This is a genomic window from Cupriavidus metallidurans CH34, from assembly GCF_000196015.1.
Classification (GTDB): domain Bacteria; phylum Pseudomonadota; class Gammaproteobacteria; order Burkholderiales; family Burkholderiaceae; genus Cupriavidus; species Cupriavidus metallidurans.
The window spans coordinates 2,058,422-2,115,524 of sequence record NC_007974.2 but is presented as its reverse complement, the minus strand read 5'-3'; the positions used below and the strand labels follow the sequence as shown (position 1 = coordinate 2,115,524).

The following is a 57,103-nucleotide window of genomic DNA, read 5'->3' as shown; positions in this document are numbered from 1 at the left end:
GTATGGCGATGGCGATGCACCCGAGAGCGCAAGTCACTTCCTGTCGAAGCTCAATCGCCTGACGGTCCCAACCGATACCGACTTTGCGGTGCTGGGGTTCGGTGATCGCCAGTTCCCCGCGTTCTGCGGCTATGCGAGCGCGGTGCACGATGCGCTGCTGGGCAAGGGTCTGCGAGCCCTTGCCGATCCGGGCACGGTGGACCGGCAGTCGGAGCCGGAATTCCGGCAATGGTGCGACTGGCTGGCCACGACGCTCGGGTTGTCGCTTGATATTCGCTACACGCCGATGCTGCCACCCAGCGTGCCGCTCAAGCTCCTCTCGCGTGAGGACTACGGCGTCGGCGCTGAGGCGATGACCTCGGTCCTGCGCTTCGTCCCAGAGCAGCGTGCCACGCCGTTCCGGCCAGGGCTGCCCACGTTCGAGACCGGGGATCTGCTCGGCATCGTGCCGCCCGGCGCTACGTCGCCCCGGTACTACTCGCTCGCGAGCGGCGCGGCGGACGGTGTGGTGGAGATCTGCGTGCGGCGGCTGCCTGAAGGCGTGTGTTCCACGTACCTCACAGACCTGCGCCCCGGCGACACCATCGACGCATTTATCCGGCCGCACACGCGCTTCCGGCCCGAACCAGGCAATGCACCCGTGATCATGATCGGGGCCGGCACCGGGATCGGCCCGTTGATTGGCTTTATCCGGCACAACGCGGCACGCCGGCCCATGCACCTGTACTTTGGGGCGCGCAATGCCGAGGACGGCTACCTGTATCGCGACGAGCTGAAGGGCCTGGTGGCCGACCAGCGGCTGCACGCGCTCACGACCGCGTTCTCACGTTCGGGCAACCGGACCTATGTGCAGGAAAGACTGGTCGCCGATGCGCAGAGCCTGCGCGGGTTGATGGCCCACGGTGCGCAGATCATGGTGTGCGGCGGCCGCAAGATGGCCGAGGGCGTGGCACAGGCGTGGGAGCGGATTCTGACGGACACCGGCTTGTCCGTCGCGCAACTCAAAGCGGAGGGACGCTATGTCGAGGACGTCTACTAATCGGTCAGACACGGCGCTCGAACTCTGTCGCGTCAGCGGCGCGACCATGGGCACCCGCTACACGGCGGCATACTACGCGCCGCCGGGCATGGATGAAGCGGTGCTGGCGGAACGACTCGCCCTGGCGGTCGGCGCCGTGGATGCGCAGATGTCGAACTGGAAGGCAGACTCGGATCTGTCCCGACTGAACCGTGCTGCGCCGGGCGGTTGGGTGCCGGTCTCCAGGAACCTCGCAACCCTGCTTGCGCGGGCGCTGAAGATCGGCAGTGATACGCACAACGCGTTCAACATCGGCGTCGGCGATCTGGTCGACCGGTGGGGGTTCGGACCGTCCGGGGCGCAATGCGTTTCGCATCCAGATCTCGGTGAGGCGGCCGGCGCAAGTCCCCGCCAGCCAGCAGGAGAACTGATCGAGGTGGATGAGCGGCTGTGCCGCGTGCGCAAGCTCGGCCCGGTCGTGCTCGATCTGTGTGGCATCGCCAAGGGGTTTGGCGTCGATGAACTCGGGCGTGTGCTGAGCGAGCACGGTATCGAATCCTGGCTGGTCGGCATCGACGGCGAGATGCGCGCGCGTGGGAATAAGCCAGATGGCGGGCCGTGGGCGATCGCCCTCGAGGCCCCGGACTATGAGCGCCGCGCGGCGATGGGCGTGATCGAACTGGCAGATGCCGCCATTGCCACGTCCGGCGATTACCGGCGCTGGGCCGATGTCGGCGGCGCGCGCATTTCGCACACGATGGACCCGCGTACCGGTGCGCCGCTGGCGGGTGGGATGGCATCGGTCACGGTGGTGGCGAAGACCTGCGCGGATGCCGATGCCTATGCGACGGCGCTGATGGTGCTCGGCGCGCAGGCTGGGCCGGACTACGCGCGGCAGCGCGGCCTCGACGTCCTCTTCATCGTGCGCGATGGCGAGGCGCTGCGCACGATCGGAACCGGATGCTTTGCGGACGAGGCGCCGTCAAGCTGACACGGCACTAGCGCGATTCGCGCCCCGAGCGCCGCGCCGCCAGCCCGCTCCACACGGTCGCCCACGCAAAGGGGCGCGGGTCGGCCAACATGCTCATGGCGCGAGCGTAGTCGAGTGTCAGGCCCGGCGTCCACGCCATGGTGGCGGCGCGCTTGCGCAGATGGGCTGCTACCCACAACTCCGGTGTCAGCAATAGCCGGAACAGCGGCCACCAGCCGCCGAGCCGCGTCCAGGCACGTGTGGCGGCGCCCTCCAGTGCGGCATCGAGCGCACGTGCCACCGTGCTCGAGCAGTTCCGGTATGTCAGGTTGTAGGTCGTGTTCTGCCGATAGTCGTGCCAGAAGTTCTGCAGGCGCTCGGCATCGTAATTGCGAATACGGACCTGAACGGTCGACGCGCACCATGCCTTGGATTCTGTCGGATAGTCAGGCTGGAACCGTCCGGGTACGTTGTTCTCCTGCGTGGCCCGCAGCAGCCGCGTGAAATCGTCTGGCGAACGGTCGATCTCGACGGCCGGGTAGAGGCTGATGTAGATGCCTTCAGGTGATTCCAGCGCGGCGTGCCCCGTGGAGATAACGCCATCGCGGTCGACGGCGGCGATGTAGCGGTCGATGATCGGCTGATGCTGTGCCTTGGACTTCGCGGAACCCACGGGCGTCCAGACGTGGACGGTCAACGCGCGTTCGTCCGACGCGGGCGGTCCGCTCCACGTCGTCAGGCGCCGCTTGTTCGATTCGGCGCTGGCGGACTCCGGATCCTTGCGCAGGCCGGGGTTGCCGGCAAGCCGGCGCGCGCGCGATGCCAGCAGCAACATGTTCCAGCCGCCGAAGATCAGCCCGAGCGCCACGCAGTAGGGCACGGTGCCGACATAGTGCGTCGGGTAGGGCTGGATGAAGAAGATGGCCAGGGCGATCTCGATCACGCCTCCCGCCATTGCCAGCCGCCACGTGCGAAAGCGCACCACATGCGCGGAGGCCACCTGCAGCAGGCCATCGGCCAGAAACAGCGCGCCGAAGATGACCGACAGGACCATGTGGCCATGGTGGCGCTCGGCCAGCACGAGGATGGCGGCCACGCTGAAGGCGATGCCCTTGGCGTAGCGCAGCGTACGCTGGCCACCAATGCCGGTCGAGGCGACGGCCAGCGTGGCCAGCCCTTCCAGAAGCAGCAGCCAGGCAAACGGCTGGATCGGGAAATCAAGCTTGCCGTCGAGCGCATCGATGAACAGCACGGCACCGACCACTATGCTGAGGGCGCCGGCCCAGGCCAGCGCTTTCCAACGTGTACGCAGGTAATCCACTCCCAACAGCAGCATCAGCAGGCGAACCATTGGCGTCTCCGGCGTGGCGGTATGAATGGTTTGCGGATTCTACCGTCTCTTTCAATGCCTGAACCAGCATGACGGCAAGGTAGCCGGCGCTGCCACCCCCCCAAGGTGGGATTTGGGTCTCGCGGAATTCTTCCGTAGTTCGTTGAGGGCACGGATATCGACAGAGCCCATATAACCCACTGGAAGAGAATCATGAAGCAATGCAAGTTTGCCCTCGTTGCCGCCATCTGCGCGACGGGCGTTCTTTTGACCGGATGCGAGACCACGAACTCGATCCCCTACAAGGCATCCGCCTCGAACGTTATCGCCATCCAGCAGAGCCTGCAGTCGAAGAAGGTCAGCGTCAGCGATGTCGGCATGGCGCCGGGCGTCGACGAGAGCCCGCTGTGCCGTCTGATGGGGCCGGTCAAGGTGGCGCCGGGCAAGACGCTGTCGCAGTACATCAAGGACGCCTTCCAGGAAGAACTCCTGATGGCGCAAGCCTATGATGTGAAGGGCGCCCCGATTCAGGGCCGCATCGAGGAACTGAGCTTCAGCTCGGTGTCCCCGGCGTACTGGCAGATCACGATGGCCGTGCAATCGCCGGCGGACAAGGGCTACAAGGTCTCGGTCAAGTACCCGTTCGACACGAGCTTCACGGCCATGGGCGCGTGCAAGAACGTGGCGGATGCCTTCGGCCCGGCCGTGCAGGAACTGCTCAAGCAAGTCGTGACGAACCCGCAGTTCCCGAAGCTGTCCGGCAAGTAAGCCATCGAAGCAAGCCGTCTGGGGTACGCTCCCTTCCGCTTCTCGCGGAGGGTGGCGTCTACCCCTGGAGGGTATTCAGGACGAAATCGGCGCGCTCGGCAATGCTGGCCCTGGGGATGATGCGAACGTCATACCCAAGCGCTGGATAGGCTTCGAGCAGCCGCGCGTACTCTGCGGTGGCGGCGTCGAGGTCATGGCGGCGCTCGGCGTCCTGAACGTAGATCTCCGGCCAGGGTGGCGTCAGGAATACGACCCGATGGTACGGCCGGACCTGATGCACGAGCGGCGCGAGTTGCGGCTTGCCACTGACGTGCTGAAGCGCGACGAACGCGTCGACCAGCCCTCGATCGAAGAAGATCCATTTCCCTGGCTCACCCGGCTCACTGAGCCCAATCCGGCCAGCCGACTGTTCCAGCGCGAGCACGTCGGCACGCGCCATGGCGATCACGCGGCGCAGAAAGGCGGGCATGTCGACCCATGGCAGTGCGTTGCCATGGCGGGCCGTTTCTTCCACGACGACGCGCCGCCCTGGTTCTTCCACCACGGGATAGCCACGCGCCCCGAGTTCGCTCAGCAGCGACGATTTCCCGCCACCCGAGCACCCTGAGATCACGACGCACTGGCTCATCGCCGTCATCGCCGTAGCAGCCAGAGCACCAGCGACACCAGCAGCGAGATCAGGATGCAGGTGGTGATGGGGAAGTAGAAACTGAAACCGTCGCGGACGATCCGGATGTCACCGGGCAGCCGCCCGAGCGGCAGCCGCGATAGCCAGGGCCATGCGATTGCCGCGACGAGAAACAGGCAGCCAAGAATCAGAAGCAGACGTTGCATGACGGAGGCGGTAGGGCGCAGGGCCGAAAGCAGTGGGGAAGGGAATGCGGGCTGGCGGGCTTGCCGGCGGGCGGCGCTTCCCTGGTTCGACCGGCTGTGTGGAAGAGGATTCCCAAATGGAACGGGCAGGCCAATGATCTTGCCCGTAAAGCGGCGGAGTGTCGACCTGGCGTTCCGCCAGGTGAGTCGCTACGGCCCGGCTACAGGCCACACGGCAGCAACGCCGCCACTGCTTCGCGCATCACCCGAGCCAGCAACTGCTGCCGCTCGCGCGGCATTCGCGCAAGCGTGGTGGCCACGCTGATGCCAGCCACGGGCTCGCCATCGCGATCGTGCACGGCCATGCCCACGGCCAGTGCGCCGCGCGTGGCGTGATTGCCGATCACCGAGTAGCCGCGTTCGCGCGTGGCGCGGATCAGGATGCGCATCCGGTCGGGCGTCATGCCGCCGTACTGGTCCAGCACGCCTGCATTGGTGGCGATCACCTCGTCGACGGTGGCATCGGGCAGTGCTGCCAGCAGCGCCAGCCCCGCTGCGCCAACGCCCAGCGGTTGCCGGGTGCCCACCTGGATGACCAGCACCTGCACGGGATGGGTGCCCACGTGGCGCGCGATGCAGCGCGACAACGCGCCATCGCGAACCACGCAGAAGGCGGCATCGCCGCACGCCTGGCTCACCCGCGTGAGCACCGGGCCCAGCTTTCCAGAAAGGTCCGTCGATTCCCCACGCTGTGGCATTGCCGCCAGACGCGGACCGCGCACATAGCGAAATCTCCCGTGCTGGACCACATATCCACAGTCGATCAGGGCCGCCAGCAAGCGGTAGACCGTGGGCCGCTCCAGGCCGGCCGCGCGGCACATGTCGATCACCCGGAGACCATCCTTACCGGCTGCCAGGATGGCGTCGAGCAGCGTCAGGCCGCGTCGTAAGGCGCGGGTGCCTTCCTCGGAGGTCGAAGATGAAACGTCCGTCTGCCGGACGTTTCGATTCGCAGTGCGAGAAGTCATGGGAAAGAATTTGCGGGCCGGAAAGCAGTCCGCAGTATGCCGCAGGTGCGCCGCAAGGTGCGATGGGCAAATCGAGCAGACGGGCGCGTTCCGGGCACGACCACCCAACTAGGAGACAGCACTCATGACTTTCTGGAACGCGGCGCGCAGGCGCCTGTTGAGCCACGCCCTGATCAGTGCCGCGCTTGCGTGCGGCGTTCCCGCCGCCCAGGCGGCGGATTCCAGCTTTCCCACGCGCCCCGTGCGGCTCGTGGTGGGTTATGCCGCCGGAGGCGCCACCGACGTGCTGGCCCGCCTGGTAGCGCAAAAGATGGGCGAGGCGCTGGGTCAGCCGATCGTGGTGGAAAACCGCGCCGGCGCCAATAGCAACGTTGGCGCCGAAGTTGTGGCCAAGGCGACGCCGGATGGCTACACGCTCTACGTCTTCACGATCGCGAACACGATCAATGCCACGCTCTACGACAAGCTCGGCTACGACCCCGTGCGCGACTTCGAGCCCGTCGGCATGATTGCCAAGATCCCGAACGTGCTGGTGGTCAACCCGAAGTTGCCGGTCAAGACCGTTGCCGACTACGTGCGGTTGGCCAAGGAGTCGCCCGATGGTGTGACGTTCGCGTCGTCGGGTAGCGGATCGTCCATCCACCTGTCCGGAGAGATGTTCCGTAGCCGCAGTGGCGCCAACATGCTGCACGTGCCTTACAAGGGGAGCGCGCCGGCCGTCACCGATCTGCTGGGTGGGCAGGTGCAGTCGATGTTCGACAACGCGCCGTCCGCGCTGCCGCACGTGAAGTCCGGCAAGTTGCGCGCCATCGCGGTCACCAGCGCCCAGCGCATGCCCCAACTGCCTGATGTGCCCACGGTGGCGGAATCCGGACTCCCGGGCTTCGATGTGCAGTCATGGTTCTCTATCGCCGCGCCGGCGGGAACGCCCAAGCCGGTGATCGACAAGCTCAACACGGCACTGAACAAGGCGCTCAACGCATCCGAGGTACGCGAGCGTATGCGCGACCTGGCGGCCACGCCCGAGCCAGGCACCCCCGAGCAACTCCGTACCTTCGCGGCGTCCGAGATCAAGCGTTGGCACGACGTGGTCAAGCAATCGGGCGCGCGTGTCAACTGAGGATTCCCAAGGACCATCCATGCTTCCGATTGAACTGTTCTGGCGGGCCGCCGACCGCTGGCCCGACAACGTCGCCATTGACGCCCCCGGCGGCAGCCTGCGCTATCGCGAACTGGCCGGCCAGGTGGCGGCGCTGGCCACGCATTTCATGACGCTCGATCCCGCGCCGCAGAGTCGCGTGGGCATCTGCGCCGGCAACTCGGCCGAGCACATCGTGGCGCTGCTGGCGGTGCTGGCCAGCGGCAAGATCTGGGTGCCGCTGAACCCGAAGAGCACTCAGCCCGAGTTGCGCCGCATCATCGACGCCACGACGCCGAGCATCGTGGTACTCGATGCCGCCTCCGAAGCGCTGCTGGGCGATGCACCGGGCACGCGGCTCTACACGGACTATGCGGACCATGCGTCAGGCGGCGCAGACGTGCTGAGCGCCGTTGTTCTCCGGTATCCCGATGCCACGCGCCCGGTGCTCGATCTGCACCGGGACGCCACGCAGGCCATCAAGTTCACAGGCGGTACCACGGGCGCGCCCAAGGGCGTCATGCAGCCGTATCGCGCCTGGATGACCAATATCGTCAACCAGATCCACGCCTGGGGCTTCACCGAGGCGGATCGCTATGTGATGGCCGCGCCGATCACGCATGGCACGTCCACCTACGTCATGCCGATCCTGGCGCAGGGCGGTTGTCACGTGATCATGGAAGGCAGCGGGGCAGAAGCGGTGCGCGCCACGTTCCGTGACCGCGCCGGCACGGTCTGCTTTATGCCGCCCACGCTGATCTACATGCTGATGGCGCTGCCCGGCACATCGCGCGCCGACTACCCGGCGCTGCGTCGCCTGATTTACGGCGGCGCGCCGATGCCGCCGCAGAAGATCCAGCAGGCGCGCGAGTTCTTCGGGTCGGTGGTGGCCACCACATATGGCCAGACCGAAGCGCCGCAACTGCTGACGGTGATCGGCCCCGACGATCTGGCTGACGAGCGCCGCATGGCATCGGTGGGGCGCGCCACGTGGTTCAGCGAGGTGGCGATCATGTCCCCCGACGGGCGTCTGCTGCCCCGTGGCGAGGTGGGCGAAGTGGTGGCGCGTGGCGATCTGGTCATGACCGGCTACTGGAACCGCCCGGACCTGACCGCCGCGACCATCGTCGACGGCTGGTTGCATACCGGGGATCGTGGCATGTTGGACGCGCAGGGTTTCCTGTATCTGAAGGACCGCCTGCGCGAAGTGGTGATCACCGGCGGCTTCAACGTCTACCCGATCGACGTGGAGAACGCGCTGGGCCAGCACCCGGCCGTGCATGAATGCGCGGTGTTCGGCGTGCCCGACGACAAATGGGGCGAAGCGGTCCATGCGGCCGTGCAATTGCGCGAAGGATGCGCGGTGCAGGCCACCGAGCTGATCGCGTTCGTGCGCGAGCGGCTGGGTCCGGTGCAGACGCCAAAGCAGATTCATTTCCACACCAGCCTGCCGCGCTCCACCGTCGGCAAGGTACTCAAGAACACCGTGCGCGACCAGGCGCTGACGGCATTGCAAACCGGAGACCAAGCATGAGCCAACAAGACAAGCCGGTGACCCGGCTGTGCACCCACACGCTGACCAGCCTGCACTATCGCGAGGCCGATCTCGTGGACGACCTTCTGGGCAAGAAGACCTTCACCGAAGTCATGCTGATGCAGATCCTCGGCCGCACCCCGCGCCCGGTGGACATGCGTATCGCCGACATGGTGCTCGTGGTGCTGATGGAGCACGGCCTGACGCCAAGCGCCATCGCCACGCGCCTGATCTACATGAGCGCGCCAGAGAACCTGCAAGGCGCCGTGTCGGCTGGCCTGCTGGCGGTTGGCAGTTCGTTCGTCGGCACGATGGAGAACTGCTCGACGTTGCTGGACCGCATTCTGGCGGCACAGGACCCCGATGCCGAAGCACTGTCCATCGCGCGCCACTACAAGGAAATGCGGGCGGCCGTGCCGGGTTTTGGCCATCACCTGCACAAGCCGGTGGACCCGCGCGCGTACAAGCTGCTGGAACTCGGCGATGCGGAGCCGGATCTGGCCGGCGCGCATATCGGTGCCCTGAGACGCCTGTCGGCGGCGGTTGACGAAGTGGCGGGGCGGCCGATCACGATCAATGCCACGGGGTCGGTGGCCGCGCTGCTTGGCGAGATTGGCGTGCCGACGGCGGTGATGCGGGGGTTCGCGGTGATCTCCCGCGCGGCTGGGCTCGTGGCCCATATCGTCGAGGAGCAGCAGAGCCCGTCGGGACGCTATATCTGGGACGTGGTCGAGGAGGCCATCCCGTACGTCGGCAACGCGCCGCACGGAGACCACGCATGAACGCGCTGCCGCTCAGTCTGGCGGATCGCACCGTGTTTGTGGCGGGCGGTGGATCGGCGGGCCCCGGCTGGAGCATCGGGCGCGCCGCCAGCGTGACCTATGCCCGGCTTGGCGCCCGCGTCTGCGTGGTGGACCGCGACGCCGCCTCGGCTGCGGAGACGACGGCGCTGATTCGGGCCGAGGGTGGCGCGGCGGAGACCTTCGTCGGCGACGTGGCGGAAGAGGCGGAGATCGCGCGCCTGTTCGCGGAGGCGCGCGAACACTTCGGCCCCATCGATGTGCTGCATCACAACGTTGGCATCGGCAAGACCGGCGGGGTTCTGGACACCGATGTGCGGGATTTCGATGCGGCCCACAACGTGAACGTGCGAAGCCTGCTGCTGGCGTCGCAGCAGGTGCTGCCGTCAATGGTCGAGCGGGGCCGGGGTGCCATCGTCACGGTTTCCTCGGTGGCGGGGCTACGCTATATCGGCTATCCGCACCTGTCGTACAGCGTCAGCAAGGCCGCGCTGATCCAGTTCACGCGGATGATCGCGCAGCAGTACGCGGGCAGCGGCATCCGTGCAAATTGCGTGGTGCCGGGTTTGATCGACACGCCACGCATCGCCCATACCGTGGCGAAGCAGTTCTCGGCGGACAGTCTCGACGACGCCCGCGCGGCGCGTGCGAGACAGGTGCCGATGCAGCGGATGGGCACCGCGTGGGACGTGGCACACGCCTGTGCGTTCCTGGCGTCGGATGCAGCGGCCTACATTACCGGCACCGAGCTGGTGGTCGATGGAGGGATAACGGGGAAGTACGCATAGGTGCGTCCCCCATGGGCGCCGCTCAGCTGCTCAGCCGCTCAGCCGAATCAGCCAAACACCACCATCGGCACGCCCCGGTGAACTGGCGATTCCATGACGGTGGCTGGAATGCCGTACACCGTGGCGAGGTTCGGCGGGGTCAGCACGTCGGCGGGGGTGCCGCTGGCCACGGTACGGCCATCGGCCAGCAGCACGAGCCTGTCGCACCAGCGGGCGGCGAGATTGACGTCGTGGAGCACGACCAGCACCGCCAGGGCGTCGGTATGGCACAGGTTGCGCGCCGTGCCGAGCAGTTGCAACTGATGCCGGGGGTCGAGGCTCGAAATCGGTTCATCGAGCAGTAGCGCGCGGTAGCTGTCGGCCGTGCGGCAGGCCAGCACCTGCACCAGCGCGCGAGCGAACTGCACGCGCTGCTGTTCGCCGCCGGATAGGCTCTGGTACGAACGCGTGGCCAGATGCGCGACGTCGGCCAGCGCCAGGGCGCGGTCCAGCAGGGTATCGAGCGTGTGCTTGCCCATCTCTGGAAATGGATAGCCGCCCATCGCCACCACCTCGGTCACACCCAGGTCGAAGCCCAGACCGGGCGATTGCGGCAGCACCGCACGGCTACGGGCGAGCTCGTCCACGGGCCAGTCCGTCAATGGCCGGTTGCAGAGCGACACCGCCGCGTCGTCGCCGGGCAGTTCACCTGCCAGCGTGCCGAGCAGCGTGCTCTTGCCGGCGCCGTTGGCACCGAGCACGCCGACCATCTCGCCGGCCGGCAGGGTCAGGTCGATACCGGACAGGATCTGCCGCCGACCGCGGCTGCATGAAAGATTGCGGGCAATCAGCATGTCAGGTTCGTCAGGTTCATCAGGGTCTTTTGCGTGTCAGCATCCAGAGCAGGAATGGCCCACCCACCAGGCTCGTGACGATGCCGATCGGCAGTTCCGCCGGAACCACCACCGTGCGTGCCATCCAGTCGCCCAGCGTCAAGGCGATAGCGCCGCCCGCCAGTGTGTTCGGCAGCAGCCAGCGATGATCGGCACCTAGTGCCAGCCGGATCAGATGCGGCACGACCAGTCCCACGAAGGAAATCGTTCCCGTGACGGCCACGATGGGCCCTACCAGCAGCGCGGTAAGCACGATCAACCGGCGGCGGAGCCGCTTCAGGTCGAAGCCGATGTGCTGGGCTTCCCGTTCGCCGAGCAGCAGCGCGTTCATCGCGCGCCAGTCACGCATGAGCAGCGCGCACAGCACGGCCACCAGCGGCACAAGCCACGCCAGGATCGACCACGTCGCGCCAGCAAGGCTGCCCATGTTCCAGAACGTCAGGTTGCGCAGTTGCACGTCGCTGGCCTGATAGGTGAAGAACCCAACGACGGCCGCGCAGATCGCATTGATGGCCACGCCGGCGAGCAGCAGGTTGGCCGCGCCCGGGCGCCGTGTGCCAAGCACGTAGGCGAAGGCGGTGGCAATCAGGCTGCCTGCGAATGCGGCGGGCGCGACGCTGCCGAGCCCTTCGGCGCCCAGCACGATCGCGGCCACGGCACCCGCGGCACCGCCCAGCGAGATCCCGATCAACCCTGGCTCGGCCAGCGGATTGCGGAAGAGCGCCTGCATCACCGCGCCAGACAGTGCTAGCGCCGCGCCGGCGGTGATGGCCAGCACGATGCGCGGCAGCCGCACCTCGATCAGCACATTGCGCCAGATGACATCCTCTCCTTCGGCGGCAGGTGACCAGAGCAAGGGCAGGAGCTTGCCGTGCGGAATCGACAATGCCCCGCTGGCGGCTGCCCAGAGCGCGGTGATCACGAGCATGACGCACAGGGCGGCCAACATGCCCGGCCTTCGGCCACATTGGCCACGCATCATCGTGCTGCCACCTGCCGGCTGGCAAGACCGTTGCGCAGCAGGCGCAGCGCCTCGGGAAGGCGCGGACCGATGCTGAGCATCAGCAGATCGTCCATCACGACGATGCGCTTGTCGCGGGCCGCTGGCGTGGCGCTCAGGCCGGGCTGCGCCAGGAACGCGTCGACGCTGCCGACAGCGTCGATCGACATTGATGTCGTGACGATCACGTCCGGCCTGAGCGCCGCCGCCGCTTCCGCCGAGAACGGCTTGAAGCCGCGCTGGCCGGCCAGCGCGTTGGTCGCGCCCAGGAGCTTCAGCATGGCGTCGCCGGCGGTGTTTTCGCCCACGGCCTGCATCCGGCCGGTGTGGCTGCTGACCATCAGCACCCGCAGCCCTTCCGCAGATGGCTTGATGTCACGGAGTTCGGTGTGCAGTTTGTCGACCAGCGCCTGACCTTGCTTCGGTACATCGAGCGCCGCCGCCACGCCGAGGATGCGCTGGTCCAGCGCGGCCAGCGTCGGCTCGGACGGCACGACCACTACCTTGCTGCCCAGCTTGCGCAATTGCTCCAGCGCCTGTGGCGGACCGGCATGGTCCAGCGCCAGCACCAGGTCCGGCTTCAGGCTGACCACGCCTTCCACGGAGAACGCGCGATAGTAGCCAACCTTCGGCAGCTTCAGCGCGGCGGGTGGATAGATGCTCGAGGAATCGACGCCGACCATGCTCTTGCCGGCATCGAGCGCGTAGACGATCTCGGTGGCCGGGCCGCCGAGCCCGACCACGCGGGCTGGCGGCGCGGCGTGGGCAACGCCGGCCGCGCAAAGCAGCGGCATCAGCGCAGTAATGAGTGCGGACTGCAGGATTTTCATGCCAAACCTCCTGGACAATCAGGCCGCGAGTGCCTGCGGGCACAGCGACTCGAGCAGATGGCGCCATTCCGGCAGTTCGGGCTGCCCGGGTTTGCGCTCGCCGAAGAACTGGACGATCATCCCGCCGTCCTCACCGTACAGTTCGAGCGACGTCACCCAGCCGTCCACCGTGGGTTTGTTGACCACCCAGCTTGACGCCACCGCCTCGGTGTTCAGGTGCAGGTTGAAGGTCTCATCGAGCACGTTGAACCACGGCCCCGTCCGCAGCAGCTTCTTCACGGCGCCCGTGTGGATCTGCACGATGCCGCGATTGGCGACGAAGCACATGATCGACAGGCCGGTGGCGGCGGAGTGTTCCAGCACGGTCTCCACGGCGCGCTTGTCCACCCGTTGCGCCAGATCTGGGCCGACCGCACGCAGCGCGCCCAGCCGCGATACCTTGAACTGGCGAAGCATCGCAAAGAAGTCGTGCGTGTCCTTGAGCGCGCGCCAGTGCGCGCGCAGGGCCTCGCCGTCGGCGGGGGAGTCCGCCTCGTCGATCCGGTCAAAGCCCTCGACCCGCACCGGCGCGATCTCCTGCGCGGCGTGGCGGTCGATGTAGGCCGACCACGCGGTGGCATCGGTCTGGTCGGTCCGGTAGATCTTGTGTACCGCCTCGCCCGCCTTGTCGAAGAACTGGATGCTGTCGCGACCGTTTTCGGTTACGGCGTAGAAGTGTTTCCAGCCGCCGAAGAACATGCGCAGGTCGATGTCCGGCCCCAGCACGATGCCGACCGGGCCATTCGCCTCGATGCTCTGATACTGGCCGTGACGCTCGTGCACGGCGTGGTCGTTGCGCGAGAGCGCCATGACCGACCCCAGCGTGCCGAGATCGCGGAACAACGCCTGCGCGGTTCCGCCCAGTTGCCGTGATGCGACGCCACAGCCCGCCGCCACCAGTTCTGCCTCGGACACGCGGAGGCGCTGCGCGCGTTCGCGGATCCGCAACTTTGGATGTTCTTCGACCAGGGCGCCGTGGCGTTGGCGCAAGCTGTCGATGCTTTGCTGTTCCATGTTCATGTATTCGGAGGGGCTGATCAGGGCTGAACGTCGAAGTTGATCGTCCAGGTCTGGGTGCTGCTATTCACGTTCGGGTCCGCATAGGCGATCTTCGTCAGGTGGAAGCGCGCGTACGTGGTGCCCTCGCCGCCACGGATCAGGCCGCCGGCATCGCTGTTGGCGCTGATCAGGTGGGCGACGGCAGGCAGGCCGTTGGCGGCGGCGGCAGCAGCGGTGGGGTAGTACGTGTACCAGCCGAAGCTCATCGGATTCGGATAGCTGCCGGTATAGGCGGGGTTCAGCACCGATGCGGTGGCGTCCTTCTTCCACGCGGTGGCCGAGGCCGGCAGCGCGAGGTCGGCAGCCGTCAGATCGGCCAGGGTGCTGGCGGCGTTGCCGGTGTTCGTGAACATCGACGCCACCGGCTTGTTCGACGTGTCATAGAAGCCGGCCGGCGTCTTGGCCAGGAAGCCCGCCACGGTGCCGGTGCCCGACTCTCCGCCATTGAGCTTGACGCTGTAGCGGTTGAAGGCGATATGCCATGTGCCGCTGGCGGTGCTGACCGCGTTCGCCGCGAGGTCGTAGTAGACCCAGTCATTGCCCGACGCATTGATCGTGGCTGTCCGCACGTTGCCGGGGGCGCTGCGGTCGATGTAGCGGATCGACGGATAGCCTGAAGTCGTGCCACCGGCGCCGCCGTAGTAGCCCGTGACCTGCAGCGCGAACACCGGCGACGCTACCGTGCCAGTGGTATCGGCCGACGCGCTGTTGGTCGTGATCAGGAACGTGCGGAAGGTGGGGTAGAGCGAGTGGTCGGTTGCCGCGCCGGTCACGCCGTACTCGAACACCGCGGAGGCGATGTCATTGGTGCCGGAGAACACGCCGCTGGCGGAGTCCTTCAGGAAGACGGTGGCAGGCAGCGCGCCGCTTACGGGGTCAGTGGTGGCGTTCTTCCATGCGGACAACGCGGTCCAGGTATGGTCGAACGGGCCGCCGAACGCGCCACCGTTGCCAGTGCCGCTGGTGCCGCTGTTGGTCCAGAGCGAGGCGCTCATGCCGTTCGTGCTGCTCTTGACCTTCAGGTCCCATGCGGTGCCCGTGCAGTCGACCTGTGCCTTGGCGTTGAAGTCGTAGCAGACCGATGCATTGGCGGCCGGCAGTTTGAACGTCCATTCCGCGGATTGGGTGAAGGCTGACGTGGTGGCCGGCGGCGTGGTCGTGCCTCCGGTGGTGCCGCCTGTCGATCCACCCGTGGAACCGCCGGTGGAGGTGCTGCTGCTGTCATCGCCACCGCCGCCGCAGGCGGCCAGGGCTATTGTCAGCACGGCAGCGCCAAGCAGGCGCAGCGTGGTGTGATGCGATGCGAGTCTGGCTTTCATTGTTGATTTCCCCGTTTGTCTCTGGTTTGTTTCTGATTAGCGGGCGACGTCCACGTTGAAGCGTGCGCCCAGATAGATGAAGCGGCCCGCCACCGGCCCGAAGTCACTGGCATTTGCGAAATCGCGTTGGCGGTTGAACAGGTTGTTCACGCCGACGAAAGCGGTCACGTTGCGGTCGAGCTTCTGGTTCAGCACCAGATCCAGCGTGCCCCAGCCGGGCGAGCGCGCGCCGGTGGCCGAGTCGGTCAGCTCGCTGCTCTGGAAGCGCGCCCGCGCGGATAGCTCGGTGGCGGGCAGCACGCGCCAGTCCGCGCCGACGCGGCCCATATGGCGCGGCCGGCGGGTCAGTTCGCTACCTGTGTTCAGATCCTCGGTCGACGTGTAGGTGTAGGCGGCTGTCAGATTCAACTGGTTGGTCGCGCGCCAGCGCAGCGCTGTCTCAGCGCCCTGGGTGCGGGCGCGTGCCACGTTGCGGTAGGTGTAGACCGCGATGCCGTTGACCATCGTGAAGTTGGTCATGTCGGTCTGGATCAGATCCGCCACGTGGTTGTAGAACAGGTTGGCATCGAGCGTGACGCGGTCTCGCCACGTGAGCTGCCCGCCGAGCTGGAAGCTGTTCGACGATTCTGGTTTGAGGTTCGGGTTGCCGAGGACGATGTAGCCAAGCGAGCTGTGATCGAACAGGTAGTGCCGTTCCTTCAGGTTCGGCACGCGGTAGCCCTGGCCGTAGTTGGCGCGCAGCACGCCCTTCCAGGTGTCGTTCGACAGCAGGTTCGCGCGCACGCCCACCTTGGGCGCGAAGTGCGCGCCGAAGTCAGAGTCATGCTGGCCGCGCAGGCCGACGACCATTTCCCACGTCTCGTTGAAGAGGATGTCGTTCTGCAGGTAGAGCTCGCCGGCCTGCCGTTCGGCGCTGCCCTTGCCGGCCAGTTCGGACGTGCCGTTGACGTTCTGGTCGAGCGTTTCGCGGTGGAAGTCGCCGCCGAACTGCCAGAGCTGTCGATACCAGGCTGGCATGTCGAACTGCGCGGAGACATGGTCGGTCTGCTGCGCGGCATTGCGCGTCGCGGTCTGGAAGCCGTTCGAGTACTCGCGCGAGGTGCTGTCGTAGGTCTCGTGCACCCCGGCCAGGCGGGCGCGCACGCCATTGCCGAAGCGCCATTGGCCGCCATATGTGTAGCGGTTGCGATCGATGTCCTCTGTCTTGCGCTGCGGGACGTAGTTGGGCGGCGCGTAGTACTGGTAGCGTTGTTCGTCGGTCTCGCGATAGGCGCTGGCGTCGAACCAGAAGCTGCCGGCGGCGCTGGGCAACCATTCGAGGCGACCGGCATACTGCTCGCGGCGAATCTTGTCGCCGTGCCGTGTCCAGCCGTCGGGTTCCACGGCATAGCCCTTGTTGTCGAGCGCGTCGGCGGTGACGCGTGCGCGGAACTGTTCGTTGCCGCCTTCGAGCCGGATGTTGCCATGCAGGGAACCGGGCGAGCCGTCGGCGTTCTGGCTGCCATAGGTGCCTGCATCGGCTGTCGCGGCAGCCGAGAATCCGCGCGAGATGGGCCGCGTGATGACATTGATCACCCCGCCCATCGCCGAGCTGCCGTACTGCGCGGAACTGGCGCCCTTGACCACCTCGACGTGGTCGACTTCGGCCAGCAGGTACTGGGAAACGTCAACGGTCGACCCGGTGCTGGCCGTGATCGGCAGGCCGTCGACCAGGATAAGCACCTGGTCGCTGGTCATCCCTTGCAGGGTCACCTCATAGCCGGACTTGCCGTGGATCTCGCGCAACTGCAGGCCGGGCACGTTCTCCAGGGCGTCCTTCAGCGTGCGGGCGTGCGTGCGTTCGATCTCCTGACGGTCGACGACCTCCGTGCGGATCGGCGTTTCATCGAGTGTTTTCTCGGAACGGGTGCCTGTCACGACGACTGTAGGTAGTGGGTCCGCCGTTCCAACCGTTTGCGCCCGGAGGTGGGGTGTGGAGGAGAGCAGGGTGCCGGCGACGACGGCGAGGCATTTCAAACGCATATCGGAGGGGGCGGCTCACTGCCATGTCAAATGCAAACAGAAGTACGAATGATAACGATTCGTATTTAAGTTGTAAATTTACTTACATGTTGTGTCAGATAGACACAAATACATCAAAAAGTGCCTGATACGGCCTGTCGCACTCGCGATCTGACGATTGGGGGAGAGGTACGGATGCGTGAAGGTCGCATCGCGAAGGCTGGGAGTGCGCCAGCAGGCATACCAGCTTCAGGGGGCTTACGACGCCCGGTCCTCAGGCGCGTGGGGTTTCGCGGGCAGGCACGACAATGGGTTTCCACCCCGTGGCACCGGCAATGCATGCCAATGCCACGGGGACTGCAGGCAGTTCGCCCCTGCTTCGGGCCTGCCTTACATATCCCGGTGCGAGAAGTGCCCGCGTTGCGCGTCAGCCATGAGATCGACGAACTGATCGGTACTCATGTGCACCAATGCCCGGTGGTCGCCCGCTTCGAAGTAGACATCCGGATGCGAGAGCAGGCTGTCGTCCAGCCAGGTCTGCGTGCCATAGGCCATGGCGACAGGCGGAATCGCGCCACGGCTGCAGTCCCTGAACACCTCGCGCACGCCGCAATCGCGGGCAAGCGACAGCTTGCGGCCGGTCTGCGCACGGATCTCCGACAGCTTCAGGTGGTGCGTCGAGGGAATCACTGCCGCGACGTAGCCGCGCTGATCTTCCAGCAGGACCGTCTTGGCCAACCGATCCCCGGCGCTACAGGGGCGATCCACGGTGTCGAACCGGCTCTGCCGGTTGTGAAGGCACCTAGCCAGCGTGCTAGCCATGGCCATGATTGCATCCTCCGACGCGCCTATCGCGACTGTTGTTCTGGTACCCCTCACTATAGAAGTCCCACCGCCAGGCAGGGACATCCGCACGCCGCCGGCACGCCCGGATTGCTTTAATTCCTTCGGTAGGCTGGCATCGCGTTCTAGGATGGTAGGGCAGCTGTGATGTCCGATACAGCCCGGTATCCGAGGGCGGTCCTTCTGGGGCTCCGGATGCGGGCGAGTGGCTGAGGCATGGTGTTACGTTGAGTACGGTCGAGATCAAAGGAGACTCGCATGACAACTGAAGCAAAGTGCCCTTTTCTACATCCCGCCGGCGCTGGCCGGGCGCTCCAGGAATGGTGGCCCGAGCGCCTGAATCTGCATATCCTGCGCCAGAACGCTCCGTTGTCCGATCCGATGGGAGAGGCTTTCGATTATGCGAAGGCGTTTAACAGTCTCGACCTCGCGGCGGTCAAGAAGGATCTGGAAGCGCTGATGACCGATTCGCAGTCCTGGTGGCCGGCGGATTTCGGGCACTACGGCCCGTTGTTCGTCCGGATGGCCTGGCACGCGGCAGGTACCTACCGCATCGGCGATGGGCGTGGCGGTGCCGGCGCTGGCCAGCAGCGTTTCGCGCCCACCAACAGCTGGCCGGACAACGTCAGTCTGGACAAGGCACGCAGGCTCATCTGGCCGATCAAGCAGAAATACGGCCGCAAGATCTCGTGGGCCGACCTGATCGTTCTGACGGGCAATGTTGCCCTGGAGTCGATGGGGTTCAAGACCTTCGGATTCGGCGGCGGACGCGAGGATGTCTATGAGCCGGACGAGTCCGTCTACTGGGGCAATGAAGCCGAGTGGCTGGCGGACAAGCGTTACAGCGGTAACCGGAACCTCGAGAATCCGCTGGCTGCGGTGCAGATGGGCCTGATCTATGTAAATCCGGAAGGCCCCAATGGCAACCCGGACCCGGTTGCCGCCGCCATCGACATCCGCGAGACGTTCCGCCGCATGGCCATGAACGACGAAGAAACCGTCGCGCTGATCGCGGGCGGTCATGCCTTCGGCAAGACGCATGGCGCCGGCCCCGCATCGCACGTGGGGCCCGAGCCTGAAGCCGCGGGCCTCGAGGAGCAGGGCCTTGGCTGGCGCAGCAGCTTTGGCACCGGCAAGGGCGGTGATGCCATCGGCAGTGGCCTGGAGGTCATCTGGACCACCACGCCGACGAAGTGGAGCAACGACTTCTTCAAGCACCTGTTCGAGTACGAATGGGAATTGACGAAGAGCCCCGCGGGCGCACATCAATGGAAGCCAAAGGGCAATGCCGGCGCCGGCACCGTGCCCGACCCTGCCGACCCGTCGAAGCGCCGTTCGCCCTCGATGCTGACGACCGATCTGTCGCTGCGCTTCGATTCGATCTACGGCAAGATTTCGCGCCGGTACTACGATCATCCCGATGAGCTGGCCGACGCATTCGCACGGGCGTGGTTCAAGCTGACCCATCGCGACATGGGGCCGCGCGCGCGCTACCTTGGCCCGGAAGTCCCGAAGGAGGAACTCCTGTGGCAAGACCCCATCCCGCCGGTTGATCATCCGCTGATCGACGCGAAGGATGTCGCCGCGCTCAAGGCCAAGGTGCAGGCTTCGGGGCTGACCGTGCCGCAACTGGTTTCGACGGCGTGGGCGTCGGCTTCGACGTTCCGTGGCTCGGACAAGCGCGGTGGCGCCAACGGCGCGCGCATCCGCCTGGCCCCGCAGAAGGACTGGGACGTCAATCAGCCTGCCGAACTGGCGAAGGTGCTGGTCAAGCTGGAGAGCATCCAGAGCGAGTTCAACAAGGCGCAGAGCGGTGGCAAGAAGGTCTCGATGGCTGACCTGATCGTGCTGGCCGGATGCGCGGGCGTCGAGCAGGCGGCAAAGAGCGCCGGGCAGGATGTGACGGTGCCGTTCTCGCCGGGACGCATGGACACTACGCAGGAGAAAACGGACCTGGATGCGATGGTGGTGCTGGAACCCATCGCAGATGGTTTCCGCAACTACCTGCAGGGCAAGTTCTCGGTCCGGGCCGAGGCCTTGCTGGTGGACAAGGCGCAACTGCTGAAGCTGACCGTGCCGGAGATGACGGCGCTTGTCGGTGGACTGCGGGTGCTGGGCGCCAACTTCGGCAACTCGCAGCACGGCGTCTTCACGAAACGCCCTGGCACGCTGACCAACGACTTCTTCGTGAACCTGCTCGACATGGGCACGGAGTGGAAGCCAGTGTCGGAGGAAAGAGAGGTGTTCGAGGGCAGCGACCGGGCGACGGGCACGCCAAGATGGACCGGCACGCGCGTCGATCTGGTCTTCGGCTCGAACTCCGAGCTGCGGGCGGTTGCCGAGGTCTATGGTGCGGCGGACGCGCAGGAGAAGTTCGTGCAGGACTTCGTGGCGGCGTGGAGCAAGGTGATGAACCTGGACCGCTTCGATCTCAAGTGACAGTCGCCGTGGGGTAGGCGCACCAGGTTAGCCGCAAGGTTGCGGAAACAGCAGGGCCGGTCGATGAGACCGGCCCTTTTTCTTGCGGGAAGGGTTCCGCGCCCGGATGGTCGACTCAGTCGATGCGGGCGCCAGAACTGATTACCACCGGCTTCCACGTCAGGTACTCGGCCGCCACGAACTTGCCGAACGCATCGGCCGTCATGTTCATCGATTCCGCGCCCTGTTGCGCGAACCTGCCACGCATCTCGGGTTGGCTCAGCGCATCGGTCACGATCTTGTTCAACCTGACGACGATCTCCGGCGGCGTGCCCTTGGGCGCGAACAGCCCGAACCATGCGCCTGTGACAAGGTTCGGCACGCCGGCTTCCGCCATTGTGGGCACATCGGGCAGTGCCGACGAACGCTTGCGTGACGTGACGGCGATGGCGCGAAGCTGACCGCCGCGGATATGGGAAATCACCGACGGAATCGTCGCGAACATGAACTGCACACGTCCGGCCAATAGGTCGTTCAGTGCATCGGCGCCCTTGTATGGCACGTGTGTGGTCTTCGCGCCGGTACGCTCGTTGAACAGTACGCCCGACAGATGCGCTGCGGTGCCCACGCCGGTGGAGCCGAAATTGAGGCCATTCGGATGCGTCTTCGCATAGGCGACGAGATCCTGCACGGACTTCACCGGCAGGCCGGGGTACACCACCAGTACGTTCGGCACATCGGCGATCGGAGCCACCGCTTGCAGGTCGGTTTGCGGATTGACCTTGAGCTTGCGATACAGCGTCGGGTTGATGGCCACAGGGCCCACCGACGTGGCCAGCAGCGTGTAGCCGTCCGCGTCGCTGCGGCCGACGAAGTCCGTGCCGATGTTGCCGCCCGCGCCGGGACGGTTCTCCACCACCACGCTCTGTCCAAGCGCCTTGCTCATCTGCTGCGCGACTTCACGCGCGAGGATGTCTGTGGTGCCGCCGGCGGTGAACGCCACGACGACGCGGATCGGCTTGGAGGGATACGGCTGCTGGGCGTGGCCGGTCGCGGCGCAGGCGAGCATCAGCCCGACGGCGGCGTGCCGCAGGAAATTCTTCATTGCTGTCTCCGATGAATCTTGTAATCAGCGCCCCCCTTTCAAGGCAGGGTGGCTGTTTTTCATCTTAGAGAGCTGACGTACCCGAGCTTTGACGATATGGAAACGCAGACTTCATCGCGGCTTCAGGAAATGCTGCTCCATCGCCTCGCAGCGGCTCAGGTATTCGAGCAGCCGGGCCACGCCGGACGGCAGGCTTTCCTTGTCGCGCACGCAGACGTAGAACTCGCGCTCGGCCCAAGCATCGCGCAGTGTCAGCAGCGACAGCCCCATCATCTGCAGGTAGTTCCTGGCGATGCCCTCCGGCACCACGGCAAGGCCCAGGCCTTCACGCACCATGCGGCAGCGGGCCTCGAAGTTCGAGACCTGTGTCTTCACGGTCAGCGGGCGAGAGATCGTGCCCGACACCAGGGTGAGGAAGGCGTCGAACGTATGGCGTGGGAAGTAGCCAAGGAAGTCGTAGTCCAGTGCTTCCTCGAGCCGTAGCGACCCTTTCGCCTCCAGCGGGTGGCCGCGCGGCACGACCAGTCCGACTCGGTCCTTGCGGTAGGGCAGGGAGTACACGCCCGGGCTCGGGCTGCGCGCGTGATAGATGCCGATGTCGGCGTCGCCGTTGGCCACCATGCGCGGAATGTCGAAGCTGAACGCCTCGATCAGGTCGATGCGGGCGTCGGGGTCGTGCTTGAGAAAGCCGCTGATATCGGTCGGCAGGAACTGCAGGATCGTCGACCGGTTCGATGCCAGGCGAATTTTGGCGATGCCGTCCATCGAGTAGGACGCCAGCGCGTCCTGCGCCAGTTGCACGCTGCGCACGATGGCCTTGGCACGCTGATACAGCATGGCGCCTGCCGGTGTCGGCTCCACGCCGCGTCCATGGCGGCGCAGCAGCGCCGTGCCCGCGCGACGTTCCAGTTCGGCAATCCGCTTGCTGGCCGCGGAGGTGACCAGATTCTCGCGCTCGGCCGCGCGTGAAAGACTCTTCTCCTCGATAGCGGCGATCAGGATGGCAAGCGAGGCGATGTCCATGGGTGTGCGTGCTCGATTTGGAAAAGCTGGCGCGATGGCTGTGCCAGCCGGAGTATGCACCAGCCGCTTGCGCGTCGCATACACGTTCTGGCGCGGGAGCTTTCTCGATTCGTCAAAGCTGGGGCGGCTGCCGTTCGTACCATGGGAGGCATTCCTGCTCAGGAGACACATGGAATGCTGATCGACGATTTTGCCGAGTACGTCGGCGACCAGGCCCGCGCGACGTTGGCGGACGACGTCATGCACCACGCGCGACGCGCTGTAATCGACTGGTTTGCCGCCCTGATGGCCGGCGTGCCGATGGCACCCGGCCGCCAGCTTGTTGCGGCGCACCAGACCGAGACCGGTGTCGGGCGCAGCACGCTGGTCGGGCACGCCACCACGGCGTTTCCGGGGTTGGCGGCGTGGATCAACGGCAGCGCCTCGCATGCGGCAGAGTTCGACGACATCTTCCGCGATGCCATCTACCACCCGGGGTGTCCGACGATTGCCGCCGCGCTTGCGCTGGCGGAGCATCGGGACGCGAGCGGCACCGACTTCCTGCGTGCCGTGATTGCCGGCTACGAGGTCAGCACCCGCATCGGGGCGGCCATCCAGCCGGCGCACTATCGCTACTTCCACACGACCGGCACCGTGGGCTGCATCGGCGCCGCGGCCGCTGGCAGCGTCCTGACGGCGCCCGGCAATGCACGTGCCGCCGCCGATGCCATGGCGACGGCCACGACATTCGCCTCTGGCCTGCAGCAGGCATTCCGATCCGACGCGATGACCAAGGCGTTGCATGCCGGACACGCGGCGCAGGTTGGCGTTCAGGCAGCGCAGGGCGCCGCGCATGGCGTGACGGGCGTGCACGACATTCTCGAAGGCGATGCAGGCTTCGGGGCGGCGATGTGCGGTAGCCCGGACTGGCACGGTGTCACCAACGGCCTGGGCACTGACTTCAACATCACACGCATCACGCAGAAGAACCATGGCTGTTGCGGCCATACGTTCGCATCCATTGATGCCGCCATGCGCATCATGCGTGACAACGCGCTGGCGCCAGCGCGTATCGCCGCGGTCAACGTGCGCACCTATCAGGTGGCACTGGATGTGACGGGTAACTTCGACCCGAAGACGCCGTTCGAAGCCCGCTTCAGCCTGCCCTATGTGGTGGCGCACGGCATTCTGCATGGCGCGGTTCGGCTCGATGCATTTGAACCGGCCAGATTGGCCGACGCATCCATCCGCACGTTGATGAGCAAGATCCGGCTGACGGCCGATCCCGAACTGACTGCCGCCTTCCCGAAGCAGCGTGCGGCGCGGGTGGAAATCGAGGTGACCGATGGCAGCCGTCACGCGCACTTCGCGCCATATCGCCTTGGTGACCCGGAGGCCCCGCTCGACGACGCGACGCTTGGCGACAAGTTCATGGAACTGAGCGCCCCCGCGCTCGGCTCCGTGCACGCCGCCCGTTTGCTCGACGCGCTCTGGCGCCTGGACGACCGGCCCTTGCGCTCGCTGGCCCTGGACAAGCTCCAGATGGGCTGACCTTTTCCCGACATCCAATCTTCTTCACAAAACACCATGACTAGCGTCGATCACGACACGAAGCGATCCACCGAACGAATCGCGCGCGAACAACTGGCCCGGGCACTGTTCACCCCCGATGCCGTCGCGCTCGTAGGCGCTTCGGCCGACGAAAAGAAGAATACGGCCCGACCGCTGCGTTTCATGCGCAAGCATGGTTTCCAGGGGCGCGTGTTCCCGGTCAATGCCGGGCGTAGCGAGGTGATGGGCCTTCAGGCGTATCCCAGCGTCGCGGCACTGCCAGCGGCGATCGACCACGCGTTTGTGATGGTGCCGGGCGCGCAGGTGGCCGAGGCACTTGAACAATCCGCCGCGCGTGGCGCGCGCGTGGTGACGGTCTTCTCCGACGGCTTCGCCGAGGTGGGCGAGGCTGGCATGGCCGCCCAGCAGGCGCTGGCGGCGCGGGCACGTGAACTGGGCGTGCGGCTGCTGGGACCGAACAGTATCGGCGTGGTCGACGTGCACAGCGGCGCCGTGCTTTCCGTCAACGCCGTGCTGGAGATGGATACGCTCCATCGAGGTCCTGTCAGCGTGATCTCCCAAAGCGGCTCCATGCTGGGCGCGCTGTTGTCGCGCGGCGCGGCGCGTGGCCTCGGGTTTGCCAAGCTGGTTTCGGTCGGCAACGAAAGCGACATCGGCGTGGGTGAACTGGTGGACCTGCTCGTTGACGATGCCGCTACCGAAGTCATCCTGCTGTTCCTCGAAACGATTCGCGACGCGGCGGTGCTGGGCCCCGCGCTCCGCCGCGCGCGCGCTGCCGGCAAGCCGGTGCTGGTCTACAAGCTAGGTCGCTCCGAGCAGGGCGAGGCGCTTGCGCAATCGCATACGGGGGCACTGGCCGGCAACGATGCGGCGGTCGATGCCTTCCTGCGCAAGCATGGCGCGATGCGCGTGGAATTGCTTGAAACACTGTTCGAAGCCGCACCGCTGGCGTTGCGCTACGCAAGCCATGTGCCGGCGCTGACCCGTGCGCCGCGCGTGGCCGTGGTGACCACCACGGGCGGTGGCGCAGCGACCGTGGTGGACCGGCTGGGCCTGGCGGACGTGGAAGCGGTGCCGCCACCCGCATCGTTCGTCGCGCATATGGCTGAGCGCGGCGTGAAGATTCGCCAGACACCGATCATCGACCTGACGCTGGCGGCTACAAGTGCCCAGTACCGGGATCTGGTCGAGCAGATGCGGCTGGGTGACTGGTGTGACGCCGTGCTGTGCGTGGTGGGCTCGTCAGCGCAGTTTCATCCACAGCTTGCCGTCAAGCCGATCGTCGAGGCTGCAGGCGTCGGCAGCAAACCGCTGCTGTCGTTCCTGGCTCCGGAAGCACCGGAGTCCCTGCAATTGCTGCAGGCGGCGGGTGTGCCGGCATTCCGCACGCCGGAGAGCTGTGCCGATGCGCTGGCGTGCCTGTTCCGAGGCGCGCATGTTGGCGAAGACGCGTCCGAATCCTGTCAGCCCATGCAGTGGCCGGCCGGCTTGCCGACGCTGGGCGATCTCTCGGAGCTTGAGGCAGCGACGGTGTTCGGTGCGCTGGGGGTGCCGATCGCGACGGCAGAACTGGTGACAGAAGGGGCGCTGCAGCACGCCGTGCCGTACCCGGTAGTGGCCAAGATCTGCTCGCGCGACATCTTGCACAAGACCGAGATCGGTGGTGTGCAAGTTGGCGTGCGCGATAACGCGGAACTGGCTGCCGCCGCGGAACGCCTGATGGACAATGCGCGCCGTGGCGCGCCCGCCGCGCGCATCGACGGCATTCTGGTCCAGCGCATGGAAGATCGCCTGCTGGAGTTGATGCTGGGCTTCCGCGACGACCCGCTGGTGGGGCCGATGGTCATGCTCAGCGCCGGCGGTATCACCGCCGAACTTCACCGGGATGTCAGTCTGCGCCCAGCGCCGGTGACGCCGGCAGAGGCCATGCAGATGATCGAGGAGGTCCGCACGACGCGCCTGATTCGTGGCTTCCGTGGGCTGCCCCGGGGCGACGTCGATGCGCTGGCTGACGCGATCGTCCGATTCTCGCGTCTGGCCGCTGTCCAGGGCGTCACAGTTGCCGAGGCTGAAATCAACCCATTGTTCGTGCGCGCCAATGGCGTGGTCGGCGTCGACTGCGTGCTGCGGCTCGCGCCTGCCACGGACACGGCAGGCGCATAGCCCGGACAACTGTAGCCTGTAACGCTGTCCATGCTGATGCCAGCGGCGCGTTATGCCTTCACAGGCTGCCCGGCGCGCTTGCTGGCACGGCCGAGCCACACAAGTAGCACGCCCGATGCCGCCAGCAGGCCACCTGCTACCGGCACGACGGCGTAGCCGAGTCCGAGGCTGATGACACCGCCGCCGAGCGCGGCGCCCACCGCGTTGCCGAGATTGAAGGCGCCGACGTTGATCGACGACGCGAGTCCGGGCGCTTCCGCAGCGGCTTCCATCACGCGCATCTGCAGCGGCGGCACCACGGCGAAGGCTGCCGCGCCCCAGACCAGCAGACCAACTGCCGCGCCGACATGGCTTTGCAGCGCGAACGGCAGCACCAGCATGATGACGGCGAGTGCGGTCAGGAAGGTCGTCGTCGCGCCGTCCAGCGAGCGGTCGGCAAGCTTGCCGCCAAGGTGATTGCCGATCGTGAAGCCCACCCCGATCAGTACCAGACCCAATGCAACGAAGTTGTCGGATGCGCCAGTCAGCTTGGCGAGCATCGGCGCCACATAGGTGTAGAGCGTGAACATCGCGCCCGCGCCGAGCACTGTCGTCGCCATGGCCAGCAGCACGGTCGGGTGGGTGAGCACGGTCAGTTCGCGTCGCACGTTCGGCCGCGTACCGCGCTCGCCCTTGGGTAGCGCGAGCCAGAGCGCGGCGATCGCAACCAGTCCGAGCGCGGCCGTGCCCGCGAACGCCAGGCGCCAGCCAACCTGCTGACCGATCCACGTGGCGGCCGGCACACCGCCGATATTGGCGATGGTCAGGCCCATGAACATCGTTGCCACGGCGCTGGCCTGCTTCTCCTTCGGCACCACGCTTGCGGCCACGACCGAGCCCAGGCCGAAGAATGCGCCGTGGTTGAGGCTGGTCACCAGGCGGGACGCGAGCAGCGTGCCGTATCCCGGTGCCAATGCCGACAGCAGGTTGCCGATGGTGAAGATCGCCATCAGCGCCATCAGCGCGGTGCGCTTGCCGAATCGGCTGAACAGCAGCGTCATCACGGGCGCGCCGACCATCACGCCAATGGCGTAGGCGGTGATCAGCATCCCCGCGGTGGGAATGCTGACGTTGACGCCCTCGGCAATGACCGGGAGCAAGCCCATCGGCGTGAACTCGGTGGTGCCGATGCCGAATGCGCCGATGGCGAGGGCGAGCAGTGCGGTGTTCGATTTCATCGCGGCAGGCCCCTCAGAACGTCGTGGAAGGCGTGCGGTGCAACGCTGCGCGGCCAGTTGTGCTCCAGGTGGGCTACCAGATCTTGGTTGGCGACAAACGGCTCTGCGCGGGCGGGTGTCAGCGGCGCCACGGCGATGCGGCTGGAGAGCGCGCGCTCGCCCATGGCGAAGGACTTGAACAGTTGGGGCATTTGGCTGCGATCCACGATGGTTTTTCGATGGATCGCAGTCTGCCCGGTTTATCTTTGCAGATTAAGACCGGTATTGGTCAAATACTCTTGATTTTGCGTCAAGTATGGGGATGTCCGCACGGGACGGATACTCCTACCGTTCGAACGGATGCTTGCCCAGTGTTCTGACCACGTGGTCGAGAAAGCAGGTGATCCGTGACGCCAGCGCGGTGTTGCGGTAGTAGACCGCGTTGATCGGTTGGCGCACGTCCAGGGTTTGCTTCGCAAACAGTTGCACCAGTCGCCCGCTCTGCCGGTCCTCGAGCGTCATGAAGTCCGACAGGCAGACGATTCCCTGGCCCGCCAGCGCCAGGCTCCTGAGCGTTTCGCCGCTCGACGATGCAATCGTCGGCTTGATGTGCACGACGCCACCGGCGTCGTCGCGCAGCGGCCAGTCGTTCAGTGATTCAGGCTGGGTAAAGCCCAGCAGCGCATGTTGCGCGAGTTGCGCCGGCTTGGTGGGCGTGCCGTGGCGTTTCAGATACTCCGGGCTGGCCAGCACGCGGATCTGGCTGATACCGATCGGTCGTGCATGCAGCGTCGAGTCCTTCAACTGGCCGATGCGGAACGCCACGTCGGTTCGTTTCTCGATCAGGTCGATGAAGCCTTCGTTCGAGTTCAGTTCCAGTTCCACCTCGGGGTAGCTGGCGCGGAATCCCGCCACCAGCGGCACGATCACGTGCAGCATGAACGGCGTGGCCGCGTCCACCCGCAAGCGCCCGACGGGTCGCATCTGCCGTGCAGCCATCTGCTCTTCCGCTTCGTCGACCATCGCCAGGATCGCGCGCGCGTGCTCCAGGAAGGCGGCGCCTTCCTCGGTCAGCTCCAGCCGCCGCGTGGTTCGTCGCAGCAGCGTGGTCTTCAGCTTCTCCTCCAGACGGCTCAAGGTCCGGCTGGTGGCCGAGATCGTCAGCCCCAGTTGTTCGGCCGCCGCCGTGATCGAGCCGGAGTCCACTACTGCGGCAAAGGCCAGCAGTTCGTCGATGGTGGTTTTCATTGTTGATCAAAAATCAAATGAATTTCGTTTATACACGGCTTTATCAGCAAAGGTAAGGACGGCAAACTTTGTCCATCGAGATTGCATGAACCTTCACAGGAGTTACACCATGAGCATTCCTTCGTTTGGCGTTGGCACCTTCCGCCTGACTGGCCAGGTCGTTGTGGACTCGGTGCGCAATGCGCTGGACGTTGGCTACCGCGCCATCGACACCGCGCAGATCTATGGCAACGAGGCCGATGTGGGCCAGGCCATCGCGGAAAGCGGTGTGGAGCGCGGCGAACTGTTCGTGACCACCAAGATCTGGACGGCGAACTACGCCGCCGACAAGCTGGTGCCGAGCCTGCGTGAAAGCCTGGACAAGCTGCGCACCGACTACGTCGACCTGACGCTGATTCACTGGCCGGCGCCGGGCAACGGCGTGGCGCTGTCCGAGTACATGGCCGCGCTTGCCGAAGCCAAGGCGCTCGGGCTGACGCGCCAGATCGGCGTGTCCAACTTCAATATCGAACTGACCCGCCAGGCGATCGAGGCCGTTGGCAAGGGCGAGATCGCCACCAACCAGATTGAACTGAGCCCCTATCTGCAGAGCCGCAAGCTCACCGCGTTCCTGAAAGAACAGGGCATCGCCGTCACGTCGTACATGACGCTGGCCTACGGCAAGGTGCTGAAGGACCCGGTGCTGGGGCAGATTGCCGCGAAGCACCACGCCACCGTGGCGCAGGTGGCGCTGGCATGGGCGCTGCAACTCGGCTACGCGGTGATTCCGTCGTCGACCAAGCGCGAGAACCTGGCCAGCAACCTGCTGGCGCGCGACCTGAAGCTCGACGCCGACGACATGGCGCTGATCGCCTCGCTGGAACGCAACGGCCGTGAAGTCAGCCCTGAGGGCCTGGCTCCGGTTTGGGACTAAGGAGATCATGATGACCAGCACCAGCAATCCGCTGTTCCAGCCGTATTCGCTCGGCCCCCTCTCGCTGCCCAACCGCATCGTGATGCCACCGATGACGCGCTCGCGCGCCAGCCAGCCCGGTGACGTGCCCAATGCGCTGATGGCCGAGTACTACGCGCAACGCGCCAGCGCCGGCCTGATCGTCAGCGAAGGCACGTGGATCTCGCCGCTCGGCAGGGGGTATGCGTGGACCCCCGGCATTCACACGCCGGAGCAGGTCGCCGGCTGGCGCAAAGTCACCACTGCCGTCCATCAGGCCGGCGGGCGCATCTTCGCGCAGCTCTGGCACGTTGGCCGCCTGAGCCATATCAGCCTGCTGGATGGCCATGCGCCGGTATCGTCGTCAGCCATCCAGGCGCAGGGCGTGAACGTGTTCGTCGCGCAAAGCGATGGCAAGCCCGGCTTCGCCCAGGCGTCGCAGCCACGCGCGCTGTCGGTGGAGGAAATCCACGCCATCGTCGACGACTTTCGCCAGGCCGCGCGCAATGCCATGGCGGCGGGCTTCGACGGTGTGGAACTGCACGCGGCCAATGGCTATCTGGTCAACCAGTTCATCGACTCGGGCGCCAACGATCGCACCGACGAATACGGCGGTTCGCTGGAAAACCGGCTGCGCTTTCTGGGCGAGGTGGCACAGGCGCTGATCGAAGGCACGGGTGGCAAAGACCGCGTCGGCATCCGTCTGGCGCCGCTGACCACGCTGAATGGTTGCGTCGATGCCGATCCCGAGACTACCTATACCGCTGCGGCCAGGTTGCTCGGCGAGATCGGCGTGGGCTACATCCATATCGCGGAAGCAGACTGGGAAGATGCCCCGCATATGCCGACGGCCTTCAAGCAGCAACTGCGCAAGGTCTATCCGGGCACGCTGATCTACGCCGGCAAGTACACGGCGGCGCGCGCCCAGGCTGCATTGCACGAAGGATGGGCCGACCTGATCGCGTTTGGCCGCCCGTTCGTGGCCAACCCCGATCTGCCGGAGCGCCTGCGCACCGGCGCCACCCTCAACGCCCACGATCGCGACACGCTGTTCGGCGGCGACGCGCGTGGCCTGACCGACTATCCGCCACTTGTTGCCAAGGCGGCCTGAGCGTCGGTCAGGAGACGGAAGATGAAGGCGCTGGCAAGGATCGCGCTGGCCGCGACGCCGCCGGCGTCGACCTGACGGGAAATCGCCGACGCGCGGCATCCACCGCTTAGCTTCCGCCAAGCGCCTTGATTTCGCTTTCCTCGAACCCGGCTTCACGCAGTACCTCGGCCGTGTCACGCCCCAGCGTCGGGGCGGGACGGCGGATCGAGGTCGGCGTGCCTGCGAAGCGCGCTGTCGGCCGGATTTCCCGGATGGTGCCGACGACGGGATGCTTCGATTCCTGGAACAGACCGACGGCCTTCAGGTGCGGATGCTCGGGCAGCGCTTCGAGCGAGTAGATCGGTGTGGCGGGGATGTCGAGTTGCTCGCAGAGCTTCATCCACTGTGCCGTTGTGCGAAGCGGCGCCAGCTCCCGCAGGTGGCTGTACAACGCCTTGATGTGCGCATTGCGGTCGGCGCGGCTGGCGATGTTGTAGCGTTCGCCCAGATCGTCGCGGTCCACCTCGTGGAAGAAGGCCTTCCAGTGCTTGTCCGTGTATGGCAGCAGGCTCATCCACCCATCCTTGGTGCGCACGGGCTTGCGGCCGCCTTCGAGCAGGCGTGCGTAGCCAGCCTTGGCCTTGGAGCCCGGATAGGTCAGGCCACCCATATGCTCGGTGAGCACGAACGCGGCCATCGTTTCCAGCATCGGCACCTCGACGTACTGGCCGCGGCCATGCCGCTCGCGATGGAACAGCGCGCCCAGCACCGCGTTGGCCACAGCCAGACCTGTGGTCTTGTCGGCGATCAGGCTCGGCAGATAGTCGGGCTCGTCGGCGTTGATCGACGCGGCGCCGACGAATCCGCAGGCGGCCTGGATGATGTCGTCGAACGCGGGCTTCTCGCGATCCGGGCCATCCTGGCCGAAGCCGGTGGCGGCGCAGTAGACGATCTCGGGATTCAGCGCACGCACGGCGTCATAGCCGAAACCCAGCCGCTCGATCGCCGAGACGCGCATGTTATGCACCAACACGTCGACGGTTGGAATCAGGCGGCGCAATGCGGCGCGGCCGGCCTCGGTCTTCAGGTCCAGCACGACCGAACGCTTGTTGCGGTTCAGCGCCAGGAAGATCGAGCTCATGCCCGGCACCTCGACCACGCCGTTGGCGCGCATCAGGTCGCCTTCGGGCGATTCGATCTTGATGACGTCCGCACCCATGTCGGCCAGCACCTGGGTGCCCATCGGGCCCAGCACCACGGCGGACAGATCGAGCACGCGCACGCCGGACAGTGGTCCGACATCTGCTTTGGTTGAAACGGTCACGTAGATTCGCTCCATTGAGTATCAGCGACGACGGAAGTTCGGCGGACGGCGTTCGGCCATGGCTGCCACGCCTTCGCGAAAATCCTCGGTCGGGAATTGCGTGAGCTGGATAGCCAGCTCCTTCTGGTTGGCGGCGTAGATCGCATCCGCCAGCCCCTCGCGCAGCGCGGCGCGCGTGCTTTCCACGGCGAGCGGGGCCGAGATTGCGATCTCGGTGGCCAGCGCATGGGCGCGGGCCAGAACCTGGTCGGCCGGTACGAGTTCGTCAGCCAGTCCGATGCGCACGGCGGTCTCGCCGTCAATGCGACGCCCCGTGTATAGCAGCAGCGATGCCTGCTGGACCCCGATCAGGCGGGGCAGGGTCAGGCTCAGGCCGAAGCCGGCATGAAAACCCAGCCGGTTGAAGTTGACGCTGAACCGCGCCTCGGGGCAGGTGACGCGGAAGTCCGCCACGAGCGACAACCCTACGCCGGCGCCCACGGCCGCGCCGTGTACTGCGGCGACGATCGGCTTGCGCGTGCGGAAGAGCCGCATGGCCTGCTTGTAGAACGGGCTCGGGTCGCGGCTGACCGATGACGATGCTTGCTGGCCGGAGAAGTCCGCGCCGGCGCAGAAGGACTTGCCTTCGGCCGCCAGCACGATGGCGCGGCATTCGTCGTCGCCATCGAGTTGTTCGAGCGTGTCCGCCAGCAGGCCGACGAATGCCGGGTCGAGGTGGTTATGGGGCGGCCTGCGAATCAGGACCTGGACGACATGTCCGTCGCGCGTGACCTGAAGGGAATCCTGGCCGTTGGTAGAGGAGACGGTAGAGGAAGCGGTAGACGAAGCGTTAGGGGGCGTCATGTCGATGGGCTCGGTTCTGTGGATAGGTTTCCCCGCCGGGCGGGGTTGAAATGCTGCATACTGCGTTATGCCTTATTCAATATGAATTTGAAGCGCAATAGCGATGAACGAATCTCGTTTCAGCGACACCCCAGGCTCGGACGGCACGGAGACGCCGGAAGGCCGCGACAGCAGACGACCGGCGCTTGCCGAACTGCGCAAGAAGGATCTGAACCTGCTGGTGGTGCTGGCCGCCATGCTCGAGAGCAACAGCGTCAGCGAGGCCGCCAGGCGGCTGGACAGCACCCAGCCCTCGATGAGCCGGATGCTCGACCGGCTGCGCGACGATCTCGGCGATCCACTGCTGATCAAGAGCGCCCACAAGATGCTGCCGACGCGCCGCGCCCAGGACATCCGCCGCGTGCTCGATGACGTGTTGCGTGCCATCGAAGGCGTCTACCAGCAGGGCAGCGACTACAACCCGGCGATGGAGACCGGCACGTACGTGATCGGTATCAACGATTCCCTGCAGGCGTTGATTGCCCCGGCGTTCCTGGCCAGCCTGCGCCAGGTGGCGCCGCGCGCGCGGGTCCGGATGCAGCCCGTGCCACAGCAGGGCGGCATTTCCGCGATGACCAGCGGGGCGATCGACCTGATGGTGGCGTTCTATCCCGTGGATATGGAATCGCTGCGCTCCGAGCTGCTGCTGACGACGCGTTTCGGCTGCCTGTCGGCCAGATCCAACCCGCATATCGGCGCGATCACCTCGGCGCGCGAACTGGCATCGCTCGACTGTCTCGACATCTCGCAGTTCGGCCTGATCACGCGGCTGCTCGACCGCTACTTCCAATCGCATGGCCTGCATCGGCGGATCGTCGGCACACTGACCAGCTACCTGGCCGTAGCCGACGCGATTCACGACACCGAGATCTACGCGATGATTCCGGACTACCTCGCCAGGCCGCTGTGCCGGCATCCCGGCATGCGCTTCTCGCCGATGGAGGACGAAGGCATGGCCGTGCCGATTCATCTGTGCTGGCACAACAACGTCCACTCGCACCCGTTCGTCACGGTGCTGCGGTCGCTGCTGGCATCCGCCGCGCGTCACGTGGCCACCTAGGCAGTCGTCAGGTTCACGCATCGCTCACGCATCATTTACGCATCCGCTCGCCAATCACTCGGGCTTGATGCCGGCTGCCGCGGCAACCTTGCGGAACCGGGCCATCTCGCGTTCCTGGAACTGGCGCATTTCCTTCGGCGGGTAAGGCATGGGATCGCCGCCCTTGGTGGCCAGGAATGCGTCGGACTCCGGTGACTTGAGGGCCGTTTGCACGGCGGTGGCCAGCTTGTCAGTGATGTCGTCGGGCGTTCCCGCGCGGACGTAGAACGACACCCAGCTGTACTGGGCGTAGTCCGGGTAGCCGCTTTCCTTGATCGTCGGCACGTTCGGGAAGTCGCGATGCCGTGTCTCGCCGGTGACGGCCACCGCGCGGATCTTGCCTTCCTTGAGTAGCGTGATGGCGCCACCCAGATCGACCACGGCCATGTCGAGCTGCCCGCCGATGACATCGGTCATGATCTGGGCCTGCCCCTTGTACGGCACGTTGACGAACTGGAGGCCGGCGAGGTTGGCGAACCATGCCGCCGCCAACTGGTAACCCGCCGAATACGTGCCGACTGCCAGCGGCTTGCCACGGTCTTTCGCGTGGGCAACCAGGTCGGCCACGGTCTTGATCGGCGACTTCTCCGGCACCAGGAACACGTTCATGTTCCGGCTCAGTCCTGACACCGGCTTGAGATCCTTCAGCGGGTCATAGGGCAGGTTCTTCATCACGATCGGATTGACCGACATCGGCGAGTTGCTGGCCAGCAGCACCGTGTAGCCATCCGCCGGCGCGTTCTTGAGCGCCTGGATGCCGATCAGGCCGTTAGCGCCGGGCCGGTTCTCGACGACCACGGGCTGCCCCAGCGCGCGACCCATCTGTTCGCCGTAGTAGCGTGCCGACGTATCGGAGCCACTGCCAGACGTGAATGGCACGATCACGCGAATCGGCCGCGATGGGAATTCCTTGGCCGTTTCCGCATGGACTGACGCCGACAGCGTCAGCAGGCCAATCATCGCGAGAAGGGCTCGACGTGTATTCATGCGGCCTCCGTCAGTCTTTCCCACAGCGTGTCGCCGCCGTGTTCGATTGCCATCTTGCCGAGCTTCGCGGCCCATTGCGCCTCGCTGCCGTACTCGGCGCGCCAGGACCACAGGCGCCGCGTGGCGTAGTGCAGCGAGTGCTCGCGCGTGAAGCCGATGGCGCCATGCACCTGGTGCGCGATCGCGGGTGCGCGGCCGGCGGCCAGACCACAGATGATCTTGGCGATCATGGCCTGCTGTGCCCAGTCCTTGCCCGACAACGCCGCGCAGGCGCTGGCCACGGCCATGCGCGAGGCGACCACTTCGTTGGCGAGCACTGCAAGCTGTTGCTGGATCGCCTGGAACTTGCCGATGGGCCGGCCAAACTGGATGCGTTCGGTGGCGTATTGCACGGTCTGATTCAGCACGCGTTCGAGCACGCCGGTGATCTGGATGGCGCGCATCAATGCGCCGAGCGCGGCCGGATCGTCGCATCCCTCCAGCGGCTGCCGCGTCGACGCGGCTGTTGCCACGGCGTCGACGAACGTGAGCCTGTCACGCGGTTCGCCAGCGATGTTGGCATCCTCGCGTACCGAAGCGTGCTCGGTCGGCAGCAACAGCCAGGCGTTGGCGGCGCGCACCAGCACGTGTTGCGCGTGTCGGCCCCAGGGGACTTCCACTTCCGCGCTCAGCCGCCAGGTGTCGCCATCCTGGCTCGCGGTCGGGGCCGCTGACAGATCGGCAAGGGCCAGCAGGCCCTGCGGCGCTTCGATGCCAAGACGGCTCAGCAGCCACGTGGCGGTGGCGGCATCGACGAACGGCAGCGGGGTGACCGTGCGGCCAGCGGCCAGCATCACCGGCAGGGCTTCCGTCCAGCTCGCGTTGGCGCCACCGGCTTCCTCGCTGGCAAGCACGTGCACCAGACCGCTCTTGTCCACCGCATTCCAGAGTGATTGCGGAAACTCGCCGCGCTCCATCGCTTCGGACTGTTCGAGCGTGACCTCGTTGCCGAACAGGCGCTCCGCGCTGTCGGTCAGCATTTGTTCGAGTTCGTTCATCGGATTCCCAGTCCTCGCGCAATGATTCCCCGCAGAATTTCACGCGTGCCGCCCCGCAGGGAGAACGAGGGCACACTCTGGGTCAGGTAGGCTTGCGTCGCGACGAACGGGGAGCCGGTGCGGCGCAGTTCATTGCCGAACAGCGCGTGGGCCACCTCAGGGATGCGCTGTTCGAACAGCGCGCCCATGTCCTTGACGTTGGCAGCGGCCAGTTGCGGATTCTCGCCACGATTGAGCATGGCCGCGATACCGCGAGACATCTGGCGCAGATTGCTCAGCTCCGCGACGAGGTAGCCGATTTCCACCGCCTGGCGCGAGTCGGTCGCGTCTGCCGCATCCACCATCTCGGCCAGCAGCGCGTAGCTGCTCAGATAGCGTTCGGGGCCGCTGCGCTCGAACGTGAGTTCCGCGGTGACCTGGGCCCAGCCATCGCCCTCGGTGCCGATCAGCATCCGGTCCGGCACGAAGACGTTGTCGAACACGACCTCGTTGAAGCCCTCGTGACCCGCCAGGTTCTTGATCGGGCGCACCTGCAGGCCGCTCGACGTCATGTCGACCAGGAACTGCGACAGACCCTTGTGCTTGTCGTCCGCGCCACGGTCGGTGCGCACCAGCGCGATCATGTATTGCGAATGATGCGCGTTGGAGGTCCAGAGCTTGGTGCCGTTGATGACCCATCCGCCATCCACGCGATCGCCACGTGTGCGGATCGACGCCAGGTCGGAACCGGAGTCCGGCTCGCTCATGCCAATGCAGAAGCGCACTTCTCCGCGCGTGATGCGCGGCACGATGTCCGCCGCCACGCTCTTGTCCGCGTAACGCATCAGCAGCGGGCCGCTCTGGCGCTCGGCAACCCAGTGGCCGCCAACTGGCGCGCCCGCCGCGAGCAGTTCCTCGAGCACCACGTAGCGCTCGAGCATCGAGCGTTCACTGCCGCCGTAAGCCTTGGGCCAGGTCATGCCGATCCAGCCACGCGCACCCAGCGCGCGGCTGAATTCGGGATCGTAGCCAGACCAGCTCTTGGCGCGCAGTTGGGGTGGCCGGTTGCCGAGGGTCTCCGCCAGGAATGCGCGGACTTCCTGACGCAGCGGCGTCAGGGCGTCGTCGGGATCGGCTGGCCGTATCACGACCTTGCTGGCTATCTCCAACTCTGTCTCCTTGCGATTTTTGAGAGTGAGCCGAGGTTAGCAGTGGCCTTCCAGACGCGCCTATCGCAGCCGTGAGATAACGGAAATTCACCGCGCATGCGGCAGTGCAGCGTGACGGTGTGCCATGCCGACGTGCGCATAACGAATATGCCTCCATGTGCATTGCGACATGCAGCACGCTTCCCTTACGCTTCTTCTTTCATGATGAAAGCGGGTGGCACGTATCACCCCGAAGAAGGAGACTGTAGATATGCGGCGTTTGCTTCTCGCCTGTCTGATTGCCACGCTCGGGGTCTCCGGGCTGGCGCACGCCAACGCGAACAATTACCCCAGAAAGCCCGTCAAGATCGTGGTGTCGTTCCCGCCTGGCACGGGCTCGGACAGCAGCGCGCGGTTCCTGGCCCAGAAACTCGAGGCGCGCTTTGGCCAGCCTTTCGTGGTGGAAAATCGTCCGGGTGCCAACAGCTTCATCGCCGCGCAGACGGTGGCGAAGGCGGACCCGGATGGCTACACGTTGTTCGTGGCGAGCAATTCGCCGATGGCGACCAACGTGGTCCAGTTCAAGACGCTGCCCTATGACCCGGTACGCGATTTCGCGCCCGTGGCGCGGCTTTACTACGGGGCGATGATCCTGTCGGTGCGCGCCGATTCGCCCTACAAGACCGTTGCCGATCTGGTGGCCGCTGCCAAGGTGAAGCCCGGCAAGCTCAGCTACGGCTCGGGTTCCGCGTCGTACCAGATTGCCACCGAGCTGTTCATGAAGCAGGCCGGTATCACTGCCGTGGCCATCCCGTACAAGGGCGCTGCCCCGGCTGTCGCAGATCTCGCCGGTGGCCAGGTGGACTTCGCGATGTCGGATTACCTTGCCGCTTCCGCGCTGTCGCAGGCCGGCAAGACACGCATCATCGCCGTGGGCGGCGACAAGCGACTGCCGTTGGAGCCCAATGTGCCGACGCTGCAGGAACTCGGCTACAAGGACTACTACATGGTGAACTGGGTGGCGCTGTTCGCGCCGGCGAAGACGCCGCCCGCGATCGTCAAGAAACTCAGCGACGCCACGGTCGAGATCATTAGCAGCAAGGAAGCGGCGGAGTTCGTGGGCCGCACCAGCGGCCAGATCTTCGCGGGTGGGTCGGAGGTGCTGCGGAAATACCAACTCGACGAAATCCAGCGCTGGACGAAGGCCGCGGAAATCGCGGGTATTCCGAAGGAGTGATTCGGAGAAGCGGAAGGTGACGCTGCGACCCTACGACCTACGACCCTGCTACGGCGCCACCTTTCTCCATCCCGCACCCGGATCGAAGTTCCGGATCTCCTTGGCCTTGACCGCGCTGTCGGCGCCAAGGTCTCGCTCGTAGACTTGGCCGTCGTGGCTGACCATGAAGCTCATGACGCCGGTGTCCTGATAGCGCGCCGGCCATGCCAGCACGGCAAAGCCGCCGAAGAGATTGCCGTTGACCACATAGCTGTAGGCCCCGCCCGGGGCGTTGGGGCCTTGCGCGTCGAGCAGCTTGTAGTGATATCCGTAATAGCCATCCTTGCTGGCATGGCTTGTTCCCGCGCCGCGAAACGCAGCGCCTAGCGGGCTCTGTGGCTCGCCTGGCGCGGAGGCCCAGTAGAGGCCATCCTGCTTGCCGGGCGTGCTCGACAGCTTCGATGCGTACACCAGCGTCTTGCTGCCATCGTGCAGCGTCAGCGCGTATTCGGCCTGTGCGTCGGTGATCGCCAGCATGGTCTGGATGACGGCCAGCTCGTTGCGGCCCACCCTGCGCACCCGCATTTCCTCCACGCCGGCCAGCGTGTCGAACTGCCAGCCCTTGCTGCCCTTCACCAGTGGAATGGGGAAGGTCCAGCCGTCGTCTCCCACGTCGATATAGGCGCGATTCTCTTTCTGATCGACAGCGTGGGACTTGCCCCAGGCTGTCAGGAACTTGCTGCGGACCTCGGCGCCCACCGGCGGAATGATGTCGCGGAACTTGCCGCCGAACAGTTTCTGCAGCGTCGGCTCGTCGTCGTTGATGACGGCGTTGCCGAAAGCGGTCATCGCGGCCTCGGGCGTGGCGAAGACCTCGTTGGCGTGCGCCGCGGGTGTCAGGCTCGCGGCTGCACCCAGCAGCAGCGTGCACAGGGTGCGGCGAAGTGTTGCGCGGATTGGCGTCGTCAGTGTCATGGTTGCCTCCGCTTATCGACGTCCACCGCCGCCGCGGCCGCCACCGAAACCGCCGCCACCGCCACGCGCGCCGCCCGAATATCCGCCACCGCCGCGATTAAAGCCCGATGACTGCATGCTGGAACTGCCGCGATTGGTGTTGTTCTGCGTGCCGGCGCCGTTGCCGACGCCCTGGAAGCCGTTGTCCCGCCCGCCGAATCCCGCGCTGTAGCGGTCGGCGGCCTGTGCGCGGTCGGAGGCGCCGGCCCGGTTGCCGGCCGCCGCGCGATCCGCCGTCGCGGGGCGGTCGGACGTGCCCGCGCGGTTGCCCCCGTTCATGCGGTCCGAGGCTGATGGGTTGCCGCCGGCCATGCGGTCGGAAACCCCGGCGCGATTGCCGGCGCCCGGATCGCGGCCACGATAGTTGGCGCGCCGGTCGGCGGCGCCAGCCTGCTCGCGGCCGAAACGTTCGCGCGTAGCGTTGTCGCGATAGGCAACGCCCTTGCGATGATCGACGCTGTGCTCCCATCGACTGCTGCCCTGGCCACCTTGTCGACCATTGCGATCGAAATTGCGGTCGATATTGGTGGCCTTGTGGTGGTCGACGTGGACGTCGCCCCCGCCCCAGTTGCAGTCACCAAAGATGGCTGCCGCGGCGGCGAGGCCGAACCCGAATGCCAGGCCGCTGCCAAACGCGTAGCCCGGGTAGTACGCCGGGTAGGGTGGCCAGTAGTAATAGGGGTAGGCGGGATAGGCCCAGCCGCCATAGACCACCGCCGGGTCGTAGGCGGGCACGTAGATCACCTCCGGGTTGGCCGGCTCGATCCGCACGATGGTCTGCGACACCGCGCCCGACGTGGTCGCCGGCTCGACGATCACGCGTTGCTGCTCATTCGATTGCAGGTTGCCGGCATCGCGGGCACGCGCGCGCAGCCGCTGTACCGCTGCGAGCACATCCCTCTCCTGGGCCAGGAATGCGTCACCGAGCTTCTGGGTCCAGTCGAGCTTGTCGTACATAGGTTCGAGGATCTGCGGGAATGCCACCAGCGACTTCACGCTGACGTCCCACGACTCGTTCTGCACAGCTTTGACCGCGGCATCGCCTTTCTCGCCAGGGTGCGATTTCACCCAGCGGGCGGCAAAGACGATCTCCAGCGGATAGGTCGACGCCATCAGCACCTGCGACAGCACGGTATCGGGATAGAGCGCGATCGGTGCGACCAGTGCCTCGATCTCCTCGGCCTTGAACGGCGCGGGAGCGGGGGCGGGCTTTTCCTGGGCCATGACGCCGGTTGCCACGAGGGCCATGCCGGCGAGCAGGGCGGCGCCGATGGTGGGCGCCAAGCGTTGCATCCAATGGTGGATCATGGTCTGGCCGCAGTAGTTGTCAGCGTACCTGCACGACTATGGGATGAGATCCGGATGCCTGCAATTTCCCCAAAGGGTAAGGTCGGGTGCGCCGCGCGGGGAATGCTGCTCCGCACGATGGGCGCTTCGGTCCCCATCACTGGTATGTGATAGGGCACCTCACGCGAAAAGTCCAAGCCAGCGACGGGCGGGTGCGTGCTGCTGCATATCGCGCGTCATCGCGTCAGCACGTTTGCGTGGGCAGTGCCGGCCGGCCAAGCCATCATTGCCGCGCCGCCGTGATCGCCGTGATCGCGTGAGTGGCGGCCTGGATGGCTTCATCGATCGGCGTTGTGCCGGCAAGACGATGTCGGTGGCGGCGTCCATTGATCTCGACGTCGACGCCGAGCGGATCGATGCCGAGCACGCGCACGCTCTCGGGAACCAGGCGGGACATTCTGCTCACGAGATCGGCTTCTTCTTGCGCGGGGAGCGTGGGCACAGCGTCCAGATCGGCTTGTTCCACCCAACCCATCCTGCCGACGCCGACGATGAACCGTACCTTGACCGGCTTCAGCCGGAAGAACGCGAAATCGAGCGCCAGCAGACGTTCGGCGCCGGGCTCATAGCGCAGGTAGCGGTCGCGCAGGGCAGTGTCTGGCTCGAAGCGTTCCGCGTCTCCGACGATCGTCAGTCGGCTGGCGGCCTGCACATCCGTGGCTTCCGGCTGCAGCACAGACAGGCTCATCCGTGTATCCGCGAGCAGGTTCTTCGTGTGTTCGGCCAGGGCGCTGATGCAGATGACCGGTTGATGCGCGTGGTCCGTGACATAGGGCACCACGGTGGCGTAGGGATAGCCGGCCAGGACGGACGATTGCGTGGCAAGCGTACCGAAGGCGGCTTCGTGCAGCAGATGGATGGCGTGTACGGTGAGCATGCTGATCCCGGGGCTAAGAAGTCATTTCAAAATGATTCTGGCGTCGTTGCGGGGCCTTGCCGTACGACTTGTACTGTCTGCGGCCCCGCGTCTAGCCAGAACCGCTTCGCTTCATTTTGAAATGGCTTCCAAGTCGTGGAGACATGCCGTCATGGTCGCACAGATGATCGGATGATCGGATGACAAGGCGGAGAGGCAAGCGCGGAGACCTTCCTCTCGCTTGCGCTCTCCGCAAGAGCCCGTGGTTCGAGCGTCGCCGCCACGGCATTCGCCTTGACCGTGGCGGTGAACCCCCCGATAACGCGACGCCGGGGCTTACTGCTTCTTGGAGTTGTCCGGAGCAGCGGTCTTGGCAGCGCCGGCCGTCGCGCCGGTGGTGTCAGTGGACTTCGCCATGTCGGTCGTGGCCTTGGCCTTGTGATGCGTGCCCTTGGCGGTGGACTTGTGCGCGCCGGTATGAACGTCGGCCTTGTCCTTGTGGGCGCTGGCCTGAGCCTGCGCCGGTTCCGACTTCGACGGGGTGGCCGAGGCGGCAGCCGGTGCGCCGGTCTGCGCGAAAACGGTACCGACGAAAGCGACGGATGCGAGAGCAGCGAACAGCTTCTTCATGATGTCAACTCCTGGGAGATTGTTAGCCCGACAATGCGTCGTGCTTACCGGAAAAAACGGCACGCAAGCGGTCGCCGTTGACGCCGGAGTCGTGACAATCCGTAAGTTGTGCAACACGAACAGGAAGGTTGTCTTCGCAAGGCGCTCAGCAAACCTCGGCGAATCTCAGCGAACCTCAGCGGGTGGCCGCGCCGGAGGCGGGGCGGTTGCGAAGCCGGTGGATCAGCAGTGCGATGGTCAGCACGCAGAAGCCCGCGCCCGCGTGGAAGGTGGCGGCCGCACCGTGCCGGTCCCACAGCCAGCCGGCCATGACACTGGCTGCCAGCAACGCCAGCCCGCTGGCCAGATTGAAAACGCCGAATGCAGTGCCACGCAGATCCGCTGGCGCGGCATCGGCGACCATCGTGGCCAGCAATCCCTGGGTCATGCCCATATGCAGGCCCCACAGCGCGACCCCGACCAGTGCGATGCTCCAGTGAGAGCCGACTGCGAGCACCGTATCCGCGACGATCAGCACGGCCAGGCCAGCCACCAGGAGCTTGTCATGGCTGCAGTTGTCCGCGAGCTTGCCGAACGGATAGGCCGTGACGGCGAACACCGCGTTCATCGTTACCAGCACCAGCGGCGCCATAAACAGCGGTAGCCCTTCCTGCTGGACGCGCAGGATCAGGAATGCCTCGCTGAATCGGGCCAGCGCGAAGGCCGTGCCCACGGCAACCACGCCCCAGTACGCCGGACCGAGCCGCGCCAGGTTGGCGCGCCGGATCGGATTCACACGCTTGTCTCCGGTGTGGGTTTGCGGTTCCTTCACGCCGAATGCGAGCAAGGCAACGGACAGCACGCCGGGCACCACCGCCACCCAGAAGATGGCGCGGAAGTCGTTCGCCCAGAGCATCATCAGCCCGATGGCGATCAGCGGGCCCAGGAATGCGCCAACCGTGTCGAGTGCCTGCCGCAGCCCGAACGCCGCGCCGCGCAGATGGGCGGGCGCGATATCGGCCACCAGCGCATCGCGGGGCGCGCCGCGAATGCCCTTGCCGATGCGGTCGGACAGGCGTGCCGCCAGTATCGTGCCGACGCCAGGTGCCACCGCGAAGAGCGGCTTGGACAGCGCGCCGAGCCCATAGCCGAGCACGGCCAGCGCCTTGCGCTTGCCGAGATAATCACTGAGGACGCCCGAGAAGACCTTGACGATCAGGGCGGTGGCTTCGGCCGCGCCTTCGATCAGCCCCACGGCCAGCGCGCTAGCGCCGAGCGTGGTGACCATGAAGACGGGCAGCAGGCTGTGGATGATCTCCGAGGAGATGTCCATCAACAGGCTGACGCATCCAAGCATCCAGATGCCGGACGGGATCTGTCGCAGGGTGCTGGCGGGAGCGCGCGTTGCCATGGCATCGGTCGATGGCGTGCGCGGACGCGCACGATCCCGCCTTTTTACTACAGGAAGGCCGCGCCTGGCTTAGCGGCCCTGAAGTTCGGGATTCGCGAGCCATTCGCGGCCCTTGAGCATCCCGCGCCAGTAAAGCGGCGGCAGGATGCGCTCCTTGAGCCACCATGCCATGCGCGAGGGGCGCTTGCCTTCGATGAACCAGCTCGGGAATGTCGGCGCGACCTTGCCGCCGTACGTGAACTCGGCCAGCACGATCTTGCCGCGTTCGACGGTGAGCGGGCACGAACCATAGCCGTCATAGCGCGCTTCACCCCGTGCCGAGCCGCGCTCGGCCAGCACGTTGTGCGCTACCACTGGCGCCTGCTTGCGGGCGGCGGCGGCCGTCTTCGCATTGGTCGTGTTGCCGGCGTCGCCGAGACCGAAGATATTGCCGAAGCGCGTATGGCGCAGCGTGGCGGGGTCCACATCGATCCAGCCGGCGGCGTCGGCCAGTGGGCTCGAACGGATGAAGTCAGGCGCCTTCTGCGGCGGTACGGCATGCAGCATGTCGAACTCGCGTGTTACCAGTGCCGTCGTGCCATCGGCGTTGGCGCGGCGGAATGTGGCGCAACGTGCCGGGCCGTCGACGGCGACCAGCGTTTCGCCGAAGTTCAGGTCGATGGCATAGCGTTCGACATACTCCATCAGCGCGGGCACGTAGTCCGCCACGCCGAACAGCACATTGCCCGCGTTGCAGAACTGGATGTCCACGCGATCGAGCACGCCGGCACGGCGCCACGCATCGGCCGAGAGGTACATGGCCTTTTGCGGCGCGCCCGCGCACTTGATCGGCATCGGGGGTTGAGAGAACAGTGCCTTGCCGCCTTGCTTGCGCACGAGTTCCTGCACGAGCTTCCAGGTATATGGCGCCAGGTCATAGCGATAGTTGGACGTGACGCCGTTGCGGCCGAGCGCCTGCGGCAGGCCTTCGATGGCATCCCAGTCCAGCTTCAGGCCGGGGCAAACCACCAGATGCTCGTACTTGACCACGCGGTTGCCTTCCAGCATCACCGCATTGGCTTCCGGTTCGAATCCCGTGACAGTGGCCTTGATCCACGACACACCGCGCGGCAGGACCGATGCCATCGTGCGCGCGGTATGCGCGGGTTCGAACACGCCGCCGCCCACCAGTGTCCAGCCCGGCTGGTAATAGTGGATGTCGGCCGGGTCGATGATGGCGATGTCGAGGCCGGGCTTGCGTGCCAGCAGGCTGGATGCCACGGCAATGCCCGCGGCGCCGCCGCCGATGATGACGACGGCGTGGCCGGCATCGGCCTGTGCGAGGGGTGTTTGGGGGTCGAGGGGCAGGGGGCGCGATTGCATGTTTTTTCCTTGTCGAATCTGGGGCGAAGACTCAAAGCGCGTTGATCGGGATCTTCAGATAGCGCGTGCCGTTGGCTTCCGGCGGCGGCATTTCTCCGGCGCGCATATTGACCTGCACCGATGGCAGGATCAGCGTGGGCATGGACAGCGTGGCGTCGCGGGCCTGGCGCATCGCGACGAACTCGTCCTCGCTCACGCCATCGCGCACATGGATGTTGCTGGCGCGCTCTTCCGCCACCGTGGACATGAACAGCAGCTCGCGTCCGCCGGGCTGGTAGTCGTGGCACATGTACAGGCGCGTATCGGCGGGCAGGCTCAGCACCTTGTTGATGGAGCGGTAGAGCGTGCGCGCATCGCCGCCGGGGAAATCGCAGCGGGCGGTGCCGTAGTCGGGCATGAACAGCGTGTCGCCAACGAATGCGGCGGTGTCCTTGCCGTTGCTGATCACGTACGTCATGCAGGCCGGTGTGTGGCCGGGGGTGTGCATCGCGCGCACCTGCAGGCTGCCGATCGAGAGCGTGTCGCCGTCCTGCAGCAGGCGGTCGAACTGACTGCCGTCATGCGCGAACTCCGGGCCGCTGTTGAACAGCGTGCCGAATACCTTCTGCACCGTGGTGATATGGCTGCCGATGGCGATCTGGCCGCCGAGCCTGGCCTTGAGGTAGGGCGCGGCGGACAGATGGTCGGCATGTACGTGGGTTTCCAGAATCCACTGCACGCTGGCGCCGAGCGTCTGCACGCGGTCGATCATGCGGTCTGCGCTGGCGGTTCCGGTACGGCCGGATTTCGGGTCGTAGTGGAGCACGCTGTCGATCATCGCGCACTGCTGGCTCTCACGGTCGAGCACGAGGTAGCTCAGGGTCCACGTATCGGGGTCGAAGAAGGCTTCGATGACCATCTGTGTTGTCATATGTGTCGGCGTTTCCGTTTTTTGATCGGGGCAATGACTCAAAACCCGTGCCATGCTGCCTGTGCGCCACAAGGCGATGATTTCCAAGGGATTTCGCTTCCAGCGCGTGCGAAGCGTGGACTGTCAGGCACCTCGGGTCACTGCCAACTTGGCAGTGTTGGCAGAACTTGGCAGAATGGCGCCCTTGTTTTACCCGCCCCGCCCCCCGCCCCTATGGATCGCCCCACCACACTCCAGGGACTGTTGTCCTACCTGGAACAGGAAAGCCAGCCGACGATCGTGCTGGATACCGACTACCGCATCCTCGCTGCCAATACGGCCTACCGCCGCCAGTTTGGCGCGGTGGAACGCCCCTATCTGGGCCAGCCCTGCTACCGCGTCTCGCACGGCTATGATGTGCCGTGCGATCAGGCCGGCGAACACTGTCCGATGCGCAAGGCGTTCGAGACCCGTGGGCCGGATCGCGTCCTTCACATCCATCACACCCCGCGTGGCCCCGAGCATGTGAACGTGGAACTGCGCCCGATCCTCGACGACAACCACCAGGTGGTGGCTTACGTCGAGCGCCTGAACACCGTGCGAAGCGCATCGGCGCGGCCGAGCGCGGAAGGGCTGGTGGGACGCTCGGAGGCCTTCAATCACGCGCTGGAGGCCGTGCAGCGCGTAGCACCGTCGTCGTTACCGGTGCTGCTGCTCGGTGAATCGGGCACTGGCAAGGAGATGTTCGCGCGCGCCGTGCACGAGGCCAGCGACCGCGCCAGCGGGCCGTTCGTCGTGGTCGATTGCTCGGGCCTGACGGAGACCCTGTTCGAGAGTGAGCTGTTCGGCTACGAGAAGGGCGCGTTCACCGGCGCGCAGGCGCGTAAGCCGGGGCTGGTCGAGACGGCCGAGGGCGGCACGCTATTCCTCGACGAAATGGGCGATGTGCCGCTGGCCATGCAGGTCAAGCTGCTGCGCCTGATCGAGTCGGGTACTTACCGGCGCGTGGGTGGCGTCGAGACGCTGCAGTCGAACTTCCGGTTGGTTGCCGCCACGCACAAGCCGCTCGATCAGATGGTGGCGCAGGGGCTGTTTCGCCAGGATCTGTACTTCCGGATCGCGGCATTCCCGATCCATCTGCCGTCGCTGCGAGACCGCCTGGACGATATCGCGCTGCTGGCCGAGTCGATTCTGGCGCGCGGCAATCGGACCAAGGACCCGCTGCGGCTGAGTTCTGAGGCGCTCGCGCGCATGCGCGCTCACCACTGGCCGGGCAATATTCGCGAACTGCGCAACGTGCTGGAGCGCGCCCGTCTCTATGCCGACGACGGTGTGATCCGCGTGAAGGATCTGCCGCCGGGAATGGGCGAGGCCCGTGTGTCTTCGGTCCGCTTCGTGCCGCCGTCCGCGTATCGCACGCAGGCGCCACGGCAGGATGACGATGAGGCGCTGCGTTTCCACGCAAGCCACTTCACGGGCACGCGCCGCGCGCTTGCCCAATCGCTCGGCATGAGCGAACGCACCCTCTATCGCCGGCTCAAGGCGCTGGGCATCGAATAGGTGTCGTTCGGGGTTCCCCCCACTGCCAATCGGCTGCCACGTGCTGCCATCATGGCAGCACTGTCGCGCGCTGGCAGCGCCGATGCCGCTTTCGCAGTCTGCGCATTCCGCGCCGAGCCCTTGTTCCATGGGGGTTCCCGGCCGTGCGCGTAGGTGGCACGGAATTTGTAATGATTGGCGCCTTACAAAAATTCTTACGCTCGCCCCCCCAGCGTTTGTCCTGATGGAATCGATCTATGCCGTGGGCGCCTCTCTGGGCGCCATCGTGGGCCTGATCCTGGCGCTGACCGGCGCTGGCGGCGCCATTCTTGCCGTGCCACTGCTGGTATTCGGCCTGCATCTACGCATGGCTGAAGCCGGCCCGATCGCGCTGCTGGCGGTTGGCGTGTCGGCTGCGGTTGGCGCGTTAATCGGGCTCCGCGCGGGTATCGTGCGCTATCGGGCTGCCGCCATGATGGCGGCAAGCGGCGTGCTGGCCTCGCCCGTCGGGCTATGGCTCGCGCACCGGGTGCCGAACGGCCCGCTGACCGTGTTGTTCGCGATCGTGCTGGGCTGGGTGGCCGTGCGCATGTTCAGGCAGAGCCGCGCGCCGCAACCAGTGGCCTCGGCGGCCGCGGCGGCCACTGCGGCCTCAACCGCCATGCTGCCGCAGGGACCGCTACCACCCTGCCAACTCGATGACGCGACAGGTCGCTTCGTCTGGACGGCGTCTTGCACGCGCGCGCTGGCGGCGTCGGGTATCGGCGCGGGCTTTCTCTCCGGTCTGCTGGGCGTAGGTGGCGGTTTCGTGATCGTTCCCGCGCTGCGCCGTGCGACCAATGCGCCGGTCAAGACGATCGTGGCCACGTCGCTGGCCGTGATCACGCTGGTGTCCGCTTCGGGCGTGGTGTCCACCGCGCTGGCCGGCAATATGAACTGGCATGTCGCCGCGCCGTTCGCGGCGGGCGCGATGCTCGGGATGCTCGTCGGCAGGCTCTTCGCCAGCCGCCTGAGTGGTCAGCGGCTGCAGCAGGGCTTTGCTGTGGTCGCCGGACTGATCGCCATCGGCATGGTGGTCAAGGTCGTGCTTGCAGTCTGAGGGTAGGCAAGCCAATAAATCGTTCACATATAAACCTAGGAGAACAAAGTGAACCGGACAAAACTGGGTGTTCTGGCGTTTGTCGCCATGGCGGCATGCGCGCCGTTCGTATCGCACGCGGAGAAGACCGTGCCCCTGGTCGTTCCCGACGAGGCGTCGATTCCAACTGGGCCGATCGGCGATGCTGTCCGCCGTGGCAAGCAGTTGCTCACCGATACCCACAAGCAGTTGCCAAAGAACGTCGGCAACGGGCTGAACTGCACGAACTGCCACCTGAGCGGCGGCACGACGGCCTATGCCTCGCCTTGGGTGGGGCTGTCGGGCGCGTTCCCGGAATACCGCTCGCGCAGCGGCAAGCTGATCTCGCTGCAGGAGCGCGTCAACGACTGCTTCCAGCGTTCGATGAACGGCAAGCCGCTGGCGTTCGATTCCGCCGAGATGAACGCGATCATGGCCTATATGAAGTGGCTCTCCACCGGCGTACCGGTCGGCACCAACGTCACCGGCCGAGGCTTCGAGAAGATCGACACCGCGCTCGTGCCGAACCGCGAGCACGGCAAGGCCGTCTACGCGGCGCAATGCGCGTCGTGCCACGGCGCCGATGGCCAGGGCATGAAGAACCCTCAGGGCGGCTACGTGTTCCCGCCGGTCTGGGGCAAGGACTCGTTCAATATCGGCGCGGGCATGGCGCGGATGTACACGGCTGCGGCCTTCGTCAAGCACAACATGCCGTTAGGCCAGGGTGGCACGCTGTCGGCGCAGGATGCGCTCGACGTGTCGGCATACTTCACGGCGCAGCCGCGCCCGGACTACGCCGCGCGTGCGAACGACTGGCCCAAGGGCGACAAGCCGAAGGACGCGCGCTGATGCGAGGTGATTCCCCGGCCTAGGTCTGGATATATCCGTCGTTGACCGGCCGGGGGCTAAGCGGCTGCTCGCCCACCATCTCCAGCACGGTCGATTCGATCATGTAGGACATGGTGGCCAGCGCCAGGTCGTTGGGCTCTTCGCCGAAGGGCTCCTCGATCTCCGCGCTGAGCGCTTCCAGCGCGAAGAACGTATAGGCGATGAAGCAGACGATCACTGGCGTCATCAGGCCGATCGTGTCGAGCAGCCCGAACGGCAGCAGCACGCAGTAGAGATAGATGCAGCGGTGGATGATGACGGAGTAGGTGAACGGAATCGGCGTGCTGGCAAGGCGCTCGCATCCGCCCAGCGCGCTGCCCAGATGGCTCAGCGCGTTTTCCATCGGCAACGCCAGCGACGGCGACAGCTTTCCCAGGCGTAGCTGCTCGCCCAGCCATTCGCCGGCGATCAGCAAGGCGATGGCGGGTTTGAACCGGGCATCGCGCATGCGCTGGCTGGTGGCGGTATCGACGAACGGCGCGATGTCGGCCGCCGGATCCGTGCCGCGCAATTGGTGGCGCAGCGTGTGCACGAAGACGCAGAGCCGGTGGGCCAGTTGCCGGGCGGCATCGGGGTCCGACGTCAGCGTCAGCGCCTGCCGCACGAGCGACCGCGACTCGATCAGCACGCTGCCCCAGAGCGTCCGTCCTTCCCAGTAGCGCGCATAGCTGGTGCTGTTGCGAAAGCCCAGGAAGATAGCCAGCGTCAGCCCGATCAGCGAGAACGGGACGAAATTCAGCGATACCTTCCAGTCCCAGATCCGCCCGTGAAACGCCGTGATGAGCGCGGAGAACAGCGTGACGCCGAGCAGTTGCGGCGCGATTGCCGGCAGCACGGACCCGCGCAGGACGAACAGCATCCGGAACCAGTGCAGTTGAGGCCGTGTGATCATGGGTGTTCGTACGGGGGCTGGGTCAGGATCTTCTGTTTTCTTCGGGCGCCGGCATGGCCGAGAGAATACACCTTGATGACAGCCCACCTGTTGCAGGCGACCGACATTCTGAATGAAGTGCCAACTTCATAAGACGCCGTGCAGATCTGATTGTTATACTTTTTATAACGATTAAAACGGGTATGGCAGAGAGTCTGGGGGTCACGCAGTGGAAGGCTGTTCGAGTTGGGGCGGGTATCCCGCGTTCATAAGCACAATCCCGGCGGCGCAATCGGATCGGGCGGGTGTGTCCGCCGGCGATCGCAAACCGGGTCTGGATGCTTTTCTGGCTTCATATGCCGGAATGCAGGGCAATCCTGAATCGCCGGTCTGGCTGTGCGAGGCAACCTCGCGCCTGGCGGGCTCGCCAATCGCCGCGTCGCCAGAGCCGTTGCAGATGCCCGTCGTCTGGAATGCGGATTTTCGTCAGCGCAATCAGGACGAGATGCCGAAATGGCAGAGTCATCAGAAAATCGCGCGGATTCTGGCCGCCGTGCACACGCCTGCCACCGATCCTGGCGCGCCGGACTGGAAAGAGTATTTCCAGGAGCGGCTGTACGGGCCGGCGGGTAACGAATTCTGGCTGAGTCTCTACCCGGCATTGGCCCGGACCGAGGATTCGGCATCCGGACGTTCGCCGCACGACACATTCGCCGTGCCACGCACGCTCCCGCGCTATGCGGCGCTATGCCGGCAGGGCGGACGCTTCGAGTTCGTCACGAGGCTCGCGCGTCACATGGCGCCGAAGATCATCGTTTGCTTTGGCCATCAGCATTCCGATGATTATCAAAGCGCGTTTGGTTTCGCTGGCGTTGTGGGAGAGGAAGTGATCCTGCAGCCGGCCGATCTGCCCAAGCGGCTGCGCGTCTTCACGAAGGACGGGACGAAACTGGTGATCGTGCCGCTGCTCGGCGGCACGGACGGCATCAATTCCGATGTCCTGCAGATTGCTCTGGGAAGGTACATTGGGCGTCTGCTCTCGGCCGGCGCGGCATGAGCGCGAGCAAGCCCTTGATCGTGTAGATCACGATTAGCGTGCCAGACAGGTCACCGATAAACATGACAAAGAAGCTCTGCACGACGTGGTCCGCACCGTCGTGCAGATAGAACCAGATGTGATGCAGCAGCGGGCTGGCCACCGAGTACGCCACGATGCAGGCCAGCAGGCGTTTCGGCGTCAGGTTGGCCAGTGACGCCCGCAGTCCAAACCAGTGCTGCGCCGACTTGTACACGAGATAGGGCGCGACAGTCGCCAGGATGCCGCCCATGAACGCGCGGCTGAAGTCATCCGGAAACAGGTACAGAAAGCAGACGAGCCAGGAAACGATCAGCAGGCCCAACGCGCCGGCCCCGCCGAACAGCAGTGTCGCGACCAGCCGCACGCCCGCAGGCAGGTAGATCCAGTTGATGCCGGGAATCAGTTCCAGTTGCGGGAACAACCAGTCGTTGGCCGCCAGCGTCAGCGCAAACATGACGATCGTCGCCAGGACCATGGCGAACTGCAGACGGAGGTGGGGCATTGACGTAGAATCCGGCCGGTACCAAATTGGGGACCGGCGGATGATAGCGCATCCGCCCTCCGTCAGTGTTCCGCGCCCCGGCCGAGGTTGTTCGTATGACCAGACCCGCTGATATTTACCTGCGCTTCCTGCAACTTGCCAACGCCGTGCGTGGTCTGCCCACGCTCCCGGCGCTGGACCCGCTGGAGCAGCGCATTCTGGAGTTCGTGGCACGCGCCGGCCAGGCTGGCCAGTCGTTGTGCGTGCGCGACATGATCGGCCATGCCGAATTCGGCTCGCCCGCGACGCTGCACGCGCGGCTGAAGTCGATGCGCGAGAAGGGCTGGATCGAACTCGCGGACACCGAAGACGCGCGTCGCAAGCAGGTCGAACTGACACAAGCGGCGCTGCGTCACTTCGATAAATTGTCTGAATGCTTGGTCAAGGCAACAAAGAATCGTTGAACATTGATTTAAGAAAATTCTTGCGCCGTGCATCGAGCGTGCATGGCGTTGCAGGTCCCTCCGCCAGCCCCTTCCTTTCGCCTGCTTTCCTCGTAGTATTTCTATTTCCCTGAAGCATTACGGCATCAATGCGCACCGATGATTTACGCGCTTTCAATTTTTTACGATTAAAGAATCGTCGCGCACGAGCCACGCTCTGCGTTCTGGTTGACCCATCCCCTGACTGCAAATTGCGCAAGAGCAAGTATCTGTCGAATTTAACCTTCGGCGGATAGACGCTGCTCATATGCTGGCCTTCAAACCGCGCAGGTCTGGCCGTGCTTGACTGGCATGCCTGTCGGCTACATGCCTCCGCAAAGCACGGAGCCTAGTCCGGGGATCAAACGTCCCCGTTTGTCGTTTTGTTGGGAATCTCCGGGTTATGAATACCAATCTGCACCGCCTCGTGTTCAACGCGGCGCGTGGAATGCTGGTGGCCGTGCAGGAAAGTGCGGCCAATCGAGGCAAGGGCCGTCACACCGGCAGTGGAATGCCGGCGGCGCGCGCCGCCACCGTGCATTTTGCATTGCCGGCGATCACGCTGGGCGTGTGGATGGCAATCGGGGTGCCGGTAAAGGCCGTGGCGCAGATCGTGGCCGATCCGAATGCGGGCGCCCATCGTCCGACGGTCGGACAGACCGCCAATGGCCTGCCGCAAGTCGATATCACGCGTCCTTCCGCAGCAGGGGTCTCTCTTAATCAATATTCGCAATTCGATGTCAACAAGCCCGGCGTCATTCTCAACAATTCGCCAGCTATCATCGCGACACAACAAGCCGGCTATATCAACGGCAATGCGAATCTGCTGCCAGGTCAGGGTGCACGCATTATCGTGAACCAGGTGACCGGCACGATGCCAAGTCACTTGCAGGGTTATGTCGAGGTTGCCGGCGCCAGATCGGAAGTCGTGATCGCCAATCCCAATGGCTTGATGGTCAATGGCCTCGGTTTCATCAATACCAGCCGCGCGACGTTGACGACGGGCACGCCGGTATTCGGGGGCAGTGGCAGTCTCGACGCATTCCGGGTGACGGGCGGCCAGATCCTGGTGCAGGGCGCGGGCATGAACGCCGCCAATGTCGATCAGGTGGATCTGATCGCACGTGCCGTGCAGGCGAATGCCTCGCTGTATGCCAACCGGCTCAATGTGATCGCCGGTGCGAATCAGGTGGACCACGACACGCTGGGTATCACGCCGATTGCTGGCGCAGGCCCCGCACCAGCGCAGGGTATCGACGTGGCGCAACTGGGTGGGATGTACGCCAACAAGATCCTGCTCGCCTCGACGGAGCAGGGCGTAGGCGTGTCCCTGCGTGGCATCGCCGCCGCGCAGGCGGGCGATCTGACTTTGACTACGCAAGGCAAACTGGTGCTGGCCGGTCAGACCAATGCAAGTGGCAACCTCACCGCCCACGCGCGCGATGGTATCGACAATTACGGTACCACCTACGCCACGCAAGCCGTCTCGCTCGATACCGATGGTGTGTTGAGTAACACCGGCACACTCGCCGCGCAGCAGCGGCTCGATGCCAGGGGCGGCACTGTGGACTCGACGGGCACGCTGGCGGCAGGCGTGAATCAGGATGGTACGGTGGCCGCGCCGGCGGACCTGGTGGTGTCGGCCACCCACGCGTTGACCGCCACGGGGCGCAATCAGGCCAGCGGCAATGCCACGCTTCGAGCGGGGAACGTGACTTTGGCCGGCAGTCAGACTTCTGCGGGCGGCAACCTGGATCTGACGGCCTCGGCGGGCGATCTCGACCTGACGGGCGCTACGAATACGGCGGGCGCTGGATTGACGGCCAATGCGTCGGGCGCCGTCGTGAACGACCGTGGTCAGATGTCGAGTCGGGGTGCGACCACCCTGACGGCGGGCAGCGTATCGAATGCAGGCGGCCAGCTCGTTTCGCAGGGGGCGATGACGCTTCAGTCGGCGGGGGTGATCAACAATGGCCAGGGCACGGTGCAGGCAGGTGGGGCACTCAACGCCTCGGCGGCATCGCTCGACAATACGGGCGGGCGTATCGCATCGCTGAACGCTGATGGCCTGTCGGTTGGCGTCACCGGGACGCTGACCAACGTGCCAGGCACGACCGCCACCGGCGCGCAGGGTGGAGTGATCGGCGGGAATGGCAACGTGCGCGTCGTTGCCGGCGACCTCGTCAATCATGGCCAGATCAGCGCGCAAGGGGATGCATCGCTTCAGGCTGCCGCGCTCGACAACAGCAGTGGCAGCCTCACGGCGGGCGGCGCGCTCGACGCAACCATCGCAGGCAGCCTGAACAACCGACAGGGCACGATCTCCGGGGCGAGTACCAGCCTTGCCGCCCAGTCGCTGGACAATAGCGCGGGCCTGATTGAAGGCAACCAGCTCGCGATGCGGACGAGCGCAGACCTGCTCAACCTTGGCGGCAAGATCCATCAGTTCGGGCAGACCGATACGACCATCGCCGCGGGTGGCACGCTGGACAACACGGGCGGCTCGATCGCGGCCAATGGCCAGAGCCTGACCGTTCAGGGCGGGACGCTCGTCAATGACAGCGGCAAGATCTCGCACGCTGGCGCGGGCCTTCTGACCGTGCAGGCCGATGGCGCACTTCGCAATGCCCAGGCCGCGATCCAGACCAACGGCGACTTGCGCATGCAGGCGGCGTCGCTGGATAACACGCAAGGCATTCTCTCGGCACAACGTGCCACGACACTTGCGAGCGCGGGCGATCTCGTCAATCGCCAGGGCAGCATCTATGGCCAGACAGGCTTGACGCTGACCAGCGGCGGCAATCTGGACAACACCACCGGCTCGGCGCAAACCGCTGGCGATCTGTCGGTCACCGCCACCGGGGCGCTGACCAATACGGGCGGCACGGTGGCGGCCAACGGCGCCCACGGGCACGCCACGATAGCGGCGGCCAGCGTGGACAACACGCGCGGCAAGATGGTCAACGCGGGTGATGGCGCGACGGCCATCACGGCCACGACATCGCTGATCAACACGGCGGGCAAGCTTGGCGGCAACGGTGACGTGAGCTTGCGCGCGGCGACATTCGCGAACAATGCCGATGGGGCCGGCGATGGCGCCGGAGCAGCAACAGCGGCAGGCGGCGCGCTCGATCTGAAGGTGTCGGGTCAGGTCGACAATCGCGGCGGCAGCTTGTCCGGCAGCAAGGGCCTGACGCTCGATCAGGCTGGCGTGACACTGAACAACGACGGCGGGCAGGTGCTCGGCGGTACGGACGTCAGGCTCGGCACGGCGTCGATGACCAATGCCGGTGGCGCGGTCAATGCCAACCAGGACATCGCCGTGACCGGCGCCCTCTCTGGTAGCGGCACGGTGCAGGCCGGGCGCGATCTGTCGGTCGAGGTGACCGGCGACTACACCAATGATGCCGCGAACAACCTGCGTGCCGATGGCGATATGCGTGTATCGGCCACTGGCACGCTTACCAACACCGGCACGCTGGCGGCCGCCGGCGGGCTGACGGTCAAGGGCGCCGACATCGTCAACGCCGCCGGCGCGGGCATGAACAGCGCGACCACGCAGGTGAATGCCGCCGATACGCTCACTAACGCCGGCCGCATCGAGGGCAACTCGGTCAGCACCAACGCCACGACGACCAACACCGGCACCATCATCGGCAACACCGTGACGATGCAAGGCCAGGACATCGTGAACGAAGGCGCATCGGCGCTGATGGCGGCCGTCAAGCAGCTCAATGTCTACGCGACCGGCTCGGTGCGCAATCTCGATGGCGCGAACCTGTACAGCGCGGGCAACCTGCGGATCGCGCGGGACGGCACGCGCGATCCGGTCTCGGGAATGCTGGTCAACCAGGTGGACACGCTGATCAACAGCTCGGCGACGATCCAGGCCGAGGGCGACATCGACATCGCGGCCAATCAGGTGGTGAACAAGCGCACGCGCATCGTGACGGAGGCGGGGACGCCCGTGGTCACGGCCAGCAAGACGCTGACGACGTGGTTCGCCGGGCTAACCGGGATCGATCAGATGATTCACATCAGTCTGACTTTCCCAGACTGGTCGTGGTCGAATTCGATGGCACCGGTCTTCACGAACCAGATCAACGCCCTGCGCGCACCCCTCACGGTCACGGTGGAAAAATCGACCGTGACGAACCTGAATACGGCCAATCAAACGCTGTCGTTTACAACCCCGCCTACCGAGGCGATCATCGGTCAGACCGAATGCACCCCGGGCCCTTGTACCCGTGCGCTGACCGGCAACCCAACGCAGTACTACCAATCGCTCACCGACAACGGCACGAGCTACAGCATCACCTTCTGGCCGGACTGGGACCCGAGCATCAATATTCGGCCGGATCAGGTGCGTCAGGCGAACTTCGGGCACGACTACAACGAGATCTCGCGCACGAGCACCACCACGACCGCCACGGACCGGCTCGTGAGTGCCACGCCCGCCGCCCTGATGCAGTCGGGCGGCACGATGCGCATCAATAGCAACGGCGGTGACATCCTGAACCAGTCGTCCACCATAGCGGCTGGCGGTGACCTGACACGCAGCGCAGTGGGTGGCACCATTCTGGACACGGGCACGGTGCTGCAGCAGACCGTG

At 65.6% G+C, this 57,103-nt stretch carries 51 protein-coding genes (2 of these 51 cut by a window edge); 20 read left to right on the top strand and 31 right to left on the bottom strand.

What is annotated here, in order from left to right:
* Together RMET_RS27560 and RMET_RS27555 are read left to right on the top strand one after the other, a co-directional pair.
* Positions 1-1,039, top strand: the 3' portion of a protein-coding gene (locus tag RMET_RS27560; RefSeq protein WP_011519794.1) for a PepSY domain-containing protein. 1,160 nt of this gene lie to the left of the window's left edge; 1,039 of the gene's 2,199 nt are visible here — the last part of the coding sequence; its start codon lies off the left edge, out of view; it ends in the stop codon at positions 1,037-1,039.
* Positions 1,020-2,009, top strand: coding sequence for an FAD:protein FMN transferase (locus RMET_RS27555; RefSeq protein ID WP_011519793.1), 990 nt, complete (start codon positions 1,020-1,022; stop codon positions 2,007-2,009). The genes RMET_RS27560 and RMET_RS27555 overlap by 20 nt, the downstream gene beginning before the upstream one ends.
* A 7-nt stretch (positions 2,010-2,016) precedes the next feature.
* On the opposite strand, the gene RMET_RS27550 is transcribed toward RMET_RS27555, so the two are convergent.
* Entirely contained in the window at positions 2,017-3,339 is a 1,323-nt protein-coding gene (locus RMET_RS27550; protein ID WP_011519792.1) for an HdeD family acid-resistance protein, read from the bottom strand.
* 192 nt (positions 3,340-3,531) lie between these two features.
* Here RMET_RS27550 and RMET_RS27545 point away from each other — a divergent pair, with 192 nt between their 5' ends.
* On the top strand, positions 3,532-4,086 hold the full coding sequence (locus RMET_RS27545; RefSeq protein WP_011519791.1) for a hypothetical protein: 555 nt from the start codon (positions 3,532-3,534) through the stop codon (positions 4,084-4,086).
* 58 nt (positions 4,087-4,144) lie between these two features.
* Here RMET_RS27545 and RMET_RS27540 read toward each other — a convergent pair whose 3' ends face one another.
* The 3 genes from RMET_RS27540 to RMET_RS27530 all read right to left on the bottom strand — a co-directional run bounded on the left by RMET_RS27540 (position 4,145) and on the right by RMET_RS27530 (position 5,927).
* Positions 4,145-4,714: an AAA family ATPase gene (locus RMET_RS27540; protein ID WP_196776426.1), complete on the bottom strand. Its 570-nt coding sequence runs from the start codon at positions 4,712-4,714 to the stop codon at positions 4,145-4,147.
* 5 nt (positions 4,715-4,719) lie between these two features.
* Complete coding sequence (locus RMET_RS27535; RefSeq protein ID WP_008648313.1) at positions 4,720-4,920, bottom strand: DUF2905 domain-containing protein; 201 nt, start codon at positions 4,918-4,920, stop codon at positions 4,720-4,722.
* A gap of 200 nt (positions 4,921-5,120) precedes the next feature.
* A complete protein-coding gene (locus RMET_RS27530) occupies positions 5,121-5,927 on the bottom strand; it encodes an IclR family transcriptional regulator (RefSeq protein WP_011519789.1) in 807 nt (268 codons plus the stop codon).
* Positions 5,928-6,051: 124 nt separating this feature from the next.
* Between RMET_RS27530 and RMET_RS27525 the strand changes: the two genes are divergently transcribed.
* From RMET_RS27525 to RMET_RS27510, 4 genes are read left to right on the top strand one after another with little or no spacing between them, the layout of a single operon-like run.
* Complete coding sequence (locus RMET_RS27525; protein ID WP_011519788.1) at positions 6,052-7,047, top strand: Bug family tripartite tricarboxylate transporter substrate binding protein; 996 nt, start codon at positions 6,052-6,054, stop codon at positions 7,045-7,047.
* 19 nt (positions 7,048-7,066) lie between these two features.
* A complete protein-coding gene (locus RMET_RS27520) occupies positions 7,067-8,599 on the top strand; it encodes a class I adenylate-forming enzyme family protein (RefSeq protein WP_011519787.1) in 1,533 nt (510 codons plus the stop codon).
* On the top strand, positions 8,596-9,381 hold the full coding sequence (locus tag RMET_RS27515) for a citryl-CoA lyase (protein ID WP_011519786.1): 786 nt from the start codon (positions 8,596-8,598) through the stop codon (positions 9,379-9,381). The genes RMET_RS27520 and RMET_RS27515 overlap by 4 nt, the downstream gene beginning before the upstream one ends.
* Positions 9,378-10,187, top strand: coding sequence for an SDR family NAD(P)-dependent oxidoreductase (locus tag RMET_RS27510; RefSeq protein WP_011519785.1), 810 nt, complete (start codon positions 9,378-9,380; stop codon positions 10,185-10,187). The genes RMET_RS27515 and RMET_RS27510 overlap by 4 nt, the downstream gene beginning before the upstream one ends.
* 47 nt (positions 10,188-10,234) lie before the next feature.
* Here RMET_RS27510 and RMET_RS27505 read toward each other — a convergent pair whose 3' ends face one another.
* The 7 genes from RMET_RS27505 to RMET_RS27475 form a co-directional block, all read right to left on the bottom strand.
* Positions 10,235-11,020, bottom strand: coding sequence for a heme ABC transporter ATP-binding protein (locus tag RMET_RS27505; RefSeq protein ID WP_011519784.1), 786 nt, complete (start codon positions 11,018-11,020; stop codon positions 10,235-10,237).
* Positions 11,021-11,039: 19 nt separating this feature from the next.
* Positions 11,040-12,041, bottom strand: a complete 1,002-nt coding sequence (locus RMET_RS27500; RefSeq protein ID WP_011519783.1) for a FecCD family ABC transporter permease — start codon at positions 12,039-12,041, stop codon at positions 11,040-11,042.
* Positions 12,038-12,889, bottom strand: coding sequence for a heme/hemin ABC transporter substrate-binding protein (locus RMET_RS27495; RefSeq protein ID WP_011519782.1), 852 nt, complete (start codon positions 12,887-12,889; stop codon positions 12,038-12,040). The genes RMET_RS27500 and RMET_RS27495 overlap by 4 nt, the downstream gene beginning before the upstream one ends.
* Positions 12,890-12,907: 18 nt before the next feature.
* On the bottom strand, positions 12,908-13,948 hold the full coding sequence (locus tag RMET_RS27490; protein ID WP_011519781.1) for a hemin-degrading factor: 1,041 nt from the start codon (positions 13,946-13,948) through the stop codon (positions 12,908-12,910).
* Between the two features lie 17 nt (positions 13,949-13,965).
* A complete protein-coding gene (locus RMET_RS27485) occupies positions 13,966-15,306 on the bottom strand; it encodes an HmuY family protein (RefSeq protein ID WP_011519780.1) in 1,341 nt (446 codons plus the stop codon).
* A gap of 36 nt (positions 15,307-15,342) precedes the next feature.
* Positions 15,343-17,223 carry a TonB-dependent receptor plug domain-containing protein gene (locus RMET_RS27480; protein WP_231138550.1) on the bottom strand — a complete coding sequence of 627 codons (1,881 nt, stop codon included), beginning with the start codon at positions 17,221-17,223 and terminating at the stop codon, positions 15,343-15,345.
* Between the two features lie 474 nt (positions 17,224-17,697).
* On the bottom strand, positions 17,698-18,135 hold the full coding sequence (locus RMET_RS27475; protein ID WP_029307015.1) for an aminoacyl-tRNA deacylase: 438 nt from the start codon (positions 18,133-18,135) through the stop codon (positions 17,698-17,700).
* Positions 18,136-18,408: 273 nt separating this feature from the next.
* Here RMET_RS27475 and katG point away from each other — a divergent pair, with 273 nt between their 5' ends.
* Entirely contained in the window at positions 18,409-20,589 is a 2,181-nt protein-coding gene (gene katG / locus RMET_RS27470) for a catalase/peroxidase HPI (protein WP_011519777.1), read from the top strand.
* Positions 20,590-20,704: 115 nt separating this feature from the next.
* On the opposite strand, the gene RMET_RS27465 is transcribed toward katG, so the two are convergent.
* A complete protein-coding gene (locus tag RMET_RS27465) occupies positions 20,705-21,673 on the bottom strand; it encodes a Bug family tripartite tricarboxylate transporter substrate binding protein (RefSeq protein WP_011519776.1) in 969 nt (322 codons plus the stop codon).
* Positions 21,674-21,784: 111 nt separating this feature from the next.
* On the bottom strand, positions 21,785-22,696 hold the full coding sequence (locus RMET_RS27460) for a LysR family transcriptional regulator (protein ID WP_008652125.1): 912 nt from the start codon (positions 22,694-22,696) through the stop codon (positions 21,785-21,787).
* A gap of 174 nt (positions 22,697-22,870) precedes the next feature.
* On the opposite strand from RMET_RS27460, the gene RMET_RS27455 reads away from it, so the two are divergent.
* Positions 22,871-24,226 carry an MmgE/PrpD family protein gene (locus RMET_RS27455; protein WP_011519774.1) on the top strand — a complete coding sequence of 452 codons (1,356 nt, stop codon included), beginning with the start codon at positions 22,871-22,873 and terminating at the stop codon, positions 24,224-24,226.
* A gap of 36 nt (positions 24,227-24,262) precedes the next feature.
* Positions 24,263-26,410: an acetate--CoA ligase family protein gene (locus RMET_RS27450; RefSeq protein WP_011519773.1), complete on the top strand. Its 2,148-nt coding sequence runs from the start codon at positions 24,263-24,265 to the stop codon at positions 26,408-26,410.
* A 50-nt stretch (positions 26,411-26,460) separates the two neighbouring features.
* Here the strand turns inward: RMET_RS27450 and RMET_RS27445 are convergent, their stop codons facing one another.
* From RMET_RS27445 to RMET_RS27435, 3 genes are all read right to left on the bottom strand, one after another.
* A complete protein-coding gene (locus RMET_RS27445) occupies positions 26,461-27,627 on the bottom strand; it encodes an MFS transporter (protein WP_011519772.1) in 1,167 nt (388 codons plus the stop codon).
* A complete protein-coding gene (locus RMET_RS27440; protein WP_011519771.1) occupies positions 27,624-27,818 on the bottom strand; it encodes a hypothetical protein in 195 nt (64 codons plus the stop codon). The genes RMET_RS27445 and RMET_RS27440 overlap by 4 nt, the downstream gene beginning before the upstream one ends.
* Positions 27,819-27,951: 133 nt before the next feature.
* Complete coding sequence (locus RMET_RS27435) at positions 27,952-28,854, bottom strand: LysR family transcriptional regulator (RefSeq protein ID WP_011519770.1); 903 nt, start codon at positions 28,852-28,854, stop codon at positions 27,952-27,954.
* Between the two features lie 109 nt (positions 28,855-28,963).
* On the opposite strand from RMET_RS27435, the gene dkgB reads away from it, so the two are divergent.
* Together dkgB and RMET_RS27425 are read left to right on the top strand one after the other, a co-directional pair.
* Complete coding sequence (gene dkgB, locus RMET_RS27430) at positions 28,964-29,767, top strand: 2,5-didehydrogluconate reductase DkgB (protein ID WP_011519769.1); 804 nt, start codon at positions 28,964-28,966, stop codon at positions 29,765-29,767.
* 7 nt (positions 29,768-29,774) lie between these two features.
* Positions 29,775-30,896 (top strand): alkene reductase, encoded by a 1,122-nt coding sequence (locus RMET_RS27425; RefSeq protein ID WP_011519768.1) that lies wholly within the window; start codon positions 29,775-29,777, stop codon positions 30,894-30,896.
* A gap of 106 nt (positions 30,897-31,002) precedes the next feature.
* On the opposite strand, the gene RMET_RS27420 is transcribed toward RMET_RS27425, so the two are convergent.
* Together RMET_RS27420 and RMET_RS27415 are read right to left on the bottom strand one after the other, a co-directional pair.
* Entirely contained in the window at positions 31,003-32,214 is a 1,212-nt protein-coding gene (locus tag RMET_RS27420; RefSeq protein WP_011519767.1) for a CaiB/BaiF CoA transferase family protein, read from the bottom strand.
* 6 nt (positions 32,215-32,220) lie between these two features.
* Positions 32,221-33,042 (bottom strand): enoyl-CoA hydratase/isomerase family protein, encoded by an 822-nt coding sequence (locus RMET_RS27415; protein ID WP_011519766.1) that lies wholly within the window; start codon positions 33,040-33,042, stop codon positions 32,221-32,223.
* 103 nt (positions 33,043-33,145) lie between these two features.
* Between RMET_RS27415 and RMET_RS27410 the strand changes: the two genes are divergently transcribed.
* Entirely contained in the window at positions 33,146-34,141 is a 996-nt protein-coding gene (locus RMET_RS27410) for a LysR family transcriptional regulator (protein WP_011519765.1), read from the top strand.
* A gap of 54 nt (positions 34,142-34,195) precedes the next feature.
* Here the strand turns inward: RMET_RS27410 and RMET_RS27405 are convergent, their stop codons facing one another.
* From RMET_RS27405 to RMET_RS27395, 3 genes are read right to left on the bottom strand one after another with little or no spacing between them, the layout of a single operon-like run.
* Positions 34,196-35,167 (bottom strand): Bug family tripartite tricarboxylate transporter substrate binding protein, encoded by a 972-nt coding sequence (locus RMET_RS27405; protein WP_011519764.1) that lies wholly within the window; start codon positions 35,165-35,167, stop codon positions 34,196-34,198.
* Positions 35,164-36,204 carry an acyl-CoA dehydrogenase family protein gene (locus RMET_RS27400; protein ID WP_011519763.1) on the bottom strand — a complete coding sequence of 347 codons (1,041 nt, stop codon included), beginning with the start codon at positions 36,202-36,204 and terminating at the stop codon, positions 35,164-35,166. The genes RMET_RS27405 and RMET_RS27400 overlap by 4 nt, the downstream gene beginning before the upstream one ends.
* Entirely contained in the window at positions 36,201-37,352 is a 1,152-nt protein-coding gene (locus RMET_RS27395; protein WP_011519762.1) for an acyl-CoA dehydrogenase family protein, read from the bottom strand. The genes RMET_RS27400 and RMET_RS27395 overlap by 4 nt, the downstream gene beginning before the upstream one ends.
* Before the next feature lie 250 nt (positions 37,353-37,602).
* Here RMET_RS27395 and RMET_RS27390 point away from each other — a divergent pair, with 250 nt between their 5' ends.
* Positions 37,603-38,568, top strand: a complete 966-nt coding sequence (locus tag RMET_RS27390) for a Bug family tripartite tricarboxylate transporter substrate binding protein (protein WP_011519761.1) — start codon at positions 37,603-37,605, stop codon at positions 38,566-38,568.
* 48 nt (positions 38,569-38,616) lie between these two features.
* On the opposite strand, the gene RMET_RS27385 is transcribed toward RMET_RS27390, so the two are convergent.
* From RMET_RS27385 to RMET_RS27355, 7 genes are all read right to left on the bottom strand, one after another.
* Positions 38,617-39,522: a DUF2950 domain-containing protein gene (locus RMET_RS27385; RefSeq protein WP_011519760.1), complete on the bottom strand. Its 906-nt coding sequence runs from the start codon at positions 39,520-39,522 to the stop codon at positions 38,617-38,619.
* Positions 39,523-39,534: 12 nt separating this feature from the next.
* Entirely contained in the window at positions 39,535-40,854 is a 1,320-nt protein-coding gene (locus RMET_RS27380; RefSeq protein ID WP_104670228.1) for a DUF3300 domain-containing protein, read from the bottom strand.
* Positions 40,855-41,131: 277 nt separating this feature from the next.
* Positions 41,132-41,785 carry a HugZ family pyridoxamine 5'-phosphate oxidase gene (locus RMET_RS27375; protein WP_011519758.1) on the bottom strand — a complete coding sequence of 218 codons (654 nt, stop codon included), beginning with the start codon at positions 41,783-41,785 and terminating at the stop codon, positions 41,132-41,134.
* A gap of 315 nt (positions 41,786-42,100) precedes the next feature.
* Positions 42,101-42,394 carry a hypothetical protein gene (locus tag RMET_RS27370; protein ID WP_011519757.1) on the bottom strand — a complete coding sequence of 98 codons (294 nt, stop codon included), beginning with the start codon at positions 42,392-42,394 and terminating at the stop codon, positions 42,101-42,103.
* A gap of 175 nt (positions 42,395-42,569) precedes the next feature.
* Complete coding sequence (locus RMET_RS27365) at positions 42,570-43,784, bottom strand: MFS transporter (RefSeq protein ID WP_011519756.1); 1,215 nt, start codon at positions 43,782-43,784, stop codon at positions 42,570-42,572.
* A 69-nt stretch (positions 43,785-43,853) separates the two neighbouring features.
* Positions 43,854-45,146: an NAD(P)/FAD-dependent oxidoreductase gene (locus RMET_RS27360; protein ID WP_029310002.1), complete on the bottom strand. Its 1,293-nt coding sequence runs from the start codon at positions 45,144-45,146 to the stop codon at positions 43,854-43,856.
* 31 nt (positions 45,147-45,177) lie between these two features.
* Complete coding sequence (locus RMET_RS27355) at positions 45,178-46,056, bottom strand: MBL fold metallo-hydrolase (RefSeq protein WP_011519754.1); 879 nt, start codon at positions 46,054-46,056, stop codon at positions 45,178-45,180.
* A 213-nt stretch (positions 46,057-46,269) separates the two neighbouring features.
* On the opposite strand from RMET_RS27355, the gene fisR reads away from it, so the two are divergent.
* From fisR to RMET_RS27340, 3 genes are all read left to right on the top strand, one after another.
* Positions 46,270-47,595 carry a sigma 54-dependent transcription regulator FisR gene (gene fisR, locus RMET_RS27350; protein ID WP_011519753.1) on the top strand — a complete coding sequence of 442 codons (1,326 nt, stop codon included), beginning with the start codon at positions 46,270-46,272 and terminating at the stop codon, positions 47,593-47,595.
* 223 nt (positions 47,596-47,818) lie between these two features.
* On the top strand, positions 47,819-48,673 hold the full coding sequence (locus tag RMET_RS27345; RefSeq protein ID WP_029310004.1) for a sulfite exporter TauE/SafE family protein: 855 nt from the start codon (positions 47,819-47,821) through the stop codon (positions 48,671-48,673).
* Positions 48,674-48,721: 48 nt separating this feature from the next.
* Positions 48,722-49,540, top strand: coding sequence for a c-type cytochrome (locus tag RMET_RS27340; RefSeq protein WP_011519751.1), 819 nt, complete (start codon positions 48,722-48,724; stop codon positions 49,538-49,540).
* A 19-nt stretch (positions 49,541-49,559) separates the two neighbouring features.
* Here RMET_RS27340 and RMET_RS27335 read toward each other — a convergent pair whose 3' ends face one another.
* Positions 49,560-50,471 (bottom strand): bestrophin family protein, encoded by a 912-nt coding sequence (locus RMET_RS27335; RefSeq protein ID WP_011519750.1) that lies wholly within the window; start codon positions 50,469-50,471, stop codon positions 49,560-49,562.
* Between the two features lie 286 nt (positions 50,472-50,757).
* Between RMET_RS27335 and RMET_RS27330 the strand changes: the two genes are divergently transcribed.
* A complete protein-coding gene (locus tag RMET_RS27330) occupies positions 50,758-51,507 on the top strand; it encodes a hypothetical protein (RefSeq protein WP_035821763.1) in 750 nt (249 codons plus the stop codon).
* Here the strand turns inward: RMET_RS27330 and RMET_RS27325 are convergent.
* On the bottom strand, positions 51,437-52,030 hold the full coding sequence (locus RMET_RS27325) for a hypothetical protein (RefSeq protein ID WP_011519748.1): 594 nt from the start codon (positions 52,028-52,030) through the stop codon (positions 51,437-51,439). The genes RMET_RS27330 and RMET_RS27325 overlap by 71 nt on opposite strands.
* A 95-nt stretch (positions 52,031-52,125) precedes the next feature.
* Here RMET_RS27325 and RMET_RS27320 point away from each other — a divergent pair, with 95 nt between their 5' ends.
* The gene (locus RMET_RS27320) at positions 52,126-52,473 is read left to right on the top strand and encodes a hypothetical protein (protein ID WP_011519747.1); all 348 of its coding nucleotides are present in this window, start codon (positions 52,126-52,128) and stop codon (positions 52,471-52,473) included.
* Here RMET_RS27320 and RMET_RS32970 read toward each other — a convergent pair.
* The gene (locus RMET_RS32970) at positions 52,451-52,759 is read right to left on the bottom strand and encodes a hypothetical protein (protein ID WP_011519746.1); all 309 of its coding nucleotides are present in this window, start codon (positions 52,757-52,759) and stop codon (positions 52,451-52,453) included. The genes RMET_RS27320 and RMET_RS32970 overlap by 23 nt on opposite strands.
* 135 nt (positions 52,760-52,894) lie before the next feature.
* Between RMET_RS32970 and RMET_RS27315 the strand changes: the two genes are divergently transcribed.
* Positions 52,895-57,103, top strand: the 5' portion of a protein-coding gene (locus tag RMET_RS27315) for a hemagglutinin repeat-containing protein (RefSeq protein ID WP_011519745.1). 4,806 nt of this gene lie beyond the right edge of the window; only the first 4,209 of its 9,015 coding nucleotides appear in the window; it begins with the start codon at positions 52,895-52,897; its stop codon lies beyond the right edge, outside the window.

Bases quoted from the DNA above. Each gene is read 5' to 3' on its own strand.
- RMET_RS27500 (WP_011519783.1), bottom strand. From the start codon at position 12,041: ATGATGCGTGGCCAATGTGGCCGAAGGCCGGGCATGTTGGCCGCCCTG.
- RMET_RS27545 (WP_011519791.1), top strand. From the start codon at position 3,532: ATGAAGCAATGCAAGTTTGCCCTCGTTGCCGCCATCTGCGCGACGGGC.
- RMET_RS27385 (WP_011519760.1), bottom strand. From the start codon at position 39,522: ATGACACTGACGACGCCAATCCGCGCAACACTTCGCCGCACCCTGTGC.
- RMET_RS27445 (WP_011519772.1), bottom strand. From the start codon at position 27,627: ATGAAATCGAACACCGCACTGCTCGCCCTCGCCATCGGCGCATTCGGC.
- RMET_RS27495 (WP_011519782.1), bottom strand. From the start codon at position 12,889: ATGAAAATCCTGCAGTCCGCACTCATTACTGCGCTGATGCCGCTGCTT.
- RMET_RS27380 (WP_104670228.1), bottom strand. From the start codon at position 40,854: ATGCAACGCTTGGCGCCCACCATCGGCGCCGCCCTGCTCGCCGGCATG.
- RMET_RS27360 (WP_029310002.1), bottom strand. From the start codon at position 45,146: ATGCAATCGCGCCCCCTGCCCCTCGACCCCCAAACACCCCTCGCACAG.
- RMET_RS27345 (WP_029310004.1), top strand. From the start codon at position 47,819: ATGGAATCGATCTATGCCGTGGGCGCCTCTCTGGGCGCCATCGTGGGC.
- RMET_RS27510 (WP_011519785.1), top strand. From the start codon at position 9,378: ATGAACGCGCTGCCGCTCAGTCTGGCGGATCGCACCGTGTTTGTGGCG.
- RMET_RS27455 (WP_011519774.1), top strand. From the start codon at position 22,871: ATGCTGATCGACGATTTTGCCGAGTACGTCGGCGACCAGGCCCGCGCG.
- RMET_RS27490 (WP_011519781.1), bottom strand. From the start codon at position 13,948: ATGAACATGGAACAGCAAAGCATCGACAGCTTGCGCCAACGCCACGGC.
- RMET_RS27505 (WP_011519784.1), bottom strand. From the start codon at position 11,020: ATGCTGATTGCCCGCAATCTTTCATGCAGCCGCGGTCGGCGGCAGATC.
- RMET_RS27400 (WP_011519763.1), bottom strand. From the start codon at position 36,204: ATGAACGAACTCGAACAAATGCTGACCGACAGCGCGGAGCGCCTGTTC.
- RMET_RS27550 (WP_011519792.1), bottom strand. From the start codon at position 3,339: ATGGTTCGCCTGCTGATGCTGCTGTTGGGAGTGGATTACCTGCGTACA.
- RMET_RS27555 (WP_011519793.1), top strand. From the start codon at position 1,020: ATGTCGAGGACGTCTACTAATCGGTCAGACACGGCGCTCGAACTCTGT.
- RMET_RS27420 (WP_011519767.1), bottom strand. From the start codon at position 32,214: ATGGAGCGAATCTACGTGACCGTTTCAACCAAAGCAGATGTCGGACCA.
- RMET_RS27440 (WP_011519771.1), bottom strand. From the start codon at position 27,818: ATGCCCCAACTGTTCAAGTCCTTCGCCATGGGCGAGCGCGCGCTCTCC.
- RMET_RS27460 (WP_008652125.1), bottom strand. From the start codon at position 22,696: ATGGACATCGCCTCGCTTGCCATCCTGATCGCCGCTATCGAGGAGAAG.
- RMET_RS27465 (WP_011519776.1), bottom strand. From the start codon at position 21,673: ATGAAGAATTTCCTGCGGCACGCCGCCGTCGGGCTGATGCTCGCCTGC.
- RMET_RS27425 (WP_011519768.1), top strand. From the start codon at position 29,775: ATGATGACCAGCACCAGCAATCCGCTGTTCCAGCCGTATTCGCTCGGC.
- RMET_RS27375 (WP_011519758.1), bottom strand. From the start codon at position 41,785: ATGCTCACCGTACACGCCATCCATCTGCTGCACGAAGCCGCCTTCGGT.
- RMET_RS27355 (WP_011519754.1), bottom strand. From the start codon at position 46,056: ATGACAACACAGATGGTCATCGAAGCCTTCTTCGACCCCGATACGTGG.
- fisR (WP_011519753.1), top strand. From the start codon at position 46,270: ATGGATCGCCCCACCACACTCCAGGGACTGTTGTCCTACCTGGAACAG.
- RMET_RS27415 (WP_011519766.1), bottom strand. From the start codon at position 33,042: ATGACGCCCCCTAACGCTTCGTCTACCGCTTCCTCTACCGTCTCCTCT.
- RMET_RS27320 (WP_011519747.1), top strand. From the start codon at position 52,126: ATGACCAGACCCGCTGATATTTACCTGCGCTTCCTGCAACTTGCCAAC.
- RMET_RS27540 (WP_196776426.1), bottom strand. From the start codon at position 4,714: ATGAGCCAGTGCGTCGTGATCTCAGGGTGCTCGGGTGGCGGGAAATCG.
- RMET_RS27370 (WP_011519757.1), bottom strand. From the start codon at position 42,394: ATGAAGAAGCTGTTCGCTGCTCTCGCATCCGTCGCTTTCGTCGGTACC.
- RMET_RS27405 (WP_011519764.1), bottom strand. From the start codon at position 35,167: ATGAATACACGTCGAGCCCTTCTCGCGATGATTGGCCTGCTGACGCTG.
- RMET_RS27325 (WP_011519748.1), bottom strand. From the start codon at position 52,030: ATGCCCCACCTCCGTCTGCAGTTCGCCATGGTCCTGGCGACGATCGTC.
- RMET_RS27515 (WP_011519786.1), top strand. From the start codon at position 8,596: ATGAGCCAACAAGACAAGCCGGTGACCCGGCTGTGCACCCACACGCTG.
- RMET_RS27450 (WP_011519773.1), top strand. From the start codon at position 24,263: ATGACTAGCGTCGATCACGACACGAAGCGATCCACCGAACGAATCGCG.
- RMET_RS32970 (WP_011519746.1), bottom strand. From the start codon at position 52,759: ATGAGCAGCGTCTATCCGCCGAAGGTTAAATTCGACAGATACTTGCTC.
- RMET_RS27410 (WP_011519765.1), top strand. From the start codon at position 33,146: ATGAACGAATCTCGTTTCAGCGACACCCCAGGCTCGGACGGCACGGAG.
- RMET_RS27530 (WP_011519789.1), bottom strand. From the start codon at position 5,927: ATGACTTCTCGCACTGCGAATCGAAACGTCCGGCAGACGGACGTTTCA.
- dkgB (WP_011519769.1), top strand. From the start codon at position 28,964: ATGAGCATTCCTTCGTTTGGCGTTGGCACCTTCCGCCTGACTGGCCAG.
- RMET_RS27335 (WP_011519750.1), bottom strand. From the start codon at position 50,471: ATGATCACACGGCCTCAACTGCACTGGTTCCGGATGCTGTTCGTCCTG.
- RMET_RS27365 (WP_011519756.1), bottom strand. From the start codon at position 43,784: ATGGCAACGCGCGCTCCCGCCAGCACCCTGCGACAGATCCCGTCCGGC.
- RMET_RS27525 (WP_011519788.1), top strand. From the start codon at position 6,052: ATGACTTTCTGGAACGCGGCGCGCAGGCGCCTGTTGAGCCACGCCCTG.
- RMET_RS27520 (WP_011519787.1), top strand. From the start codon at position 7,067: ATGCTTCCGATTGAACTGTTCTGGCGGGCCGCCGACCGCTGGCCCGAC.
- RMET_RS27435 (WP_011519770.1), bottom strand. From the start codon at position 28,854: ATGAAAACCACCATCGACGAACTGCTGGCCTTTGCCGCAGTAGTGGAC.
- RMET_RS27475 (WP_029307015.1), bottom strand. From the start codon at position 18,135: ATGGCCATGGCTAGCACGCTGGCTAGGTGCCTTCACAACCGGCAGAGC.
- katG (WP_011519777.1), top strand. From the start codon at position 18,409: ATGACAACTGAAGCAAAGTGCCCTTTTCTACATCCCGCCGGCGCTGGC.
- RMET_RS27390 (WP_011519761.1), top strand. From the start codon at position 37,603: ATGCGGCGTTTGCTTCTCGCCTGTCTGATTGCCACGCTCGGGGTCTCC.
- RMET_RS27535 (WP_008648313.1), bottom strand. From the start codon at position 4,920: ATGCAACGTCTGCTTCTGATTCTTGGCTGCCTGTTTCTCGTCGCGGCA.
- RMET_RS27485 (WP_011519780.1), bottom strand. From the start codon at position 15,306: ATGAAAGCCAGACTCGCATCGCATCACACCACGCTGCGCCTGCTTGGC.